This is a genomic window from Amycolatopsis sp. NPDC051102 (assembly GCF_040682815.1).
GTDB lineage: Bacteria > Actinomycetota > Actinomycetes > Mycobacteriales > Pseudonocardiaceae > Amycolatopsis.
The window spans coordinates 1-43,437 of record NZ_JBFBBT010000041.1; the positions used below are offsets into that span (position 1 = coordinate 1).

Annotated in this window: 45 protein-coding genes; 24 read left to right on the plus strand and 21 right to left on the minus strand. The window is 71.1% G+C overall.

Features of this window, described 5'->3' with window-relative positions; all coding sequences use genetic code 11:
• Positions 1–169 precede the first annotated feature (169 nt).
• Entirely contained in the window at positions 170–778 is a 609-nt protein-coding gene (locus AB0M93_RS47715; protein ID WP_364287868.1) for an MmpS family transport accessory protein, read from the minus strand.
• A gap of 181 nt (positions 779–959) precedes the next feature.
• Between AB0M93_RS47715 and AB0M93_RS47720 the strand changes: the two genes are divergently transcribed.
• Both AB0M93_RS47720 and AB0M93_RS47725 read left to right on the plus strand, forming a co-directional pair.
• Positions 960–2,147, plus strand: coding sequence for a histidine kinase (locus tag AB0M93_RS47720; protein WP_364287870.1), 1,188 nt, complete (start codon positions 960–962; stop codon positions 2,145–2,147).
• 9 nt (positions 2,148–2,156) lie between these two features.
• Entirely contained in the window at positions 2,157–2,816 is a 660-nt protein-coding gene (locus AB0M93_RS47725; protein ID WP_364287872.1) for a response regulator transcription factor, read from the plus strand.
• On the opposite strand, the gene AB0M93_RS47730 is transcribed toward AB0M93_RS47725, so the two are convergent.
• The 3 genes from AB0M93_RS47730 to AB0M93_RS47740 all read right to left on the minus strand — a co-directional run bounded on the left by AB0M93_RS47730 (position 2,817) and on the right by AB0M93_RS47740 (position 5,942).
• Positions 2,817–4,112, minus strand: a complete 1,296-nt coding sequence (locus AB0M93_RS47730) for an MFS transporter (RefSeq protein WP_364287875.1) — start codon at positions 4,110–4,112, stop codon at positions 2,817–2,819. It abuts the gene before it with no gap.
• 79 nt (positions 4,113–4,191) lie between these two features.
• A complete protein-coding gene (locus AB0M93_RS47735) occupies positions 4,192–4,698 on the minus strand; it encodes a flavodoxin domain-containing protein (protein ID WP_364287878.1) in 507 nt (168 codons plus the stop codon).
• Positions 4,699–4,772: 74 nt separating this feature from the next.
• The gene (locus tag AB0M93_RS47740; protein ID WP_364287881.1) at positions 4,773–5,942 is read right to left on the minus strand and encodes a nitric oxide synthase oxygenase; all 1,170 of its coding nucleotides are present in this window, start codon (positions 5,940–5,942) and stop codon (positions 4,773–4,775) included.
• A gap of 433 nt (positions 5,943–6,375) precedes the next feature.
• On the opposite strand from AB0M93_RS47740, the gene AB0M93_RS47745 reads away from it, so the two are divergent.
• Positions 6,376–7,401, plus strand: coding sequence for a GTP-binding protein (locus AB0M93_RS47745; protein ID WP_364287884.1), 1,026 nt, complete (start codon positions 6,376–6,378; stop codon positions 7,399–7,401).
• A 64-nt stretch (positions 7,402–7,465) separates the two neighbouring features.
• On the plus strand, positions 7,466–7,720 hold the full coding sequence (locus tag AB0M93_RS47750; RefSeq protein ID WP_364287888.1) for a hypothetical protein: 255 nt from the start codon (positions 7,466–7,468) through the stop codon (positions 7,718–7,720).
• Here AB0M93_RS47750 and AB0M93_RS47755 read toward each other — a convergent pair.
• Positions 7,717–8,274 carry a TetR/AcrR family transcriptional regulator gene (locus AB0M93_RS47755; RefSeq protein WP_364287891.1) on the minus strand — a complete coding sequence of 186 codons (558 nt, stop codon included), beginning with the start codon at positions 8,272–8,274 and terminating at the stop codon, positions 7,717–7,719. The two genes, AB0M93_RS47750 and AB0M93_RS47755, sit on opposite strands and share 4 nt — an antisense overlap.
• Positions 8,275–8,366: 92 nt before the next feature.
• Between AB0M93_RS47755 and AB0M93_RS47760 the strand changes: the two genes are divergently transcribed.
• Positions 8,367–9,503: an MFS transporter gene (locus AB0M93_RS47760; RefSeq protein WP_364287894.1), complete on the plus strand. Its 1,137-nt coding sequence runs from the start codon at positions 8,367–8,369 to the stop codon at positions 9,501–9,503.
• Here the strand turns inward: AB0M93_RS47760 and ligD are convergent, their stop codons facing one another.
• Positions 9,504–10,508 carry a non-homologous end-joining DNA ligase gene (gene ligD, locus AB0M93_RS47765; RefSeq protein WP_364287897.1) on the minus strand — a complete coding sequence of 335 codons (1,005 nt, stop codon included), beginning with the start codon at positions 10,506–10,508 and terminating at the stop codon, positions 9,504–9,506.
• On the minus strand, positions 10,505–11,584 hold the full coding sequence (locus tag AB0M93_RS47770; RefSeq protein ID WP_364287900.1) for an ATP-dependent DNA ligase: 1,080 nt from the start codon (positions 11,582–11,584) through the stop codon (positions 10,505–10,507). The genes ligD and AB0M93_RS47770 overlap by 4 nt, the downstream gene beginning before the upstream one ends.
• 54 nt (positions 11,585–11,638) lie before the next feature.
• Here AB0M93_RS47770 and AB0M93_RS47775 point away from each other — a divergent pair, with 54 nt between their 5' ends.
• Complete coding sequence (locus AB0M93_RS47775) at positions 11,639–12,145, plus strand: DinB family protein (protein ID WP_364287903.1); 507 nt, start codon at positions 11,639–11,641, stop codon at positions 12,143–12,145.
• Positions 12,146–12,170: 25 nt separating this feature from the next.
• On the opposite strand, the gene AB0M93_RS47780 is transcribed toward AB0M93_RS47775, so the two are convergent.
• Positions 12,171–13,331, minus strand: coding sequence for a DUF1015 family protein (locus AB0M93_RS47780; RefSeq protein WP_364287906.1), 1,161 nt, complete (start codon positions 13,329–13,331; stop codon positions 12,171–12,173).
• A 120-nt stretch (positions 13,332–13,451) separates the two neighbouring features.
• Here AB0M93_RS47780 and AB0M93_RS47785 point away from each other — a divergent pair, with 120 nt between their 5' ends.
• The 4 genes from AB0M93_RS47785 (at position 13,452) to AB0M93_RS47800 (ending at position 18,290) form a co-directional block, all read left to right on the plus strand.
• The gene (locus AB0M93_RS47785; protein WP_364287909.1) at positions 13,452–14,960 is read left to right on the plus strand and encodes an MDR family MFS transporter; all 1,509 of its coding nucleotides are present in this window, start codon (positions 13,452–13,454) and stop codon (positions 14,958–14,960) included.
• Positions 14,961–15,276: 316 nt separating this feature from the next.
• Positions 15,277–15,489, plus strand: a complete 213-nt coding sequence (locus AB0M93_RS47790; protein WP_364287912.1) for a DUF397 domain-containing protein — start codon at positions 15,277–15,279, stop codon at positions 15,487–15,489.
• A 223-nt stretch (positions 15,490–15,712) separates the two neighbouring features.
• Positions 15,713–16,576: a helix-turn-helix transcriptional regulator gene (locus tag AB0M93_RS47795; protein WP_103353642.1), complete on the plus strand. Its 864-nt coding sequence runs from the start codon at positions 15,713–15,715 to the stop codon at positions 16,574–16,576.
• Positions 16,577–17,066: 490 nt separating this feature from the next.
• Positions 17,067–18,290, plus strand: coding sequence for a hypothetical protein (locus AB0M93_RS47800; RefSeq protein WP_364287915.1), 1,224 nt, complete (start codon positions 17,067–17,069; stop codon positions 18,288–18,290).
• Positions 18,291–18,439: 149 nt separating this feature from the next.
• Here the strand turns inward: AB0M93_RS47800 and AB0M93_RS47805 are convergent, their stop codons facing one another.
• On the minus strand, positions 18,440–20,707 hold the full coding sequence (locus AB0M93_RS47805) for a tetratricopeptide repeat protein (RefSeq protein WP_364287918.1): 2,268 nt from the start codon (positions 20,705–20,707) through the stop codon (positions 18,440–18,442).
• 143 nt (positions 20,708–20,850) lie between these two features.
• Here AB0M93_RS47805 and AB0M93_RS47810 point away from each other — a divergent pair, with 143 nt between their 5' ends.
• Entirely contained in the window at positions 20,851–21,636 is a 786-nt protein-coding gene (locus AB0M93_RS47810) for a hypothetical protein (RefSeq protein ID WP_364287921.1), read from the plus strand.
• On the opposite strand, the gene AB0M93_RS47815 is transcribed toward AB0M93_RS47810, so the two are convergent.
• Positions 21,633–22,514 carry a TIGR03854 family LLM class F420-dependent oxidoreductase gene (locus AB0M93_RS47815; protein WP_364287924.1) on the minus strand — a complete coding sequence of 294 codons (882 nt, stop codon included), beginning with the start codon at positions 22,512–22,514 and terminating at the stop codon, positions 21,633–21,635. The two genes, AB0M93_RS47810 and AB0M93_RS47815, sit on opposite strands and share 4 nt — an antisense overlap.
• Before the next feature lie 55 nt (positions 22,515–22,569).
• Entirely contained in the window at positions 22,570–23,007 is a 438-nt protein-coding gene (locus AB0M93_RS47820; protein ID WP_364287927.1) for a MarR family winged helix-turn-helix transcriptional regulator, read from the minus strand.
• A 79-nt stretch (positions 23,008–23,086) separates the two neighbouring features.
• Here AB0M93_RS47820 and AB0M93_RS47825 point away from each other — a divergent pair, with 79 nt between their 5' ends.
• Together AB0M93_RS47825 and AB0M93_RS47830 are read left to right on the plus strand one after the other, a co-directional pair.
• Complete coding sequence (locus tag AB0M93_RS47825; RefSeq protein WP_364287993.1) at positions 23,087–23,464, plus strand: DUF5313 domain-containing protein; 378 nt, start codon at positions 23,087–23,089, stop codon at positions 23,462–23,464.
• Between the two features lie 16 nt (positions 23,465–23,480).
• The gene (locus AB0M93_RS47830) at positions 23,481–24,419 is read left to right on the plus strand and encodes an RluA family pseudouridine synthase (protein WP_364287930.1); all 939 of its coding nucleotides are present in this window, start codon (positions 23,481–23,483) and stop codon (positions 24,417–24,419) included.
• 243 nt (positions 24,420–24,662) lie between these two features.
• On the opposite strand, the gene AB0M93_RS47835 is transcribed toward AB0M93_RS47830, so the two are convergent.
• Complete coding sequence (locus AB0M93_RS47835) at positions 24,663–25,505, minus strand: hypothetical protein (RefSeq protein ID WP_364287933.1); 843 nt, start codon at positions 25,503–25,505, stop codon at positions 24,663–24,665.
• A 231-nt stretch (positions 25,506–25,736) separates the two neighbouring features.
• Between AB0M93_RS47835 and AB0M93_RS47840 the strand changes: the two genes are divergently transcribed.
• Positions 25,737–26,444: an NAD(P)/FAD-dependent oxidoreductase gene (locus AB0M93_RS47840; protein ID WP_364287936.1), complete on the plus strand. Its 708-nt coding sequence runs from the start codon at positions 25,737–25,739 to the stop codon at positions 26,442–26,444.
• On the opposite strand, the gene AB0M93_RS47845 is transcribed toward AB0M93_RS47840, so the two are convergent.
• Positions 26,423–27,205 (minus strand): ABC transporter ATP-binding protein, encoded by a 783-nt coding sequence (locus tag AB0M93_RS47845; RefSeq protein ID WP_364287939.1) that lies wholly within the window; start codon positions 27,203–27,205, stop codon positions 26,423–26,425. The genes AB0M93_RS47840 and AB0M93_RS47845 overlap by 22 nt on opposite strands.
• A gap of 287 nt (positions 27,206–27,492) precedes the next feature.
• Between AB0M93_RS47845 and AB0M93_RS47850 the strand changes: the two genes are divergently transcribed.
• Positions 27,493–28,395, plus strand: coding sequence for an endo-beta-N-acetylglucosaminidase H (locus tag AB0M93_RS47850; protein WP_364287942.1), 903 nt, complete (start codon positions 27,493–27,495; stop codon positions 28,393–28,395).
• A gap of 7 nt (positions 28,396–28,402) precedes the next feature.
• Here AB0M93_RS47850 and AB0M93_RS47855 read toward each other — a convergent pair whose 3' ends face one another.
• Positions 28,403–28,912, minus strand: coding sequence for a MarR family transcriptional regulator (locus tag AB0M93_RS47855; RefSeq protein ID WP_364287945.1), 510 nt, complete (start codon positions 28,910–28,912; stop codon positions 28,403–28,405).
• A 96-nt stretch (positions 28,913–29,008) separates the two neighbouring features.
• Between AB0M93_RS47855 and AB0M93_RS47860 the strand changes: the two genes are divergently transcribed.
• Both AB0M93_RS47860 and AB0M93_RS47865 read left to right on the plus strand, forming a co-directional pair.
• The gene (locus AB0M93_RS47860; protein WP_364287948.1) at positions 29,009–29,572 is read left to right on the plus strand and encodes an NAD(P)H-dependent oxidoreductase; all 564 of its coding nucleotides are present in this window, start codon (positions 29,009–29,011) and stop codon (positions 29,570–29,572) included.
• Between the two features lie 6 nt (positions 29,573–29,578).
• A complete protein-coding gene (locus tag AB0M93_RS47865) occupies positions 29,579–30,568 on the plus strand; it encodes an amidohydrolase family protein (RefSeq protein WP_364287951.1) in 990 nt (329 codons plus the stop codon).
• 360 nt (positions 30,569–30,928) lie between these two features.
• Here AB0M93_RS47865 and AB0M93_RS47870 read toward each other — a convergent pair whose 3' ends face one another.
• The 3 genes from AB0M93_RS47870 to AB0M93_RS47880 all read right to left on the minus strand — a co-directional run bounded on the left by AB0M93_RS47870 (position 30,929) and on the right by AB0M93_RS47880 (position 33,063).
• Entirely contained in the window at positions 30,929–31,675 is a 747-nt protein-coding gene (locus tag AB0M93_RS47870; RefSeq protein WP_364287954.1) for a methyltransferase domain-containing protein, read from the minus strand.
• Positions 31,676–31,947: 272 nt separating this feature from the next.
• Positions 31,948–32,328, minus strand: a complete 381-nt coding sequence (locus AB0M93_RS47875) for a VOC family protein (protein ID WP_364287957.1) — start codon at positions 32,326–32,328, stop codon at positions 31,948–31,950.
• Between the two features lie 156 nt (positions 32,329–32,484).
• A complete protein-coding gene (locus tag AB0M93_RS47880) occupies positions 32,485–33,063 on the minus strand; it encodes a hypothetical protein (protein WP_364287996.1) in 579 nt (192 codons plus the stop codon).
• A 241-nt stretch (positions 33,064–33,304) separates the two neighbouring features.
• Between AB0M93_RS47880 and AB0M93_RS47885 the strand changes: the two genes are divergently transcribed.
• From AB0M93_RS47885 to AB0M93_RS47895, 3 genes are all read left to right on the plus strand, one after another.
• A complete protein-coding gene (locus AB0M93_RS47885) occupies positions 33,305–33,880 on the plus strand; it encodes a dihydrofolate reductase family protein (protein WP_364287960.1) in 576 nt (191 codons plus the stop codon).
• Positions 33,881–33,946: 66 nt separating this feature from the next.
• The gene (locus AB0M93_RS47890) at positions 33,947–34,573 is read left to right on the plus strand and encodes an alpha-ketoglutarate-dependent dioxygenase AlkB (RefSeq protein ID WP_364287963.1); all 627 of its coding nucleotides are present in this window, start codon (positions 33,947–33,949) and stop codon (positions 34,571–34,573) included.
• A gap of 43 nt (positions 34,574–34,616) precedes the next feature.
• Positions 34,617–35,573, plus strand: a complete 957-nt coding sequence (locus AB0M93_RS47895; RefSeq protein WP_364287966.1) for a DUF1152 domain-containing protein — start codon at positions 34,617–34,619, stop codon at positions 35,571–35,573.
• A gap of 4 nt (positions 35,574–35,577) precedes the next feature.
• On the opposite strand, the gene AB0M93_RS47900 is transcribed toward AB0M93_RS47895, so the two are convergent.
• From AB0M93_RS47900 to AB0M93_RS47910, 3 genes are read right to left on the minus strand one after another with little or no spacing between them, the layout of a single operon-like run.
• Entirely contained in the window at positions 35,578–36,855 is a 1,278-nt protein-coding gene (locus tag AB0M93_RS47900) for a cytochrome P450 (protein ID WP_364287969.1), read from the minus strand.
• Positions 36,856–36,908: 53 nt separating this feature from the next.
• Positions 36,909–37,553 carry a class I SAM-dependent methyltransferase gene (locus tag AB0M93_RS47905; protein ID WP_364287972.1) on the minus strand — a complete coding sequence of 215 codons (645 nt, stop codon included), beginning with the start codon at positions 37,551–37,553 and terminating at the stop codon, positions 36,909–36,911.
• An 11-nt stretch (positions 37,554–37,564) separates the two neighbouring features.
• Positions 37,565–39,226: a peptide-N4-asparagine amidase gene (locus AB0M93_RS47910; RefSeq protein ID WP_364287975.1), complete on the minus strand. Its 1,662-nt coding sequence runs from the start codon at positions 39,224–39,226 to the stop codon at positions 37,565–37,567.
• Positions 39,227–39,362: 136 nt separating this feature from the next.
• Here AB0M93_RS47910 and AB0M93_RS47915 point away from each other — a divergent pair, with 136 nt between their 5' ends.
• Positions 39,363–40,049: a Crp/Fnr family transcriptional regulator gene (locus AB0M93_RS47915; protein ID WP_364287978.1), complete on the plus strand. Its 687-nt coding sequence runs from the start codon at positions 39,363–39,365 to the stop codon at positions 40,047–40,049.
• Between the two features lie 3 nt (positions 40,050–40,052).
• Here the strand turns inward: AB0M93_RS47915 and AB0M93_RS47920 are convergent, their stop codons facing one another.
• Entirely contained in the window at positions 40,053–40,580 is a 528-nt protein-coding gene (locus AB0M93_RS47920) for a hypothetical protein (RefSeq protein WP_364287981.1), read from the minus strand.
• A gap of 181 nt (positions 40,581–40,761) precedes the next feature.
• On the opposite strand from AB0M93_RS47920, the gene AB0M93_RS47925 reads away from it, so the two are divergent.
• Genes AB0M93_RS47925 through AB0M93_RS47935 form a run of 3 tightly spaced genes read left to right on the plus strand, consistent with a single transcriptional unit; the run spans position 40,762 to position 43,347 of the window.
• Entirely contained in the window at positions 40,762–41,466 is a 705-nt protein-coding gene (locus AB0M93_RS47925; RefSeq protein WP_364287984.1) for a Crp/Fnr family transcriptional regulator, read from the plus strand.
• A gap of 31 nt (positions 41,467–41,497) precedes the next feature.
• Positions 41,498–42,724, plus strand: a complete 1,227-nt coding sequence (locus tag AB0M93_RS47930) for a hypothetical protein (RefSeq protein WP_364287987.1) — start codon at positions 41,498–41,500, stop codon at positions 42,722–42,724.
• Positions 42,721–43,347: a hypothetical protein gene (locus tag AB0M93_RS47935; protein ID WP_364287990.1), complete on the plus strand. Its 627-nt coding sequence runs from the start codon at positions 42,721–42,723 to the stop codon at positions 43,345–43,347. The genes AB0M93_RS47930 and AB0M93_RS47935 overlap by 4 nt, the downstream gene beginning before the upstream one ends.
• The last annotated feature ends 90 nt before the right edge of the window (positions 43,348–43,437 follow it).

A 43,437-nucleotide genomic window follows, 5' to 3' on the forward strand; every position in this document is an offset into this window, starting at 1 on the left:
CCGGGGGCGGCGAACTTGTGGGTTCAGGGGGGCGCCGCGGCCGGCGCCCCCCACCACCACCCCGTGTTCGCCCCCGGCGGCTCCCCCGCGTGGGGGCCCCCCCCCCTCGGCCGGCGCCCCACCCCTCCCCCGTGCCACCCGGCCCCCTCGCCCGGGTGGCACGGGCCGTTCAGAACCCGGTGCAGCCGGCGACGGCACCGGGCCCGGCGGCGGTCGCGGTCTTGGCCTCCTTGCCGTCGACGGTCACCTTGCAGCTGACCGAACCGCCGTCCGGCCCGGCGGTCGCGGTGAACTGGGCGCCGGCGAGGAAGCCGGTGGCTTCGACCGTCTTGGTCCACGGCACGGGAGCCGAGGCTTCGGTGTTGATGAGGATGGTGTTCCGGTCGAAGGTGCTGTATTCGATGTCGACGGCCTTCGCGTTCCCGCTCACCTCGTAGGTGATGGTGTGGTGCTGGGTGGCCTGCTCGTTGACGTCGTTGATCACCTTGCCGATCACCACGAGCCACAGGATGCTCACGACCAGGGCGAGCAGCGACAGGATGACGCCGGCGATGGAGAGGCCTTTGTTGGTCGCCTTCCCGGCCCGCACCCTGGCGATGCCGACCGCCGAGAGGATCAGGCCGAGGAGCGCCAGTGGCCAGGCGACCACCCCGGCGACCGGGATCGGCGCGATCACCAGCCCGATCAGGCCGAGGACGAACCCGGCGGTGCCCAGGCCGTTGCGCGGCGGGGCGGCCTGCGGCGCGGGGTACTGCTGGATCGAGGTGTGGTCGGTCATCGGGGTTTGTCCTTTCACCTGAGCTTGACGGCGAGAAGGAAACCAGCGCGCCGGGGCGTCCCGCGTCATCCGCGAGCCTCGACCCCGTACGACTTTCGTCGGAACCGGCCGCGGCCGGACGAGCGGAACGGCCGATGGTCCGGCGGATGCCGCCTCGTAGGCTTCCCTCATGTGACGGTCCGTGCTTCGCGTGCTCTACACCGTGCTGGCCGTCGCGGCGGGCGTGCTGAGCAGCACGGTCAACGTCGCGCTGGACAGTTCCGTGCCGGGCAGCGACGCCACGAACACCACGGTGCTGGGGATGCTCGGCTGGCTCGCCGGCATGGGCGCGGCGGTGATGCTGGTGTGGCGGCACCGCTGGCCGCTGCTCGTCACCGGCCTCGCGCTGGTTCCGCCGTTGCTGCTCACCGCCGACTCGATGGCCGCGCTGATCGCCCTGGCCGCGCTCACCGCGCGATTCGTCGGCTGGTGGCGGTGGGGCGCGGCGACGCTGGTGTTCGCGGCGACCGGGCTCGCGGTCTGGCGCGACGCGGGCCGGCACCCGGACCTCTCGATCGCCGGAGCCTGGCTGTCGACCGAGACCACGGCGGCCGAGCTCGCCGGGGTGGTGCTGACCGCGCTGCTGTTCACGGCGGTCCCGCTCACCACCGGGATCGTCCGGCACAGCCTCGCCGAGACGCGCCGCCGCGTCGCCGAGCAGGAGGCGCTGCGCGACCAGATGGCGCGCCGGGAGGAGCAGGCGCGGATCGCCCGCGAGATGCACGACGTCCTCGGCCACCGGCTGTCCCTGCTTTCGCTGCAGGCGGGGGCCCTGGAGGTCACCGCCGCCACGACCCCGGGCGCGGCGGAGGCGGCCAAGACGGCGCGGACGACGGCCCGCCAGTCGCTCGACGACCTGCGTCAGGTGATCGGCGTGCTGCGCACCACCGGCTTCGCCGACCGCGCCCCGGGCGGCCCGGCCGAGCCGCCCCAGCCGACGCTGGCGGACATCCCCGACCTGGTCACCGGCGCCCGGCAGGCCGGCCTGGCGGCGAACGTGACGATCCTGCTCGACCAGGCGTCGACGGCCCCGGCCCCGCTCGGCACGGCGGCGTACCGCATCCTCCAGGAGGCCCTGACGAACGTGCTGCGGCACGCCCCGGGCGCACCGGCGGAGGTGCTGGTCCGCGGCGCCCCGGGCGCGGGCCTGTCCCTGGAGGTGCTGAACCCGCTGCCACCGCACCCGGTGCCGTCACCGGGCTCGGGCACCGGCCTGACCGGCGTCAACGAGCGCATTTCCCTGCTCGGCGGCACCCTGACGGCCGGCCCGGCCGACGAGCGGACGTTCGCGCTGCGGGCCTGGCTGCCGTGGGTGGCACCGGCCCCCTAGCATGGGCGGGTGAGCGTGCGCGTACTGCTCGTCGACGACGACCCGCTGGTCCGCACGGGCCTGTCCATGATCCTGGGCAGCACTCCGGACCTGCAGGTGGTGGCGGAAGCCGGCGACGGCGACGAAGCGGTCGAGCAGGTCGCCCGCCACGCCCCGGACGTGGTGATCATGGACATCCGCATGCGCCGCATGAACGGCCTGGTGGCCACGGCGGCGGTCCTGGCCCAGCCACGGCCGCCGAAGGTGCTGATCCTGACGACGTTCGACCTGGACGAGTACGTGTTCGAGGCCCTGGCGGCCGGGGCGAGCGGGTTCCTGCTGAAGGAGGGATCCCCGCAGGAGATCATCGAAGGCGTCCGGGTGGTGGCGAACGGCAACGCGATGCTGTCGCCCCGGATGACGAAGCAGCTGATCGGCGAATTCGTGGCGGCGCGGGCCAATCCGCGGCGGACGCAGGCTCAGGCGAAGCTCGGGTTGTTGAGTGAGCGGGAGCGGGAGATCGTCACCGCCGTGGCTCAGGGAAAGCCGAACGCGTCGATTGCGGCCGAGCTCTTCCTGAGCGAGGCCACGGTGAAGACGCACATCACGCGGGCTTTTGCGAAGCTGGATGTTTCGAACCGGGTGCAGTTGACGATCTTCGCTTACGAATCGGCGCTTGTGACGCCGTAGCTACTTCGATCCCGCCGGCGCCGTAGCCACCGCGGACTCGCCGAACTTGATTCCCTTCGCCTCCTTCCCCACCGCCGTCAGCACCGCCACCGCGATCAGTCCCGGCACCACCGTCCACACCAGAGCGGACGTGTACCCGTGCGACTCCGCGATCGCTTGCTGGATCGGCAGGTTCAACGCCGCCAGCAGATTTCCCAGCTGGTACGTCACCCCGGGGTAGAAGCCGCGGATCGCGTCCGGGGACATCTCCGTCAGGTGCGCCGGGATCACGCCCCATGCTCCCTGGACCATGATCTGCATCAGGAACGATCCCAGCGCCAGCATCCCCGCGCCGTGGTCGAAGGCGAAGATCGGGATCACCGGCAGGCCCAGCACCGCCGCCGTCACGATCGTCCGGCGGCGGCCCAGGCGCTCCGACAGCGTTCCGAACGTCAGCCCGCCGATGATCGCTCCGATGTTGTACAGCACCGCTATCCACGTGCTGGTCGAAGCACTCAACCCCGCGCCGCCGTTCTCGTGGGCCTTCAGGAAACTCGGGTACACGTCCTGGGTTCCGTGGCTCATCCAGTTGAACGCCGTCATCAGCAGGATGAGGTAGCCGAAGCGGCGGATCACCTTCGGGTTCAGCAGGACGTCCTTGACCGACGTGCGTGTCACCCGCAGCTTCTCGCGCGCCGCCTCCCACACCTCCGACTCGCGGACGCGGGCCCTGATCAGCAGGGTGATCAACGCCGGGAAGATGCTCAGCACGAAGATCCACCGCCACTGCAGGTCCAGTGCCGAGTGGAACAGCAGGTACGCCAGCGCCGCCAGCAGGTAGCCGATCGAATAGCCCACCTGCAACAACCCCGAGAAGAACCCGCGGCGCTCCACCGGGATCTTCTCCATCGCCAGCGCCGCGCCGAGGCCCCACTCGCCGCCCATGCCGATGCCGTAGACGAACCGCAGCAGGAGCAGCACCGTGTAGTTCGGGGCGAACGCGCACAGCAGGCCGGCCGCCGAGTACAGGAGGACGTCGGCCATCAGCGGGATGCGACGGCCCACCCGGTCGGCCCACAGGCCGAACAGGAGCGCCCCCACCGGGCGCATCACCAGGGTCGCCGTCGTGATGAACGCCAGCTGCGTGGCCGTCGCCCCGAACGACTTGTCCTTCGCGATGTCCGCCAGGACAAAGACGACGAGGAAGTAGTCGAACGAGTCCATGCTCCAGCCGAGCAGCGCCGCGAGGAACGCGTTGCGCTGGTCCGGTGTAAGCGCTTTCTTCCCCGTGGCCGGGTTCGGCTGCCGATCCGTCACGTTCGCCCCGTTCCGTCGGTTTCCCACCGGAATACCTCTGGCACGGTTTAGCACCCACCACCCCGGGCAGGCAAGCGGATCAGAGCGCGACGCGGGTGCGAACCCGGCGGCCGACGTCGCGGGCCCAGGCCTTGATCCGGTCCCAGTCGCGGAAGTCGCCGGCCCGCCTGCCGGACGCCAGCAGCCGCGGGATCAGGCCGCGCACGGTCGCCGGGTCGAGCTTGCCGCCGAAGGTGGCGGTGCGCTCCGCGTCGATGCGCGCGGCCAGCAGCGCCACGTTCGCCGGCAGGCTGACCTCGTGCGTGGCCGCGCCGGGGCCGCACGGTCCGCTGTGGAACAGCCACACCGGGCGCTCGGCGAGAGCCCGGGCGTTGCGCTCCAGCAACCGGACGGCCTCCGGCCGCCACCGGTGGTAGTACAGGGCGCTGCCGACGACGACCGCGGCGTAGTCCTCCACCCCGGCCACGTCGGCGGCGTCGCGCACGTCGACGGACAGGCCCGTCGCGCCGAGTTCGGCGGCGATCACCTCGGCGATCTGCCGGGTTCCGCCGTGACGCCCGGCGTAGGCGACGAGGACTGCGGTCATGCGTCCATTGTCGGCCTTCACGAGCCGGTTTGCCCCGTGGGTTTCACACGATCCGCCGAACGGGCGCTCCCACGCTACTCTCCGTTCCTCATCCCCGGCGGCAGGAACGCCGGACGCTCCGCCGGATCGGGTTCGTCGTAGTAGCGGTGGAACACCGCCGTCTGCCCGCCGGACATCGGGGGCACGATCCAGCTCCAGTCGGCCGGGCACCGGCGGCCGGCCCGCTCCTCCCGTTCCAGGTGGGACAGGAACCGGTGCGACTCCGTGTGGTGGTCGGCCAGCGTGACGCCGGCCGCGTCGAACGAGTGCTGCACCGCCAGCGTCAGCTCGACGAGCGCCCGGTCGCGCCACAGCGTGCGCTCGGACGTGGTTTCCAGCCCCATCAGCTCGGCGACGACCGGCAGCAGGTCGTAGCGCTGCTCGTCGGCCAGGTTCCGGGCGCCGATCTCGGTGCCGAGGTACCAGCCGTTGAACGGCGCGGCGGGGTAGGTGACGCCACCGATCTCCAGTGGCATGTTGCTGATCACCGGCACGGCGTGCCAGCGCAGCCCGAGCCCGGCGAACCAGCGGTGGTCGGGGTGGGTGAGCGGGACTTCCAGCACGGCGTCCGGCGGCAGCGTGAACAGCCGCGGCTCGCCCGGCTCGGCCTCGACGAGCAGGGGCAGGACGTCGAAGGAGCCTCTTCGCTCCGGTGGCCGCCAGCCGAGTCTTCGCACCTGCTCGGTGAACGCGGCGTACCGCGGGTCGCCGAGGACCGATCCGTCGTCGAGGCGGTATCCCGCGTAGCGGATGAGCTGTTCGTTGTGGATTCGCGGCCCCGGCGCGTCCGGGGTGTCCGGCGCGAAGACGGTCACCGTCGGGCGGATCCGGCCGCCCCGGGTGGCCTGGCGCAGGTGCGCGACGCACTCGCCGGCGATCGCGGCGGGATCGGTGACCCGGCGCCGGTCCCGGATCCGGAGGCTGCGCCAGTACAGCCGGCCGATGCAGCGCGCCGAGTTGCGCCACGCGACGCGCGCGCCGAACGCCAGCTCGGCCGCGGTGTGCCGGTAGGTGCCGGTTTCCCTGATTTCCGCGCGGACCTGGGCCAGCCGCGTTTCGAACCGGTCACCCGCTTCCGCGGCGCCTTCGGCGAACATCCGGTCCAGGAATTCCTCCGCCGCCGCGGAATCGACGCTCTGCTCCTCCGAGACGCGCTGAGGGCAAAGCGGCAGCGGGGGCGTCACCCGCTCGGGCGTAACCGTCATCGTGCCGCCCCACTCTCCGAAATCGCGATCCGCTTCCCGCCGAAAAGGTCCACCGTTCCTCCGAAGGTCGCCGTCGACACTGCCGGCCGGAAGTCCCTACTGCCCTGGGGACTTCCGGCCAGGCGGGGGAGGATACCCCACGTTTCGCGACGCGGACTCCGCCGGTCGTGACCGCCGCCCGAGCCCTCCCGGAATTCCCGGTCAGCCGGGGAAAGACTGAAAAAATAACTGCTACCAAGCGTTATCCGGACATGGCGGTGCGCAATTTCCGTCAATCGATCACGGCGGGCGGCAAAACCCGCGTGATTCTTCCTCGCGCCGTCGCTTGCGTCTTTTCGTGGGCATTCGGCGAACGGCCTTCACCGGTGGCGGCCGGCCGTGTAGGGGCGGCGCGCGTTAGAGTCGCGGTGATCGGCAGAGGAGGGAAGTTTTCGTGAGCGCCAGGCGCACCATCCCCGTGGTCCTCGTCGCCGGGTTCCTCGGCGCGGGCAAGACGACGCTGCTCAACCACCTGCTCGCCAACCGGGAAGGGGCCCGGGTCGGCGTCGTGGTCAACGACTTCGGCCAGGTGAACGTCGACGCGCTCGCCGTCGCGGGCCAGGTCGACACGATGGTCTCGCTCGGCAACGGCTGCCTCTGTTGCGCGGTCGACGCGAGCGGGCTGGACGCGATGCTCGCGAAGCTGTCGAGCGCCGAGGCCGGGATCGACGTCATCGTCGTCGAAGCCAGCGGCATCGCCGAGCCGCGCGACCTCATCCGGCTGATGATCGCCAGCGAAAACCCGGACATCCGCTACGGCGGGCTGGCCGAGGTCGTCGACGCCGCCGAGTTCGAAGCGGCCCGCGAGCGCCACCCCGAGCTGGCCGACCACCTGCGGCTGGCCGACCTCGTCGTGCTGAACAAGGCCGACCGGGTGACGCCCGAGGCGCTCGCGAAGCTCACCGCGACCGTCGAAGAGCTGGCGCCGGGCCGTCCGCTGCTGGTCACCGCGCACGGCCGGGTCGACCCGCGGCTGTTCTTCGACCCCGAACCCCGCGGCGAGCGGATCGGCCAGCTGTCGTTCGACGACCTCCGCGAAGAGCACGACCACTCGCAGCACCTGCACGCCGAGTACCAGACGGTCACGTTCACCGCCGATCGCCCGCTCGCCCCGCGCGCCTTCGTCGGCTTCCTCGAGCGGCGGCCGGCCGGGCTCTACCGGATGAAGGGCCAGGCCGACTTCGGCCCCACCGGCCCCGAGGCGCGCTTCCACCTGCACACCGTGGGCGGGTTCGTGCAGCTCGAGCGGTCGGCCTGGCCGCCGGGCGCGCCCCGCCGGACCGAGCTGGTGCTGATCGGCGCCGGCCTCGACACCGACGCCGTCCTGGCCGACCTGGAAGGCTGCCTGGCCGAGGACCCGGACACCGTCGACGAGCGCGGCCTGCTGCACGTCCTCCGCTACCTGCCCGACGAGGCCTGACCCGCCACGCCGAAGAGCGGCAAATGCGCGTCCGTCCCGCCCACCGCGACGGACACTGTCGGCCATGACGACCACCGCGGTGAGCGCACCACGCTGGTACCGGGTCGGCGTGCTGCCCGAAGACGTCCCCCTGGCCCACCTGATGACCCGCTCCGGCGACCTCCGCTACCGGCGCTCGGCCTGCGGCGAGCGGGAATCCCGCAGCTGGCAGCCCCTGGACCTGACCACGTCGGAGCTCAAGCCGTGCCCGGCGTGCGTCGCGACGCTCTCGGGAGTCAGCGAGGACCGCGGTCAGCTGGCCCTCGACCTGCCGGTCTAGAACAAGGTCCGCGCGAGCCGCTTCGCGGTGTGGAACGGCTGCGCGCTCTGGGCGACGACCGACGTGACCGCGGCGCCTTCGAGCAGGAGCATCAGCTCGTCGGCGAGGACGCCGGCGCGCTGCGGTTCGCCGCGCCGCAGCTGCGCCAGCAGGTAGCCGTGCAACGCGGTCTTGTGGTGGCGGACCACCTCGCGGACGGGGTCGGCGGGGTCGGGGAACTCCGAGGTCGCGTTGAGGAACGCGCAACCGCGGTAGCCGTCGGCCGAAAGCCAGGCTTCGTAGGCGTCGAACACCGCCAGCACCCGCTCCCGCGGACCGGCGTGCGCGGCGGTGATCCGGTCGATTTCCGCCTGCCACCGCCGGTCCCGCTCCCGCAGGTACGCGACGACGAGGCCGCTCTTGGACCCGAAGTTGCCGTAGAGGGCCGCCTTGGTCACCCCGGCCTCGGCCGCCACCGTGTCGACGCCCACGGCGTGGATGCCGTCGCGGTAGAACAGCGCCGACGCGGCCTTGAGCACCTTCGCACCCGCGTCCCCGGGACGAGTCCGGCCCACAGCACTCCTTCCGAACAGGTCGGTATGGCTTTCACCTGCGGCAACCCTAGCAGAACTTGACATCAGACAGACCTGTCTGTTCGCTGGCGTGAGTGGTGACGCAGACGAAGACGGACAACTGGTGGGCCACGGCCGCGGCCGGTGCGGTCGTGATCGCTCTCTGCTACGGGTTCGCGCGCTACGCGTACGGGCCGTTCGTGCCGCGGTTCAGCGAGACGTTCGGGCTCACGCCCGTCGGCGTCGGCGTGCTCGGCGGGCTGTCCACCGCGGGGTACGGCCTCGGGCTCCTGCTCGCGCCGAGGACGTCCGCGTGGTCGGCGCGCGGCACGGTGCTGCTGGCGGCGGCCTCGGCGACAGTGGGGCTCGGGCTGATGGCGCTCGCTCCGCACGTCACGGTGTTCGGCGCCGGGATCGTCGTCGCCGGGGCCGGCGCGGGCCTCGTCTCGCCCGGAGTGGCCCAGCTGATCGGCGAGACGGTCGGGGCGCGCACCCGCGCCCGGGCGCAGACCTGGGCCAACACCGGCACCGGCCTCGGGCTGGCCGCCTCGGCGTTCACTCCCCTGCTCGCGCTCGGCTGGCCGGTGATCTGGTCGGCGTTCGCCGCCCTCGGTGTGGTGGTGACGCTGATCGCCTGGCGGACGTTGCCGCGTTCGCCCGGCCCCGCCGTCGAGCCGACGGCCCCCGGTTCCCTCCGCGCGGCGGCGCCGCTCGTGGTGAACTCCGTCCTCATCGGTGTGACGAGCGCGCCGTACTGGACGTTCTCCACCTCCCGGCTCGCCGAAGCCGGCCTGAGCCCGGTGGCCGCGACCTGGTGCTGGGCCACGATCGGCGTGGCCGGGCTGCTCGGCGGCCTGGCCGGGCGGGCGGCCGGGCACGCGGGCCTGCGGACGGTCAACCTCGTGACGTGGACGCTGGCGGCGGCCGGCCTCGGCCTCCTCGCCCTGCCCGATCCGGGCGTGGCCGGGGCGCTGCTGTCCAGCGCGCTGTTCGGCAGCACCTACATGGCGCTGACCGGGCTGTGCATCCTCTGGGCCGCGCGCCTGGTCCCCGCGCGGCCGGCGCGGGGCATCACGTGGTCGTTCGCCGGGCTCGGCGCCGGCCAGACCGTGGCGTCACCGCTGGCGGGCGCGCTGGCCGGCAGCCTCGGTTCCGCGGCGGTGTTCGGGCTGACCGCCCTGCTCGCGCTCACCGCGTGGAGCCAGCTCCACCACCGCCTCGGGCCACCCTGATCACGCCTTCTTCGCGCGGCTCGGCGCGACCCGCGGCGGCTCGTTGGGCATCTTCGGGTAAACCGGCGGCCACGGCGCGTCCATCAGCCCGTTCGCCAGGTCGCGTTCGGACATCTCCAGCAGCGGCTCGATCGACTGCGGCCGCTCCCCCGCCCCGGCCCACGGATCGCCGCGCTCGGCGACCCGCGCCGGCACCGTGCTGAGCGTCAGCTCGGCCGGCTCGACGGTGTCCAGCTCGTCCCAGCCGATCGGCGTGGACACCTGGCCGCCGACGCGCGGGCGCACGCACCAGGCCCCGAACACGGTCTTGTGCGGGGCGTTCTGGTTGAAGTCGACGAACACGCGCGAGCCGCGTTCTTCCTTCCACCACTGCGCGGTGATCTTCTCCGGGTGCCGGCGTTCGAGGGCGCGGGCCAGCGCGACCGCGGCGGCCCGCACCTGGAACGCGTCCCAGCGCGGCTCGAGCAGCACGTACAGGTGCAGCCCGCGCGAACCCGACGTCTTCAGCTGCCCTTCGATGCCGTGCTCGGCCAGGAACTCCCTGGTCAGCACGGCAGCCTCGCGCAGCTCGTCGAAGCCGATCCCCGGCGACGGGTCGAGGTCGACGCGCAGTTCGTCGGTGACCTCGGGGGTGTCGGCGCGGTACGGCCAGACGTGGAAACCGAGGCAGCCGAGGTTCACTGCCCAGAGGATGTGGGCCAGGTCCTTCGCCACCAGCGCGTCGCTCGTCGTGCCGTTCGGCGTCGAGACGACCGTGGTGGTCAGCCACGGCGGCGTGCCCTTCGGGACGCGCTTTTGGAACCAGTTCTTGCCGCCCGCGCCGTCCGGGTAGCGCTCCAGCAGCAGCGGACGGCCGCCGAGCCGGGCCAGCAGCGGCCCGCTCACCGCGCGGTAGTACTCGACGAGGTCGAGCTTCGTCTCCCCGCGTTCCGGGAAGTAGACCTTGTCCGGGCTGCTGATCTTGACCTCGACGCCGTCGACGTCGAGCAGCACCGCGCCGCTCACCTGGCCTCCCCGAACAGCTTCGCGAGCTCGGCGGGCGGTGCCTCGTCGAGCTGGGCGTACGTGCACGACTCCGGCGTGCGGTCGGGCCGGAACCGGACCAGCCGCCCGCCGTGCCGGAACCGGCCGCCCTGCAGGTGCTCGTAGCGGACCTCCGCCACCCACTCCGGGCGCAGCGGCTCCCACGAAAGGTCCTTCTGCGGCGCCCACCGGCTGTTCGCACCCGGCTGGCGACCGGGCTGCGGTTCGTACTCGGCCCAGTTGCGCCACGGATGGCCTTCGAGCGCGTTCTCGCGCAGCGGCGCCAGTTCCTCGACCAGCTCGGCCCGCCGGGCCTTGGTGAAACTGCTGGCCACCCCGACGTGGTGCAGGACGCCCTGGTCGTCGAACAGCCCGAGCAGCAGCGAGCCGACGCCGGCGCCGTCCTTGTGCCAGCGGAAGCCGGTGACGACGCAGTCGGCCGTGCGCTCGTGCTTGACCTTCAGCATGACCCGCTTGTCCTGCTCGTAGGGCAGGTCGCCGGGCTTGGCCATGACGCCGTCGAAGCCCGCGCCTTCGAACCGGGTGAACCAGTCCTCGGCCTGCGCCGGGTCGTCGCTCAGCGGGGTCAGGTGGACGCGCTGCAGCCCTTCGGCGTTCGTGGACAGCACGCTCTCGAGCTGCTTGCGCCGCTCGCGGAACGGCTCCTCGGTGAGGTCGGTGTCGCCCAGGGCGAGCAGGTCGAAGGCGATGAAGCTGGCCGGCGTCTCCTCGGCGAGCTTGCGCACGCGCGAGGCCGCCGGGTGCAGCCGCAGCTGCAGCACCTCGAAGTCGAGCCCGGCCGGCGTGACCAGCACGATCTCGCCGTCGACGACGCAGCGGGGCGGCAGCGCGGCGGCCAGCAGCTCCACCAGCTCCGGGAAGTAGCGGGTCAGCGGGCGGTCGTTGCGGGAACCGAGCTCGATCTCGTCGCCGTCACGGAACACGACGCAGCGGAAGCCGTCCCACTTCGGCTCGTACAGCAGCCCCGGTGCACGAGGTACCTCGTGCACCGCTTTCGCGAGCATCGGCCGCACCGGCGGCATGACGGGCAAGTCCACGGCGCGAGCTTAAATCACGGGTACGACATTCTTTGGCGTGATACACACTCCCTCGTGACCACCGAACGCCCCGCACCGCCGCTGACCGGGGGCGAGCGCGAAATGCTGCGCACGTTCCTCGACTTCCACCGCGCCACCCTCGCCATGAAGTGCGACGGACTGTCCGACGAGGACCTCCGCCGCGCGTCGAGCCCGCCGTCGACGCTGTCGCTGCTCGGCCTGGTCCGGCACATGGCCGAGGTCGAGCGCACGTGGTTCCGGCGGGTGATCAACGCCGAGGACGTCCCGCTGCGGTGGTCACCCGAAGGAGATTTCCAGGCCGCCTACGACGCGAGTTCCTCCACACGCGCGGAAGCCTTCGAGGCGTGGCAGGCCGAGGTCGAGCAATCGCGCAAGATCGAAGAAGCGGCCGAGTCGCTGGACGTCACGGGGTATCAGCCACGCTGGGGCGAGGACGTCTCGCTGCGGCTGGTAATGCTGCACATGATCCACGAGTACGCCCGGCACAACGGCCACGCCGACTTCCTGCGGGAGGCGATCGACGGCGTCACGGGAGCCTGAGGGACCTGCGCGGCCCAGGAGCCCGCTAGAGCTCCGCCAGCACCAGCCCGCTGCGCGGCTTCGGCGTGAAGTAGGTGGCCTTCCGCGGCATCCGGCGGCCGGCCGCGTGCACGGCCAGGACGTCGCCGTAGCTCACCGGCGCCAGCAGGACCACCGCGTCCGCGTCCGGGGGCAGCGGGCGGCCCGCCGGGAGCGGGCGCACGCACGGGCCGTCGGGGTCGATGCCGAGCGCGCCGGCGAACAGGACCTGTTCGACGATCTCGTGGTCGATCACCGGCCCGGGGCCGTCCGGGACCGGCAGCGACACCCGCAGCACGGCCGAGCCGGCGCGCACCACGGCTTCGCCGGTGACCGGCACGGCGTGTTCGTCGTAGCGGACGTCCAGGCCGGCCGCGCACCAGCGTGACACGAGGTCTTCCGGGCCGAGGCCGGTGCCGGTGAGGACGCGGTGGATCGCCCCGATCTTCAGCGCCGGCCCGGCCGTGACCAGGGCCAGCAGCGCGCCGTTCCGGGCGGCCGCGGCGGCGGCCACGCGGTGGTTGCCGTCGGCGACCAGCAGGTCCGCGTCCGCGACCGCGGCCAGCAGCCGGCTCTGCAGCGGGCCGGCGGGCACCAGCCACAGGTCGTGGCGCCGGCCCGCCGCGTCCGAAGTGGACAGATCGGGCAGGCCGAGCCCGGCGCACGCCTGCTCGACCTGCTCGGTCAGCTCGCGGCCGCCGGTCGCCGGGACGAGCAGTGCCGTGCTGGTCGCGCAGCCCAGCCCGGCGAGCACGGCGGCGCGTTCGGCGACGACGTCGGGGTAGACGTCCTCGGTGTGGCGGACGCGCGCGGCGCCGTCGTCGGTCACCGCCGCCGGGTCGACCAGGCAGAGCAGGCCGAGCGCCACCCCGTCCGGCCCTTCGATCCGGTAGGGCGCGACGACGTCGCGGACCGGCCGGTAGTACCGCTTGCGGAGCCGTTCGAGCACGGCGCGGGCGACCGGGACGGCGGCGGTCAGGCCGAGCCCGCGGGCCAGCGCGGCGGGGGTGCAGGCGGGGTGCTGCACGGCCAGCAGGCTGTCGGCGGCACCGGGCGCGGCCAGCGCGGCGATCACGCGGTCGGGCTCGGCGAACTCGTCGACGTCGGGGCCGGGGACCGCGTCGCGGACCACCCACCCCCGCCCGATCGGCCGGATCCAGTCGCTCATCCTGTCCATCTTGCGCCACGGGGCCGCGGAATTCGCTGGGGCCGGCGCAGCCGGGATGGAATGCTTAGGACTGCAAAGCAGTTGACTCCGGTCATGACCGTCCCGAGGAGCACCCCGCCGATGACGACATCCGCCGCCGCGAAGGGGGTCGGTTTCCGGTCGGACCGCGGCCCGGTCCTGATCGCGGTCATGCTCAGCACCGCGCTGGTCGCGCTGGACAGCACGATCATCGCGACCGCGGTGCCGTCGGTGGTGCGTGACCTGGGCGGGTTCGCGCAGTTCCCGTGGCTGTTCTCGATCTACCTGCTCACCCAGGCCGTGACGGTGCCGCTCTACGGCAAGTTCGCCGACGTCCTCGGCCGCCGCCCGGTGATGTTCTTCGGCATCGCGGCGTTCCTGGTGGGCTCGGTGCTGTGCGGGGCGGCGTGGAGCATGCCGGTGCTGATCGCGGCCCGCGCGGTCCAGGGCATCGGGGCGGGCGCGATCCAGCCGATGTCGATGACGGTGATCGGCGACCTCTACACGGTGGAGGAGCGCGCGCGGGTGCAGGGCTACGTGGCCAGCGTCTGGGGCGCGGCCTCGGTGGTCGGCCCGACGCTCGGCGGTCTGTTCGCCGAGTACCTGGACTGGCGCTGGATCTTCTTCATCAACCTGCCGCTGGGCGCGATCGCGGCACTGATGCTGCACCGCAACTTCCGCGAGCGCGTCGAGCGCAAGCCGCACAAGGTCGACTACCTGGGCGCGGCCCTGCTGACGATCGGCTGCTCACTGGTGATCCTCGGCCTCCTCGAAGGCGGCGTGGCGTGGGCGTGGGGTTCCCTGCCGAGCGTGGCGATATTCGTCACGGGCGCGGTCATGCTGGTGACGTTCATCCTGGTGGAGAAGCGCGCGGCCGAGCCGGTGCTGCCGCTGTGGGTGTTCACCCGCCGAGTCCTGGTGGGCGGCAACCTGGTGGCGCTGGTGGTGGGCGCGGTCCTGATGGGCCTGACGTCGTACCTGCCGACGTACGCCCAGGGGGTGCTGGGCGCGGGAGCGCTGGTGGCGGGCTTCGCGGTGGCGGCGTTGACGGTGGGCTGGCCGATTTCGGCATCCCTGGCGGGCAAGATCTATTTGCGCATCGGCTTCCGCGACACGGCATTGATCGGCAGCGTGTTCATCATCCTGGGCGGCGTCCTGGTGGCGCTGCTCGACGCGGGTTCATCGCTGTGGGCGGCGGCGTTCGCGGCGTTCGTTCTCGGGGTGGGGCTGGGTTTGGCGGCGAGCCCGACGCTGGTGGCGATCCAGTCGGTGGTGGGCTGGGACCGGCGCGGCGTGGTGACGGCGACGAACCTGTTCAGCCGGTCGTTGGGCAGCGCGGTCGGAGCGGCGGTGTTCGGGGCGATCGCGAACGCGACGCTGGCTTCGCGGTTCGCTTCCCCGCCGGCGGGGGTGGGGCCGCTGCCGGCGTCGGTGGACGCGACGAGCCTGGTGCTCGGTGGTGGACACCCGGACTCGCCTGCGGCGGTGTACGTGCGCGGGGCGTTGGCGGATGCGACGCACTATGTCTTTCTGGGGTTGTTGGCGGTGGCCGTTCTGTCGGTGGGGGCGTTGTTGCTGATGCCTCGGAAGACCGAGCAGCTGGAGTTCTAGACCATTTTCCCAGCACGAAGGGAATTGATCAAACGGCACGTCCATCCGTGGCACACGCTGCACGTGCAAGCGGATGCGCACCTGCTCGATACGTTGACACGACAGGGAAGTCCGCCCTGTCGGGCGTCCAGGAAATGTCATGAATCTGACCCGGAATGCGGGGGCAACCGCGCAGCCGGACGTGCGTTATCCTGCTCTCGGCGGTGTTGATCCGTCACGTTCCGCAGTTAAGATTCATGCACGCTCACGCGACGTTCCGGCCTCGATGCCGACCCGGCCGGCCGGCACGCGCCCGTCCAGAAGCGGGGGAACGCACGTGGCCGAACAGGTCGGGCAACCTTCGATCGAGACCGACCCACTCAGCCTGACCTGGGTGAAGAGCTCGGCCAGCGGCAGCGGTGGTAGCGACGAGTGCGTGGAAGTAGCCAGATCGGCAACCCAGGTGTATATGCGAGACTCGAAAGAGCCCGAGCCAACGCTGTCGGTCACATCCGAGGCATGGCAGGCATTCCTCGACCGCCACCTGTAATCCGGGACGCACACGTCGGCCTGGTCTAGCCCTACTCCGGGCTCGACCAGGCTTTTTGTTGCCCCGAGGGGCCGCCGGCGAGAGACTGTTGCGGCCAGCTTGCAGGAATCCACCTGACACTCAGGTTGGATACATCCTGACGCCTGACGATCCTGATGCTATCGTTCTGCTATGTGGCACATCGACAGGATGCCACCTCAGCGGCAAAGGAGTGAAGACAATCATGACTAGGGCGCACTCGCCAGTGGTCAGCCAGCGGCGAGTGCTGGCGGAGATAAGGGAGGCGCGAGAAGCCCTGCAGCTCACCCAGAAGGACGTCGCGGAAGCGCTGGACTGGTCGACTTCGAAACTCATCCGCATCGAAAACGGCGCCGTGGGCTTGTCGATCACCGACCTGAAAGCCCTCCTCCTGCACTACGGCATCACCGACCGGGATCGCGTCGAAACCTACGTCGCCATGGCCAAGGCCGGCCGGGAACCCGGCTGGTGGGATCAGTACAAGCGATTCGTCAAACCCGAGTTCGTGAAGTTCCTCGGCCTGGAGACGGCGGCAACCGTCCTCCGCCAATACCAGCTGCACCTCGTGCCGGGGCTGCTGCAAGTACCGGAGTACACCCGCTCTCTGGTCACCAACAACACCGGAGACCCCGACGTACAGGCACGACGGATCAAACTGCGTGCCGACCGGCAAAGGCGGCTCGAAGACACCGAACTCGAGCACTTCTTCATCCTCGATGAGTCAGTGCTGCACCGTCGCATCACCGACGGCGAGAACTGGCTGACCCAGCTACGTCACCTGCGTGAAGTAGCCCAGAAGCCCAACGTGACCCTGCAGGTCCTGCCGTTCAAAGCGGGATGGGTGGAGGGGATGCAGAGTTCCTTCGAGCTCCTTCAGCTCTCCGAGCAGTCCAACGACCTGTTCCTCAACCTGGAGCAACCCGACGGCGACCAGTTCTTCGACGACGTGATCGGTGCCGAAAAGGCCGCTCAGTTCATCCAGATCTTCTACCGCTTGGAGGACGCTGCGCTGACTCCGGACGAAACACCCGCCTTCATCGACAGCATGCTGCGGAAGCTGGAGGACTGAATGAAACGCGCATAAGGAAGCGGCCCCTGGCTGGTACCCAGGGACCGCTTCGGAAGGGCAATACCTCCGACCCACCTTGACGCAAGCGCGGACATACTGCCGAGGCGCCAGCATACGACCCCGCATCCCGGGGACGGAGCCACCGTCTGGGGCCAATGACCCATGATCATCACTCCGGGGACACGAAGTCACTCTGATCGGTGACTCAAAACCACTGAGGCTGAACACGCGGACCACAAGTCCGTAGCCGGCCTTCGAGGTGTCTCTCCCTTGGACAGGGTTGTCCGCGTTGCACCGCCGGCCGAGGCGGTGCCGCACTCGGTCGCGTTCACGCGATCGCAACCCATGTCCAGCCCGCCGCCGACGTGAGCGGCCCGCTCGAGGAGACACCCATGAAGGTCGATGTCCGTGCCGACCACAGACCGTACCCCGCGCTGGCCAGCCGAGCCGGTGCGCTGCGCTACGCCTCTTGCCGAGAGGAGTGGCCACGATGCTCGACGACGACGGAGTAGCCGGCAGGGAGCACTGGGCGACCCGGATCGGTCAGTCCGTTCTCGTGCTCGCCCCGCACATCGTGGCCCTCGCGCGGCTCGAAGACCTCGTCCCCCTCATCGAGAGTGATCACCGGACGATGCGGGTCTACGCCGTTCCGGAGGACGGGGAAGACCGGCCCGATACCGCCGAACGCATCCGCACGAGTGGTGGCGTCCTCCTGTCCATGCCGGAAGCCGGCCGGGGTTCGCACGGGCTGGTGCTCGGCGCGAGTCCTCGCGGTCTCTGGGACGTCCGGGGGCCGGCGCTCATGGTTTCCCACGGTGGTGGGCTCGGGCAGTACCGGCCCCAGCGCACCGAAACCGACGGCGAGCTCGTCACCAGCCTCGATCCCACGCAGCTGATGCGAGACGGCCGGGTCCGGCCCGACCGGATCGCGCTCGTCCACGACCGGGAAATGCAGCTTCTCGGCGAGATCTGCCCGGACGCCGTCCCGCACGCCTTCGTCGCCGGGGACATTGCCTTCGATCGGCTCCTCGCCGCCGCCGAGTTCCGCGACCAGCACCGGCGCGCCCTCGGTGTCACCGACGATCAGGAAATCCTCCTCGTCACGTCAACGTGGTCACCCCGGTCCGGCTTCGGGCACAACCCGGAGATGTTCCGGCAGATCGTCGACGCCGCACCCGGCGCAAAGGTGATCGCTTCCCTGCACCCCCTGATCTGGAGCCAGCACGGTGTCGGCCAGGTGCTCGGCTGGCTCTCGGACGCCATCGAGGCCGGGCTCGACATCCTGGTTCCCTACACCGACTGGCGTGGCGCCGTCGCCGGCGCCGACTACGTGATGGCCGACTACACCTCCATCGGCACCTTTGCGGCCGGCCTCGGCACCCCCGTCCTCCGGCTTCCCCACGGGCCTCAGCCCCTTCTGGAAGGCACGCCCACCGCGGTCCTCGCCCAGCTCACCCCCGGCTGGGACGTCTCCCGCCCCCTCCTCCCCCAGCTCCACGCGGCCGCCGAAGCGCAGTCTCGCGGGCTCGGCGCCCGCATTGCCGGCTTGCTGACCTCGCGTCCCGGCGAAGCCGCGAAGATCCTCCGGGAGGAGATGTACGCCCTGCTCGGCCTCGGCGAACCGGTGCGAAAAGTCCCGTTGTCCCCTGCACCCGTACCCCAGCGGCTGTCCTGGCCCGCCATTCCGCTGCCGCGAAGCCGGCCGGGCGGGTGACCGGCCCCCTGCGTTGGACCTACGCGCTCGCCTCCGGCGCGAAGGGCTGCTTCGTCACCGCCGGGTGCGGACAGCGCCCGGCTCTGGCGGACGTCCTGATCCACCCCGCGACCCCCGTGTTCGCCGACGCCCGGGCCGTGATCGCGGCATCATTCGCCGAGCTGCCCGGGCTCTCCATCGCCGCCGTGGGATGGGTTGTCGGGCACCGCTCCGGTGATCTCGGAGTCGTGCGGGGCGACCTCGCCGGCGTCGCCGGTTACCTCTGGGTTCTCGGTGGGCGGTGCCTCCGCGAGCTCGGTGCCGTATCGCTGCAGCCGAGCGCGGACCCGCTCGACCTGCGGCCCACCGACCTGCTCGTACAACTCCAGTGCCTCGACGAGGTGGCCGCGAGCGGCCCCCGGGTCGTTCTCGCACTCCGCCACGTCGGCGAAACCGACCAGGACGTCCGCCTGGTAGAACGCTGATCCCGACTCCGCCAGCACCGCCCGCGCCCGTTCCAGGCGGCGCTTCGCCGATGCGACGTCGCCGCCGTGGGCGTCCAGGCGGGCCAAGCCCACCAGGACCTTTGCCTCGTCCTTCTCATCTCCCATGTCCGCGAACATCCGGCGCGCGCGTTCGAGGTGCTCGGCCGCTTCGCCGTCGCGGTCCACCGTCGCCAGCAGCTCGCCGATGCGGCGGTGCCGCTGGGCGACGCCGCGGTCGATGCCCAGTTCCGCCTCGATCGCCATGCTGCCGGTGTGGAACGCGATCGCCGCCGGGATGTCGCCGCGGCCCTGCGCCGCCGTTCCGAGCTGGTCCAGCGCCACCGATTCGTTGTGCCGGCTTCCCGCCGAACGCGCCAGCTCCAAAGCTCGGCGGCATTCGCGCTCCGCGGCCTCGAACCGGCCCAGGTCCAGGTACGCGCGGCCGAGCTGGCAGCGCAGCCGCGACTCCGCCTCCGCATCCCGGCAGCGGTGCGCCGCCGCGATGCCGATCTCGTGCGAGCGCAACCAGCTGGGAAAGTGCTTCCGGTGCAGGAACAGCTCCCACAGGGCCTCGCACAGCTGCCACGCCAGCCGGTCGTGCTGCTGTTCGGCGGCTTCCTCCAGCACGGCCAGCACGTTCGGCAGCTGCCCGTCGAGCCAGTCGAGTGCCTCGCGTCCCGAGCCGAACGCGGGCGGCGCGGTGCGGTACTGCTCGCACACCGGGCTGATCCGCCAGCGCAGCGGGATCACGACCATGTTCGCCCGGGTCATCTCGTGCAGCAACCAGGTCGCCACCCGCGGGACCACCTCCGCCCGATCGGGGTCACGCTGCCCGCGGGCGTGCAGGCGGACGAGGTCGTGGAAGCGGAAACGGAGCTCATCGATCTCTTCCAGCAGACTGGCGTCCACGAGGACCTGCAGCCCGTCGGCCGTCGCAGGCTCGGTCAGCCCGGTCGCCGCCACCGCCACCTCGACGCCGAACGACGCGCCCGGGAATTCGCTCAGCAGCCGGTACAACGTCGCGGCCGTCGGCGGCAACTCCCGGTACGACCAGTCGAACATCGCCGCCACCGGGGCGTCGCCTTCCGCCGAAAGCCTGCTCAGCCGGGATCGTTCGTCGCCGAGTTCGGCCACCACCCGGGCGACGGGCCACCGTGGCCGGGACGCCAGCCGGGCCGACGCCACGCGCAGCGCGATCGGCAGGCGTCCGCACAGCACCGCCAGTTCCTCGACCGCAGCCAGCTCGCCGTCGACTCGCGACCGGCCCACCGCCCGTACCACCAGCTCCACGGCCTTCGGCTGGGAAAGCGGGGTCACGTCCAGGAGCCGCGCGCCTTCGGAGACGAGCCCGTCCAGCCGCAGCCGGCTGGTCACGACCACCAGGCAGCCGGCGGACGCGGGGACCAGCGGGCGGACCTGGGCCGCCGAGAACGCGTTGTCCAGCACGACCAGCAGCCGCTTGCCCGCGGTCATCGTCCGGAACAGGGCCGCCTGCTCGGCGAGATCGGGCGGAACGCGCTCGGACGCGACACCCAGCCCACGCAGGAAGGCGCCCAGCGCTTCCTCCGGGAGGGCCGCGGTGCCCGGCGAGAATCCCCGCAGGTCGGCGTAGAGCTGACCGTCGGGGTAGCGGGCCGCGTTCCGGCCACCCCAGGTGACGGCGAGTGCGGTCTTGCCGACGCCGCCCGGCCCGACCAGCACGGCCAGCGCGGGCCGCGCGCCGGTGTCCTCCCCGGCGACGTCGTCCAGGGCCGCGAGTTCGTCGGCCCGGCTCGTGAAGTGCGACGGGGCCGCCGGCAGCTGCCGGGGTACCGGGGACGGCTCCGGGGTGCGCGGGCCGGCGATCCACACGTCGCCGGTGATCGTCCCGGCCTGCAGTACCACTCCGGCCGCGTCGCCGCCTACGGAATTGTGGACTCCGGGTGGTGAGGTGGCCCCGCTCCGAGACGTCATCCGACCACTCCCGCCAGATCCCCGAACTTTCCTGTGTACCCGGCGGCCGCGCGGCAGCGCACGGAAATCGGGCGGAATTACCCCGAAAGTACGCTCGTCCGTCAGAATCGGGTGGCCACGGCCGCGACCAGGAAGGCCTCACCGTGCTCGCCGAACTCCCGCCGTACCGTGCCCTGCTCGTCGTCGACGCCAAAGGGTTCGGCAGCAATCCCGATGCGGTCCAGACCGGCATTGCCGAGGCGATTCCTGATGTGCTCGGGCTCGCCTTCGAACGGGCCGGGCTCGGGGAGGTCTGGGAAACCGCGCTCTTCCCGCACGGCACCGGGGACGGCTACGGGCTCGGCTTCGATCCGCGGTTCCTGCCCGCCGTCGTCAGCCGGTTCTTCGATGAACTGCAGGGCGTGCTCGCCGAGCGGGATGCGCGGCTGCGGGTGGCCGCCCGGTCCGTCCGGTTGCGGTTGCGGGCCAGCCTGAACGTCGGGCCCGTGCTCGAACCGGCTCCCGGCACCACCTCGGCCGCCGCCATCGGGAGTGCCGTGATCACCACCCACCGGCTGCTCGACGCCGCTCCGGTGCGGGCCGTGCTGGAACGCTCCGATCCCGACCAGACCTTCCTCGCGGTGGCGCTCTCGCAGCGTGTCTTCGAAGACGTCCTGGCCAGCGAATACGCGACGCTGCCCGCCACCAAGGTCGTGCCGGCGGACGTGCGGATCAAGGAGTACCGCGGCACCGTCTACCTCTACGTCCCGAACCCCAGCGGTGACCTGCTGCGGTACGGAGCCGGCGACTACGCCGAGGAACTGGCCGCCACCAAGGCGACGATCGAGCCGGTGCCCACGCCCGGCAGCACCACCAACACCATCAACGGGACGGTGCGAGGGACCGCGATCCAGGTCGGCCACGTGTACGGCAATCTCAACGGCGGCTAGTTCTGCAGCGGCACCAGTTCCGCCTGGAACTTCTCCAGGAAGCCCGCGAAATCGCCGTGCGCGGGGCGGATGACGAACTTCGACAGCCCGGCCTCGATGTGCTGCTCCACCAGTCGCCGGGCCTCCGGCCAGCTCGTCGCGACCAGGTCCGTCAGCGGCACGCCGGGACTGCGGCGGGCCGCCACGGCCGCGAGCTCGTCCGGTATGCCGTGGTCGGCGACCGCCAGGCTGAGCCCGAAGTGGTCCTCTTCGATCTCGCGGCCCGCTTCCGCGGCGGCCTCCTGGATGGCGATACGGGCTTCCCGCGCCTGGGCGGGGGTGTGGAAGCTGCCCAGCCAGCCGTCCGCGAGGCGGCCCGTCCGGCGCAGGGCCGCCGGGGCCGACCCGCCGAGCCAGACGTCGAGGCGCTTCGCCGGGCGCGGGCCGAGGCGGACGCCGTCGACGTCGAAGAACTCGCCGTGGAAGGACACTTCGTCCTCCTCCAGCAGGCGTCGCAGCAGCACGAGCGACTCGTCGAACACCGCCGCGCGGCGGCCCGGCGGTACGGGGAACAGGTCGTTCTCCGCGGGGCGGGCCGGGCGGAGCCCGAACACCGGCAGGACCCGCTTGGGCGCGAGGCCGGCCAGGGTGAGCAGCTGCTTGGCCACCAGGACCGGGTGGCGGCCCGGCAGGATCGCCACCCCGGTGCCGACCTTGAGCTTCGACGTCCGCGCCAGCGCGTGCGCCATGCCGATCATCGGGTCGACCTCGGACGAATACACCAGCTCGGACAGCCACAGCGAGTCGACGCCGGCTTCCTCCAGCCGCTGCGCCAGCTCGGCGAATTCGGCCGGCCCGGTGCCGGCCGCGGGGGCGACGCCCAGCCTGATCTTCAGCACGGTTCCTCCCGGAGAGCTCTCCCCGGGAGCAACGCGCCGGGCGGCCGGGAATTCCTCAGGCCGTCGCGGCGATGACGCGGCTCAGCACGCCGTGCAGCGCCTCCAGCTCGGCGACCTCCATGCCGAGCGTCTCGACCACCTTGTACGGGATCTTCTCCGCCTCCGCCCGCAGCGCCCGGCCGGTCTCCGTCAGCTCCACCGTCAGCCGGCGTTCGTCCGAACGGCTGCGGCTGCGCGTCACGTAACCCAGCGCCTCCAGCCGCTTGAGCAGCGGGGACAGCGTGGCCGGCTCGTGGCGCAGCGCCGCGCCGAGTTCCTTCACCGAACGCGGTGACTGCTCCCACAGCGCGAGCATCACCAGGTACTGCGGGTGGGTCAGGCCGTGCGGCTCGAGCAGCGGCCGGTAGATCGCGATCACGCTGCGGGAAGCCACCGACAGCGCGAAGCACACCTGCCGGTCCAGCTTCAGGGGGTCTTCACCCAGGTCGATCATGTCCCGATCCTACTGTGTCGCCGCTAATAGTTAGTGCACTAAGCATTAGGGTACTATCGATGTCATGGAACGACCGAGTGTGCTCCGCTGGTTCGGTTACGCCGTGGGCGTCCGGCTTCCCGCGCGCTTCAACGACTGGGCGTTGTTCGACGCGACGTCGAAGCACTGGCGGGCGCGGTACGTGCTGCAGCGGTCGGTCGGCATCGTGCCGCTGTGCGCCGTGTGGCTGCTGCTGCCCGGTTCGATCTGGCTGCGGCTTTCGCTGGTCCTGATGGCGGCGCTCGTCGCGTACTTCTACTCGTGCGCGTACATGGAGGAGAGCGTCGAGCACCGGCTCGGCCGGCAGGGCTTCCCGCACAACACCGGACGCCGCCTCCGCGCCGAGGCCGCCGAGGCGAAGAACGCCGAGGCGACCGCCCGGTACCTCGCGCGCTACCGGACGCCGTCGGAGGGTTAGCTACAGTCGGGGGACGATGAGACGCAAGCTCCGCCCGCCGATCCCGCCCCGCCACGGGCTGGAGCCCGCCCGGCTCAAGCTGCCCGCCGAGGGCGCGTGGCCGACGCTGCTGGCACACCTGGTCGACCGGCTGCCGCGCGTCGCGCCGGCTCGCATCGAGCAGATGCTGCGCGAAGAACGCATCCACGGCACCGACGGCCCGCTCGGCGTCGACACGCCGTACGCGCCCGGCTCGTTCATCTGGTTCCACCGCGACCTGCCGGACGAGGTGCCGGTGCCGTTCACGATCGACGTCGTGCACCGCGACGAGCACCTGCTGGTGGTCGACAAGCCGCACTTCCTGGCGACCATCCCGCGCGGGCAGCACATCCTCGAGACGGCCCTCGTGCGGCTGCGCCGAGACCTCGACCTGCCGCAACTGTCGCCCGCGCACCGGCTCGACCGCGTCACCGCGGGCCTGGTGATGTTCGTGATCACGCCCGAGCTGCGCGGCAAGTACCAGACGCTGTTCCGCGACCGCCGGGTGCACAAGGAGTACGAGGCGATCGCGCCGTACGACCCGGAGCTGGCCCTGCCGCGGACGGTGCGGAGCCGGATCGTCAAGGAACGCGGGGTGCTGGCCGCCCAGGAGGTGCCGGGCGAGCCGAACGCCGAGACGTACGTCGAGCTGCTCGAACACCGCGAGGGCTTGGGCCGCTACCGGCTGGTGCCCTCGACCGGCCGGACCCACCAGCTGCGAGTGCACCTGAGCGGCCTGGGCATCCCGATCCTCGGCGACGACTTCTACCCGGCGCTGCGCGAGAAACCACTGGGCGACTTCACGAAACCCTTGCAGCTGCTGGCAAAGGTCCTCGACTTCGACGACCCGCTGACCGGCGCACATCGCCGCTTCACCAGCGGACGGCGGCTGACCGCCTGGGACGACCCGGACGCCTGGGCGGCGCCCCCGGCGTGAACCGGGGACGCCCGCTTCGGCCGTCACTTGTGCCAGGGCGAGTTACGCCATGGATGCGCCGGTAGCACCGCCGGAGCGGGCGATCACCGAGCATTTCGACCATCCCCTCGAACGCGTCGAGGAGGCCGCATTCATCGCCACGTCCCTCGGCGAACGCTTCTTCACCGGCCTCGCCCGCCACGGTATTCCTGCGCACAGCTGCTCACCGGCTGCCGGCTGGGAGATACCAGCGCTACTGGCCGGCTACGACGCCGCGCGCGGCACATCGGACGCCGGGACTTGGTCCGGCGAGGCGGCCGGCGACCCGGCGATGCGGCGCTGGAGGTCGAGGACGGCTTTGGCCCTGGCGAATTCCACCGGGGTGAACGGCAGCAGAGCCCGGGTCACCACCAGGCCACCGTCGGCGCCGGCCAGCCGCAGCACCGTTCCGTCGATGCCTTCACCGGCTCCTTTCCCGCGGCGCCCCGCGGGCTTCCGCGCGATGTCACAATCGCCCAGCACTGCCAGCAGCAGCTGGTCCAGATCCGTTTCCCGCGCGGCCGCCATAGTCAGCACGCGGGTCGGCAGGTCGACGAACTCGTGCACGTCCGCGGGTACGACCCGCACGTCCCGGCCACCGCCGAGTTCGGTGACCGTGGCGATGTCCGCCGCGGTCGCGCCGGCCGGCGCGCGGACGAAGAACTCGTCCACCACGCCGTCCGGTACCGCCAGCACCTGCAACGAGACGATGTCGTAGCGGTGCGCTGCCAACGCGGCCGTCACCCCCGCCAGGCTTCCCGGCACGTCGCGCACCGTGGCGCGCACCCGCCACGCCACGCCGGTGCGCGGCGGATATTCGCCCATGGTGCCGCGCACCGGCTTCGGCCGCGGGCGGTGGATCCACCACCGGCGCCACGCGGCGGTGGCGATCAGGAGCCCGCCCAGCGCGAAGAGCACGACCGGCCCCACGCGGTTGTGCGCCAACGTGCTGACGAACAGATCGGCGACCCCGGTCGCGATGAACAGGGCGGCGAGCTCGACCAGCTCGCGGCTCATCGAGGTCCTCGCTCGCCTGACGGTCTTCGGCTGTGCCTCGGCTTCGGTCATGCGGCCAGCATCCGCGCCCTCTCTTACCCCGCACGCGCCGAGCTGTCACGATTCAGTTAACCCGAGGGGTGCGCTGGGCCCCCCCGGGCAAACCGGCTGTTACCCACCACCGTCGGCCGTGCCCATCGCCGGCGAGCTCGGCACCGCGCCGATCACCGCTGCCGTGCCGCGCGTTGGGCGTCGAGGACGGGGATCGGGCCCTTGGCTTCGGCTACGCCGTCGTCCGCGGGCGTGCGACTGTTGCTGATCCGGCAACATTGCTGGCCGGATCCACCAGAAAACATGCACTGTCCAAGCATGATCGATTACGACGTTGTCATCATCGGTGGTGGGCCGGCAGGTTTGGCGGCGGCGGTGACGCTGGGGCGTGCCCGGCGGGATGTGCTGGTCGTCGACGCCGGCGTGCCGCGCAACGCGCCGGCCACGCCGGTTCACAGCTATCTCGGGCACGAGGGGATCGACCCGCGTGAACTGCTGGCCATCGGCCGCTCGGAGGCCGAGCGGTACGGCGGTACCCTCCGCTCGGGGACCGTGGTCCGGGTGGAGCGCGTCACCGAGTCGGGCTTGCGGGTCACCCTGTCGGACGGGACCACCGCCGGCGCGAGGAGGGTGCTGGTCGCCACCGGCGTCGTCGACGAGCTGCCCGACATTCCCGGGCTGGCCGATCGGTGGGGCCGGGACGTGTTGCACTGCGCCTACTGCCACGGCTGGGAGGCCCGGGACAGGACCATCGGCCTGATCGCCGGCGGTGTCGCCTCGCTCCACCAGGCGCAGCTGTGGCGCCAGTGGAGCGACGAGGTCATCTTGTTCACCAACGAGGCCGTCGAGCTGACCACGGACCAGCGAGCCGAACTCGCCGCGCCGGATCGCCGTGGTGCCCGGCCAGGTCACCGGCATCGAGATCACCGACGACGCGCTCAGCGGCATCCGGGTCGGTGACCGCGTGGTCGGTGTGCAGGCCGCCGTGGTCTTCCCGGTGCTTCGAGCACGCGGGGGTCCAGCGGCGCCGACGGCCGGAACCGCACGACCTGCTCGTCGGTCACCCCGGCGACCAGCCCGGCCGGCGTGTCGACGGCGACGACCCGGCCGGCGTCGATGACGGCGATCCGGTCGCAGAGCCGTTCGGCTTCCTCCATGAAGTGCGTGACCAGCAGGATCGTGACGCCCTGGGCGCGCACGGTCTCGATGAGCTCCCACGTGTCGCGGCGGGCCTGCGGGTCGAGGCCGGTGGTGAGCTCGTCGAGCACCGCCAGCTCCGGGCTCCCGACCAGCGCGAGCGCGATGGACAACCGTTGCTGCCGGCCCCCGGAGAGCTTCTTGTACGCGGTGTTCCGGTGCTCGGTCAGGCCGAGTGTGGCCAGCAGCTCGCCGGGGTCGGCCGGCGTCCGGTAGAACGCGGCGTAGAGGTCGAGCAGCTCGCCGACCCGCAGCTTGTCCTGCAGCCGGCCCTCTTGGAGCTGCACCCCGACGCGCTGGCGCAACTCGGCGCGGTCGCGGCGCGGGTCGAGCCCCAGCACCGACAGCCTCCCGCCGTCCGGCACCCGGAGTCCTTCCAGGCACTCCACGGTCGTCGTCTTGCCCGCGCCGTTCGGGCCCAGGATGCCGAAGATCTCCCCGCGCTCGACGTCGAACGAGACGTCCTCGACCGCGACCTTTTCCCCGTACCGCTTGTGGAGGTGCTCGACCTCGATGACCGGCATGCCGCCGTCCCTTCCCGATCCGTTTCCGACGGATCGACAATTCCGCGGCGACCCGGTCCGGCGCGTCGACACAACGGTCCGCATCGCCTCCACCGTCCGGAGGAGGCGGTGGTCAACCGCACGCGCCGGCACGAACAGCACGGAGGTCAGCACGCTCAACGAGGCCGACGAACCGCGTAGGCCGATCGAGGTACCGAGCGCGTTGCCTGATCACCTCTCTTGACAAGGTGCCGGAAAAGCACATACATGGACAATGGTTCAAACCACTCGACGGGAGTTGATCTACCGTGGTCAAGCTTGGCCGGATCACCGCGTTGCTGGCAGGCGCCGCCCTCTTGGCGGGCACGATGACGGGCACGAGTGCGGCGAGTACGTCCGCCGCGCCGCGCAAGACCGGGCCGATCACCGTGGCCTACGTCGAGGTGAACAACAACAGCATGCTGAACGTGGGGAAGTACGCGCTCGCCCAAGGCGGCGGCAACGTGTTCGACATCGGCGTCATCTTCGCCGCCAACATCAACTACGACACCGCGGCGAAGTCGGCATACCTGTACTTCAACCCGAACGTGCAGCACGTCCTCGACAACGTGAGCACCCAAGTCCGTCCGCTGCAGGCCAAAGGCATCAAGGTCATGTTGTCGATCCTCGGCAACCACCAGGGCGCCGGGTTCGCCAACTTCCCGTCCCAGCAGGCGGCCGCGGCCTTCGCCAAACAGCTGTCCGACACCGTGACCAAGTACGGGCTCGACGGCATCGACTTCGACGACGAATACGCCGAGTACGGCAACAACGGCACCGGCCAGCCCAACGCCGGCTCCTTCGTCCACCTCGTCACGGCCCTGCGCGCGGCGATGCCCACCAAGCTGATCTCCCTGTACAACATCGGCCCGGCAGCATCGCGGTTGTCCTACGGCGGCACCGACATCACCTCGAAGTTCAACTACGCCTGGAACCCCTACTACGGCACCTGGGGCGTACCGAACATCGCCCTCCCCAAATCCGGGCTCTCCCCCGCGGCAGTCCAGATCGCCGCAACATCCACCAGCACCGCCGCCAGTCTCGCCCAGCGGACCGTGAACGAAGGCTACGGCGTGTACCTGACCTACAACCTCGGCGCCGCCGACTCACACACCTACATCTCCAGCTTCACCAAGCCCCTGTACGGCAAGGACGCCCTGTATACGAACTAGCCACTGTTCAGTCACGCCCGTCCTTCGCGGAACCTTGTGCGCGCTCGACGCGGGCGAGCACCTTGTCGGAGATCCGGTGCAGCGTCCGCAGTTCGTTCGGGGTCAGGACGTCGGCGAACAGGTCCAGAACCCGGCCGACGTGGCCGGGCGCCGCGGCCGCCAGGTAGGCGTGGCCCTCGTCGGTCAGGATCGCCTGCGTGTATCGGCCGTTGTCCGGGTCGGGCTCGCGGCGCACGAGCCCGCGCTTCTCGAGCCGGCCGATCATGTGTGACAGCCGCGACAGTTCCGTGTTGGCCAGGACCGCGAGCTCGCTCATCCTCATCCGACGGCCGGGCTGATCGGACAGGTGGGCCAGCACGTAGTACTCGATGAAGCTGAGCTTCGAGTCCTGCTGGAGCTGCGCCTCCAGGGCGGCGGGCAGCCTCTGGGCGAGCTTCATGAACCCGCGCCACGCCGCCAGCTGGTCACCGCTGAGCCAGCGCGGCCCGGACACCCCGGACTCCCGTGAGGCAGACATGCGCGCAGTGTACTGACCCTCTTTGACTTGAATATTCATGTCATGACGGCTAGCGTTACACTTGAAAATTCAAGCGCGAAGACGGTGAGGAACTCCATGAACGACCTCAAGCTGGCCATCGTCCTCGGCAGCACTCGTCCCGGCCGCAAGGGCGAAGCGGTGGCGAACTGGGTGCTGGGCAAGGCCAAGGAGCGGCCGAACGCCGGCTACGAGCTGATCGACCTGGTCGACTACCCGCTGCCGCACCTGGACGAGGCCGTGCCGGCGAGCAGGGGCGTGTACGCGAACGAGCACACGAAGGCCTGGTCCGCCAAGATCGGCGAGTTCGACGGGTACATCTTCGTCACCCCGGAGTACAACCACTCCACCTCCGGAGTGCTGAAGAACGCCATCGACTACCTCTACACCGAGTGGAACAACAAGGCCGCCGCCTTCGTGTCGTACGGCGCGCTCGGCGGAACGCGAGCGATCGAGCACCTGCGGGCGATCTCGAGCGAACTGCAACTGGCCCACGTGCGCCAGCAGCTGTCGTTCTCGTTGTTCACCGACTTCGAGAACTTCTCGGCCTTCGAGCCCTCCGCGCTGCACGACGGCGCTGCTTCGGTCCTGTTCGACCAGCTCGAGTCGTGGGCCGGCGCGCTCAAGACCGTCCGAAGCTGAGTCTCGATGAAGCTGTACGGGCTCGAGGAACACTTCGTCACCACGGACGTGATCGAGGCGTGGCGACGGCGCGACCCCGGTCTCGCCGAGCCGATGATGAAGTGGGCCGTCGCCAGCGACCTCACTCCGGCATTGCTGGACGTCGGCGGCGGACGCATCGCGGCCATGGACGACGCCGGGATCGACGCGGCCGTGCTGTCCCTCACGACGCCGGGTCTGCAGAACCTCGACGCGGCGGAGGCGGTCGCCCTGCAGGCGCCCACCAACGACCTGATCGCCGCCGCCGTGCGCCGGCACCCCGGGCGTTTCCAGGGATTCGCGGCGCTCGCCACTTCCGCGCCGGCCGCCGCGGCCGGCGAACTGCGGCGGGCGGTCACCGAACTCGGGCTCAACGGCGCGATGGTCAACGCCAACTCGCGGGGCCGCGCTCTGGACGCGCCCGAATTCTGGGGCATCTACGAGGCCGCCGAGGACCTGCGCGCACCCGTCTACCTGCACCCCGGCGTTCCGGTCCCGGCCGTCACGGATGCCTACTACCGGGGCTTCGGCGAGCCGGTGAACAGCATGCTGGCCACCGGCGCGTTCGGCTGGCACTACGACGCCGGCCTGACCGTCCTCCGGATGATCGTCGCCGGCGTCTTCGACCGGTTCCCCGGCCTGCAGGTCATTTTGGGGCATTGGGGCGAGGTCGTGTTGTTCTACCTCGACCGCGTCGCGGCCATGGACAAGCTCGTCGCCCTGCGGCGCCCGATCGCCGAGTACTTCCGCTCGAACATCTTCATCACGCCGGGCGGCATCTCCAGCCACAAGTACCTGCGGTGGAGCCTGGAGACGGTGGGAGCCGAGCGGATCATGTACGCCTCCGACTACCCGTTCAACACCGAGCGCGCCGGATCCGCACGGCGTTTCCTGGACACGGCACCGCTCGACGAGGCCGGCCGCGAGCGCATCGCCCACCGCAACTGGGAAGAGCTCATCGCCGGCATCCGGCGCTGACCACCCGCCCGGGCTCCGCGGACAGCCGGCTCCATCAGGTCGACGAATTCATCTCGACCGGCTTCCGGTATCCGAAAACCGAGTTGATTTCCCATGTCTGCGTGTTCGCTGCGCTGGGCAGGGTCAGGGGAATCGGGAAGGCTGCGATTCGTCCGTCCTGACCAGCGATGGCCGGGATACCGGGACAGGACATTCCTACGCCCGACCTGAAACTTTCTCCCGCTCGGAAAGACCGCGACGTTGGGAAGGGGCCCGGGTGTCCGGCGAACTGCTTCGCCGGACACCCAGACTAACCGCCAAGATCAGCAGCCGCGGTGGTGGAGCCGGCAACCGCAGAACCCGCCCGAACCGCCGCCGGTATCAGCGGTCCATCAGAGCGAAGACGCCCCAGCCGAGGTACTCGCGTTGATATCGGGCGTGGCGTGCCGGAGCGGCGGCGAGTTCCGCTCGCAGCTGCCCGGCCAGCTCGTCGCCGGGATGCGCGTCCAGCCAGCGGCGGGTGTTGAGCCATTGAGCCGCGACGTAGCGGTCCCAGCTGTCCTGGTCGGCCAGGACCATCTCCACGACGTCGCAACCCAGCTGCCCGAACTGTTCCAGCAGTTCCGGGAGGAGGCGGAAGTCGTCTGCACTGGTGGCGTGACAGGCTTCGACCGTGATCTGGTCCGGAGGATCCCGGCGCCAGAACGGTTCGCCGATCAGCATCACGCCGCCGGGACGCAGGCTGCGCCGGAGCAGGTCCACGGTCCCGGCAACGCCACCGCCGATCCAGGTCGCGCCGACACACGACCCGATGTCGACCGGGTCCTCGGCGACGTGGTCCGACGCGTCACCATGGGTGAAAGCGACCTGGTCGGCGACCTCCAGTTCGATCGCTCGTGCCCGGGCCTCGGCCAGGAACACGGTGCTGATGTCGACGCCGGTTCCGGTGATGCCGTGATCGCGGGCCCAGGTGCACAACAGCTCACCCGAGCCACAGGCCAAATCGAGCACCCGAGTGCCGGGTGGTGGGTTCAGCGCCTCGCCCAGGACGGCCAGTTTCCGGCTGGTGAGCGGGTTGTGGATGCGGTGGCTGCTCTCGCGGATGGTGAAGCTACGGGGTAGATCCACTTCGGGGATTCCTCACGTCCGAGGGGTAGTTCACAGTGCTCAGCGCTGAGTCGGCCGTCGACGGCCGGGCTAGCCGGACACTCATGAAATGCACCTCTTCGGACGGAAGGCCACACGGTTCGACGGAAGGCTAGACGGCTCGCACGTGCCGGTCCACCGGTTATCGCGCCGACCCCATGGCCCGAATGTTCGCCAGGACGACTTCTTGTCCGACCAGACGCCACCCGCCGGTCGCGGTGACCGAAACACCACCACGCCCCGGCCGGCCACCGTCAGGGCCAGGTTCGAGCGAGCCGGTCAAACGTCTCCGGATCGCTGTGTACCGGCACCACGCAGAGCAGGTGGCCACCGGGCGCGCGCAGTGTGTGACACTCCAGCCAACGCGAGACCGGCTGCGCGCCCAGAGCTGTCAGACGGGCTACTTCCGCCGGCACGTCGTCAGTCTCGATATCGACGTGATAGCGGGGCTCATCGTCGACCGCCTGGATGTCGACGATCAACCCGGGGATCGCCCCGTCCAGAGCAGTGAACTGTTCTTCGCCCGCCACGGACCGTGCCGGAACCCCCAGTGCGGCAGACCAGAAACCCGCTGCCGAACCGGCGTCCGCGACAGGCGTGTCTATGAAGATCCCGAACAGCCGGCTGCGATGCACAGCATAAGGCTATCCGACACGTGAGGCAGCCCGGTCCGGGGCGCGGAAGGCAGCCGACGGGATCTTCAAACCGCGCCACATCGAGGCGGCGCGGCTCGAAGATCCCGAGACGGCCAGATCACCAACTACAAGACAGCAGGTCCGACCCTATTTCACCTACTTGTGCCAGAACTTGATCCCGCTCCACTCAACCGTGATCGGGCCCGCGCCGCTCGCGGTGCGGTAGCTGCCGAACTTGTCGTAGTAGCTGCCGCTCGGGCTGGACACCGAGTCCTTCTGGGAACCGTTGATGTACACCTTGTGCGTGCTGCCGACCTGGTTGATCGTGTTCACCCGGACGCTCGTGCCCACCGTTGCCCCGGTGGCGATCGTCTCGCCGCCGTGTACCGCGTAGAGGCGGCCGCCCTTTTCCACCGCCAGCAGGAAGAACGGGCCGGCGTTCGAGCCGTCCCGGAACGTCTGCTTCAGGCTGATCCGGCTTCCGCCCATGCTGGTGATCTTGAAGGAACCTTCGAACTGGTGGGTGCCGCCGGTGTAGGTGGTGTAGCGGCGTTCCGCGCGCTGGTCGCCGCTGCCGGTCGAGCAGGTGAGCTTGAACGTCAGGCCGGAGATGTCGCCGCACCCCCGCTCCTGCTCGGTGTAGCCCGGCGAGTCCGCGGTCCACGGACCGGTCCCGACCTGGGCGTTCGCCACCGGGGCGAACACCGCGAGCCCCGTCGCGACCGCCGCGAGCACGCCCGCACCGTGAAGTCTGCGCACCGTCAACCTCCTGTGTCACTCGAGGCGGCGGTCACCGGGAACAGGTCCAGACCTTTGGCCGGCGTGGATCCGACTGTACGAGCCCTGACCGCGGCGGGCAAGACCTCCCTGTCCCGCCGTGCGGTACGTCGGAAGTTTTCGAGCGGCCCGGTGTCGAATCCGGCTTCCCCCGTTCGACAGACTTGCGGAAGCAAGATCGACCACCGAGGAGCACCCCATGCGCACCCTGATCTCCAGTTCGTTCGTCTCGCTCGACGGCGTCGTCGAAGCCCCCGGCGGCGAGCCGGGCTACCGCAACGCGGGCTGGACGTTCAAGGACATCGAGTTCGACCCGGCCGCCTACGCGATCAAGGGCAGCGAGCAGGAGGAAGCCACGGCCTTGCTGATGGGCCGGGTCAGCTACGAGGCGTTCGCGCCGGTCTGGCCGGGCATGACCGAGGAGTTCGCCGGCTACAACGCGATGCCGAAGTACGTGGTGTCGACCACGCTCGCCGGGGCGGACCTGGTGGACAACTGGGGCGAGACGACCATCCTGCGTTCGCTGGACGAGGTCGCGGCCCTGAAGGAGACCGAGGGCGGCCCGATCATCGTCGCCGGCAGCGCCACCCTCAACCGCGCACTGGCCGACGCCGGCCTCATCGACCGCTACCACCTGCTGGTCTTCCCCGTCCTGCTCGGCGCGGGCAAGCGGCTGTTCAGCGAGACCGACAAGGACAAGCAGAACCTCAAGCTCGTCGAGAGCGAGGCCTACGGCAACGGGATCCAGAAGCTCATCTACGACGTCACGCACTGATCGCCGCCGGGTCCGGCCGATGTTTCACGTAGAACATCTGTTCGAACATCGTGTACGGTCGGACCCATGACGACTCCGGCTCGGCAGGCATCGCTGTTCGGCGAATCCGGTCCCGTCACGCTGCACGCGCTGGCGCCGCGCCGGACCGAGCTCGGCTCCGGCGCGTGGATCGACGTCCAGCCGGGCTGGCTCGACGGCGCCGACGAGGTGTTCACCGACCTCGTCACCGGCGTCCCGTGGCAGGCGGAGCGGCGCCGGATGTACGACCGGCTCGTCGACGTCCCCCGGCTGCTGTGCTTCTACCGCGAAGCGGCGCCGCTGCCCCACCCCGTGCTGACGGAGGCCCGCGACGCGCTGAGCGAGCACTACGCCGGCGAACTCGGCGAGCCGTTCCGCACCGCGGGCCTGTGCTACTACCGCGACGGCCGCGACAGCGTGGCGTGGCACGGCGACACCATCGGCCGCGGCAGCAGCGAGGACACGATGGTCGCGATCCTCTCGGTCGGCGCGGCCCGTCAGCTGGCCCTGCGCCCGCGCGGCGGCGGCGAGTCCTGCCGGTACGCGCTCGGCCACGGCGACCTGATCGTGATGGGCGGCTCGTGCCAGCGCACGTGGGAACACGCAATCCCGAAGACGAACCGGGCGGCCGGGCCGCGGATCAGCATCCAGTTCCGGCCGCGCGGCGTGCGCTGAAAACTCCACAAAGGACGGACGCCGGTCCCCGTAGGATGGCCGGGTGTTCACGCTCGCGGAACCCCCGCTGTTCACCCGGCTGCGGCCGGCCCGCCGGGTCCTGATCGCCGGCGCGGGCGGCGGGTTCGACGTCTACGCCGGCCTCCCGCTCGCTTTCGCCCTGCGCGCGCAGGGCAAGGAGGTCCACTTCGCGAACCTGGCGTTCAGCGACCTGAACCGGCTCGAGCTGGACGACTGGATCGCGCCGGACGTCGCGCGGGTGCGGCCCGGCAGCGCGGGCGACGACGGCTACTTCCCCGAACGCACCCTCGCCCGATGGCTCGGCACGCGGGGGTGGCCGCCGGTCGTCCACGCCTTCCCCCGGGTCGGCGCCTGGCCGCTGCGGGAAGCGTACGAAGCGCTCGTCGCGCAGCTCGGGGTCGACGCCGTCGTGCTCGTCGACGGCGGCACGGACATCCTGCTGCGCGGGGACGAGTCCGGGCTCGGCACGCCCGAGGAGGACATGACGAGCCTCGCCGCGGTGGCCGCGCTCGAGGGCGTCGACCGCGTCGTCGTCAGCCTCGGCTTCGGCATCGACGCCTTCCACGGCGTCTGCCACGCGCACGTGCTGGAGAACCTCGCGGCCCTCGACCGGGCCGGCGGGTACCTGGGCGCGCTGTCGATCCCGTCGGCGTCCCCGGAAGCGGCGGCCTACCTGGACGCCGTCGCGGACGCGGACCGCGCCACCCCGGACCGGCCGAGCATCGTGCAGGGCCAGATCGCCGCCGCGCTGCGGGGCGAGTTCGGGGACGTGCACGGCACCACCCGCACCGCGGGCAGCGAGCTGTTCGTCAACCCGCTGATGGGCGTCTACTTCGCCGCGGACCTGGAAGCGCTGGCCGCGGGGGTCGGCTACCTGGCGGAGCTCGCGACGACGAACACCGCCACCGAGGTCGCCCTGGTCATCGAGGCGCACCGGGACCGCGTCCCACGCCGGCCTCGGCGGGCCATCCCGCACTGACCCGTCAGTCGACCAGCACCGGCAGCTCGTCCAGCCCGTACACAATGGACACCTGGCGGAACGAAAGCTCGTCCGCGGGCACCGCGAGGCGCAGGTTCGGGAAGCGGCGGATCAGGGCCGGGTACGCCGTGCGCAGCTCCATCCGGGCCAGTTCCGCCCCGATGCAGCGGTGGATGCCGTAGCTGAACGCCAGGTGCGACGTCGGCTCGCGGGTCGCGTCGAACGTCTCCATGTCCGGGCCCAGCTTCGGGTCGCGGTCCGCGGTGGACAGCGACACGAGCACGATGTCGCCCTCGGCGATGCGGACGCCGCCGATCTCCATGTCCTCCTTGGCGAACCGCGGAAACGCCATCTGCACCACCGTCAGGTAGCGCAGCAGTTCCTCCACGAACCGGTGCACGGACTCCTCGTCACCGCGGACGGCGTCCATCGCCTTCTCGTCGCGCAGCAGCACGAGCGCGCCGAGGGCCAGCATGCTCGCCGTCGTCTCCAGGCCGCCGGTGAGCACGCCGTCGGCCAGGCCGGCCAGCTCGCGGTCGTCGATCTCGTCGCCGTGCTCCTTGATCAGCATGCCGAGCAGGCCGTCGCCGGGCTGTTCGCGCTGCTTCTTGACGATGTCCAGCAGGTACGTCAGCGACTCCGACATCGCACCGAGCGACGCGCCCGCGCCGCCGAAGAGGTCGAAGCGGGCGGTGCTCAGCCGCTGGAAGTCCTCGCGGTCCTCATAGGACACGCCGAGCAGTTCGCAGATGGTCAGCGACGGAATCGGCAGCGCGAACGCCTGCCACAGGTCGACCGGGCCGTCGGTGGCGGCCATCGCGTCGAGCTGCTCGGCGACGATCTCGTCGATGCGCGGGGCCAGCCGGCCGAGCCGGCGCATGGTGAACTCCGGGGTGAGCAGCTTCCGCAGCCGGGTGTGCACCGGCGGGTCGGCGAAGCCGAGGCCGCCCGGGTTCTGGTCGGCGGTCACGCCGGCGTTGCCGACGAGGTTGCCGAAGTCGCTGGAGAAGCCGGTCGCCTTGCCGAGCACGGCCTTCGCCTCGTCGTACCCGGTGACCAGCCAGGCGTTCATCCCGAACGGCAGGTCGAGCTTGCCGATCGGCGCCTCGCTCCGCCGCGCGGCCATCTCGGGGACCGGGTCGAGGCCGTCCCGCCTGAGCGGCAGCAGGGCCGAATCGGGCAGGATGGCCGACATCTTCTCGAGGTCGAAGCCCTTTTTGGACTGCCGGGCGAGGTACCGTCGGCCGACCCAGCCCAGGACGCGTGAGCGGAGACTCCCCATGCGACCGACAGTACCGCACTAGCCCGATCGGGTGACGGAAACCGAGACGGGGTTCACCCCGGCTTGCGGGCCAGCAGGTAAGCCTGCGGCGTCTTCTCGTACGGCCCCTGCGGCTCACGGACCACCCGCGCTTCCACGACCAGCCCGGCGGCGGCGCACAGCCCGGCCACGAAGTCCGGCTGCAACCGGTAGGCGTCGAAGGCGACGTCGTGGCCGTAGCCCTGGGTGATGCGGCGGCGCTCGTCGCCGACCTGGAACCCGGTCAGCAGCCGCCCGCCCGGCGCCAGCACCCGCGCCAGCTCCGCGACCACCGGCGCCAGCTCCGCCGGCGGAGTGTGGATCAGCGAGTACCACGCGAGCGCGCCCGCCAGGCTGCCGTCCTCGAGGTCCAGGGCGGCCAGCGAGCCGACCTCGAAACGCAGCCCGGGGTGCGCCCGGCGGGCCGCGTCGACCATGCCGGGCGAGAGGTCGACGCCGAACACGTCGAGCCCGAGCGAAGCCAGGTACCCGGTCAACCGGCCCGGGCCGCAGCCGAGGTCGCCGACCGGGCCGCTGTTCCCGGCCAGTTCGGCGAACGTGGTCAGCACCGCCCGGTCCCACGGGCTCTCGGCCAGCAGGTCACGCAGCTGCTCGGCGTAGGAGTCGGCGACGGTGTCGTAGGCGGTCCGGGTCTCGGTCACGAAGGCGGGTTCGGTCATGGGCCCGGAGCCTATCCGCGCCGGGGCAGCTCGCGGTTCTCGGTGATCAGGCCGTGCTCGCTCGCGATGTAGTGGAAGTACGGCCGGCCCAGGTCGTCGGTGCCGGTGAAGAGCGTCTTCGACCGGCCGTCGGCTTCGGTGTTGACGCCGTTCGTCCGGGCCAGGACCCCGGACGAGGCCAGCCACTCCCGCGACGCGCTCACCGGCCGCCAGTTCCGGCCGTCGCCAGTGAAGTCGGCGAGGGTCTTCGTCATGTCCGCCGAGCCCGAGATCCGGAGGTTCTGGTCGTCGGTGATGTTCGCCGTCGCGTCGGTGGTCAGCGGGTAGGACCAGGTGTGCCGGGCCGCCGAGCGCACCCTGCCGTCCACTGTGGACACTGACGTCTGCCGGCCGGAATCGCCTTGGACGACGTGCTGGGTGAAACCGCCGCTGGTGACGTCGTCGCTGTTGCGGTAGTCGCGCGTGCGCTCGACGCGGGTGTAGACCCGGCCGCCCGAGGTGTCGACGTAGCCGGCCGTGACGTCGTGGCGCTTCGCGGTCACCGTCACGTTCACCCCATCGGGGATGTCCTTGACCGCCGTCCGCTGCTCAGGTGCGGCGGCGACGTCGTCCTGGATGAGGGCGCCGGACGTCTGCGCGGCGTTTTTGTCGGTGTAGAGCAGTAGCGTCGGGACGACGGTGAATTCGCCGCCGATGTCGGGGAAGGAGAAGGAGAGGTCATGGGTGCCGCCGTCGACGAGCCGGCCCGCGAACGGTGTCACGTCGTAGGTTTCGGCGTGCAGGCTGAAGGTGTCGATCGCGACGACCGGCCGCCACAGCTGCGGCACGATCCCGCCGGAGTAGATGTGCGGGAACGTGAACGCGCTCCCGGCGGCGGTCCCGTCGATCGCGAAGTTCGCCTCGCGGTACGGGCCCTTCCCGCAGAGCCCCGCCGCCGGGTACTTCGCGGCCACGGCGTCGGGGACGTCGTCGAACCACTGCTCGTCGCAGGCGTGGCCTTCGAGCGTGACCTCGAGGTAGGCGCGGGTGATGTTGCGCGGCAGGCCCTGCGCGGTGAAGTGCACGGCCGGCGCGGCGGGGGTCGCGTCGGCGTGGCCGAACCCGGCGACGTGGTCGGGCGCCGCGGCGGCGGGGTGCTTCCGGTCCGCCTGGTAGTAGGTCAGCGTCACGGTCTGGGCGTAGACGCCGGTGTAGACCGCCGAGTTGTAGTTCTCGATGCCGCCGTGGAACGGCTGCGGGGTCCGCAGCAGCGCGCTGTAGGGCGTCAGGTCCTTGGCGAAGCGGTAGGTGATCGCGCGGTGGCCCTCGCCGCTGGGCTCCTCGGTGGTCCCCCACCAGACCTCGGTACCGCCGATCCGCAGGTCGCCGATCCGGTCGTACTGGCGCCCGCTCACCGTCACGGTCTGGTCCATGACGACCTTCGCCCACGGCCCCGGGCAGTCCTTCGGCGGGGTGAGCGTGCCCTCGTAGAACCGCGGGCTGCCGTCGGCGGCGTTGGAGCGGAAGGCGTCGGCGAGGGTGACCGTGCAGTGCGGGGTGTCCGGCCGCGAGACGGCGGGCGCGGCGGTCACCGGATCGTCGGTGTCGCCTTCCACGACCGGCGAAGCCGAAGCGACGCCCGGGAGGAGGACCAGGGACAGGACCGCACCGATCAACACCAGTCGTCTCCGCACGCGGGTCACCCTATCCCCGTGCCACCCCGACGAACGGCTGGACATCAACCGGACAAAGCCCGGTCACGCGGCTCGCCGCCCTTGGTCGGAGGCCGGGCCGGTCCGTACCATGCACGGCGGGTGAGGGAGGACGGCCGTGAGCAGCCTGACCGGGGACTTTCCTCCGGGCAGCTTCCTGGCGAAGCTGCCCGAGACGTCGAGAACCGGCCTGCTCGGCCTGGGCATCCTCCGCGAGTACGCGCCGGGCAAAGTGCTGCTCCGGGAAGGCGAGACGACCGCGCACGCGTTCGTGCTCGTGACCGGGTTCGTCAAGGTCACGGCCACGACGCCCGAAGGCCACCTGGCGCTGCTCGCCATCCGCGCCGCCGGCGAGCTGATCGGCGAGCTCGCGAGCATGGACGGGCAGCCGCGGGTCGCGACGGTCACCTGCGCCGGCCGGGTGCGCGCCCGGCTCGTCCCGCAGGCCGATTTCCGGCGCTTCCTGGCCGGGCACGCCGACGTGGCGCTCGCGGTCGGCAGCAGCGTGGCCGGCAAGCTGCGCTGGGCCACCCGGCGGCGCGTCGACTTCGGGAGCCGCGAGGTGCGGATCCGGCTGGCCCGGGTGCTGCTCGAGCTCGCCGCCGCGTACGGCACGCCGGGCCGCGCCGGGGTCGAGATCGGGGTGGACCTCACCCAGCCGGAGCTCGCCGCGCTCGTCGGCGCCGCCGAGCCGACGGTGCACCGCGCACTCGCCGGGTTCCGGCACGCCGGCATCGTCGCCACCGGCTACCGGCGGATCACCGTCGTCGACCGCGGCCGGCTGGAGGCCGTCGCCGACGGCTGAGCCTCACGCGAGCGCGGTGACCACGAGCAGCAGCGGCCCGCAGAGGAACAGCACACCGGTGCCGGCCAGGGCCCGCCGGACGTGCCGGTGCTTGACCATCGCCAGTTCCGCCAGCAGCCTCGACAGCTGGTGCGCTTCGGCGCACTGCCGGCGCACCGGGACGGGCGCGGCCGGGCCCCCACCCGCGACCGTCGGGAAGGCGAACCGGTTGGGCACGGCGAGCCGTTCCGTCCGCGGCCGCAGGGCCTGGACCAGCTCGCACGCCGAATAGCCGTACCCGGCGACGAAGCAGGCCAAGATCGCGAACACGGCCGTGCGCAGTCCCGCGGCCGGCTGGATCGCCGTCAGGAAGGCCAGCTGCGCGGCGACCAGCGCGGTGATCGTGCTCTGCACGGCGACCACCGTGCGCACCTTGTCGTCCGCGTGCTGGACCGCGCCCTGGAACGACGTCACGGTGCTCAGCGCGGTATCCAGCTCGCGCACCAGCCCGGAATCCGGCGCCGGCACGCGTTTCACCGCCTTCGGGCTCATCCCCCGCCTCCGTTCTCCCCCGCCCAGGTTCGCGCGGCCCGGACACCCGCACCCCATCGGACGACGGGTTCACCGGCGCCCGTCCGGGCTTTCCTGGCGTAACAACCCACGCACGCGCCGCGACTGCGTTCGGACCACGGGGGTAACGCTGAACCAGCAACGACATTGGCCGGCCGACTCGGTGCTCGGGCTGCTCGGCGCGCGCACCGGGGAGGCCCTGCTGAACCTCGGGACGCCGGTGACCTACCGCTCCCGGCAGACCGTGATCCGGCAGGGCGAACCGAGCCACCACGTGGTGATCCCGCTGACCGGGACGCTCAAGGTCGTCGTCGACACCGAGTTCGGCCGCCCGGTGCTGCTCGCGCTGCGCGGGCCGGGCGACATCCTCGGCGAGATGTCGGTCTTCGAACAGCGGCGGCGTTCGGCCAACGTGCAGACCTGCACGACCGTCCAGGCGAAGCTCGTCGGCAAGGCGGAGTTCAACGAGTTCCTCGACCGCCACCCCGACGTGTGGCGGGCGGTGGCCAGTTCGCTGAGCACCCGGCTGCACTGGGCGAACAGCCGCCGCGCCGAAATCCTCAGCTGCCCGGCGCCCATGCGCGTCGGCCGCGTCCTGGCCGAGATCGTCCGGCGCCACGGCCGCCGCACCGGCCACGGCTGGGTGCTCGACCTGTCGCTCACCCAGGCCGAAATCGCCTCCCTCACCGGGGTCGCGCTGAGCACGTTCGAGAAGACCACCCAGCGCCTCCACCGTCTGGGTGTCCTGCGCAGCGAGTATCGACGCATCGTCGTCGACGATCTCGGCGCGCTGCTCCGATTCAGCAGGCTCGCCGAGCAGAACCCGTATCTGTACGGGGTCGGCGGCGCGGACGTGGCTCAGAGTTAGGGGAACGCGCAGTCGATCACCGGAGGCCACCGTGACGGACGCCAGCCAGTTTTCCCGGACGCTGCTGCTCGCGGTGGACGCCTGGCGCTACGGACCCCGGGACGACCGGCAGCAGCACGAGCTGCAGCACGCGCTCGCCGACGCCCTCCGGGACGCGGCGGTCCGCAGCGGACTCGACCCGGCGGCCTGGCGGCGGCAGGAGGCCGGCGACGGGTTGTTCGCCGCCATCACGGACGAAAGCGCCGAGCCCAAGGTGGTCGGTCCCTTCGTCGGGGCGCTGCACGAGTGGCTCGGCCGGCACAACCACGACCGGCAGTCCCGCGCCCGGCTGCGGCTGCGGGTGGCCCTGCACCACGGCGTCACGCTCCCCGGCGACCTCGGTTTCGCCGGTGCCGCACCGGTCCACGTCTGCCGGCTGCGGGACGCCCGCGTCGTCCGGGAAGCGCTCGAAGTGTTCTCCGAGGCGAACCTCGTCTTCGCCGTGTCCGAACCGATCTTCGACGGCTCGGTCCGCCAGCGCCACACGTCGTTGGCCGCGGCGGACTTCACGCGCGTCGAGGTGGCGGAGCCGGCGAAGGACTTCTTCGCCACGGCGTGGGTGCACGTGCCCGGGGTCGCGTCCGAACGGGTCGGGGCCTGCCTCGGTGCCTTGGCCGTGAGCCTGCGGTTCGCCGGGGCGGCCGCGCCGCCGCCCGGCTTCGCCGAGCAGGTCGTCCGGCCGGCGTTCGAAGCCGCCGGGGTGGCCGCGCCGGACGGCGAGGACCTGACGTTCCGGGTGCCCGCCGCGCTCGGCGGCACGGCACTGGCCGGCCGCTGGATCGAGGCGGTGCGCACGGCCGCCACCACGCACTTCCCGGACGCCCGCGTCGCCGTCGGCATCGCACTGGCCTCCGATCCGGAGACCGCCCGCGCCGAGGCCGCCGAACTCGCGGGCGCGGAGCCTGCCGGACGCCTGCTGGCCGCCACCGGCCAGGGACGGCTGGTGGTCGTCGTGTCCGAACGGGTCCACGAGGTGGTGGTGTCGCGGGGCGGCCGCCTGGTGTTCCCGGAGTCCTACCGGCGGCCCGCGGGCGAAACCGGGTGCTGGATCAGGGTTCCCGGCCATTCGGTGCCGCCGGAACCCGCGGCCGCCCCGGAGCCCGAACCCGCGGCGCAGGCGGCTTCGGCCACCACGTACGGGGACAACTCGATGGCCGTCGGCCAAGGCACCTTCACCGCACCGCTCTACTTCGGCGGCGAGGACCGGAGGCCCCGATGAGCGACGCACCGGCCACCCCGGCACCGGGCAGCTCCGGCCCGCCCACCCCGGCCCCACCGGATGCCCCGGCCACGCCGGATTCCGTCGAGAAGACCGACGACCGGCTCCTCGGCGAGCACCAGCGAGGGTTCGCCGACACTTTCCGGCAGGGCAGCCACTTCCTCTCACCCGAGGTCAACCAGTACGGCGCGGTCGTGTCGATCGGCCGGGCCGACATCAACGCGCTGCAGCTCGGCGACGGGACCCAGCTCTCGGTCGGGCAGGCGGTGTCGCGCACGTCCGGACCGGTCCGCGATAAAGTGCTGACCTGGATCCGGAAGCGCTACCTCGAGGTGTCCGGGTACGGGGAAATGCTCCAGGCGCTCAAGTCCAACCACGTCCTGCTGCTGCGCGGTCACCCGGGCACCGGCCGGGTCACCACTGCCCTGCACCTGCTGGATCGGCTCACCCCGGACCGGGTTTTCCGCCTGGACAGCGGCGGAACCCTCAAGTCGCTGACCGAAACCGGGCTGCCCGAAAGCAACGCCGGGTACGTGACCGAGGTGCCGCACCGCATCGCGGGCTCGCTCACGGAGTCCCACCTCGAGAAGCTGCACGGGCTACTCAAGGCCAAGAAGGCTTAGGGATCAGTTCAGAATGAGTTTGCGGAGGCAGATGATCGAGCAAGCGAGGCTGAGGATGGCTTCGTGGATGTCAGCTCGACGTTCGGTGCG

Coding starts and splice junctions, on each gene's coding strand:
- AB0M93_RS47715 (WP_364287868.1), bottom strand. CDS start 778: ATGACCGACCACACCTCGATCCAGCAGTACCCCGCGCCGCAGGCCGCC.
- AB0M93_RS47735 (WP_364287878.1), bottom strand. CDS start 4,698: ATGACCGCAGTCCTCGTCGCCTACGCCGGGCGTCACGGCGGAACCCGG.
- AB0M93_RS47740 (WP_364287881.1), bottom strand. CDS start 5,942: ATGACGGTTACGCCCGAGCGGGTGACGCCCCCGCTGCCGCTTTGCCCT.
- AB0M93_RS47750 (WP_364287888.1), top strand. CDS start 7,466: ATGACGACCACCGCGGTGAGCGCACCACGCTGGTACCGGGTCGGCGTG.
- AB0M93_RS47780 (WP_364287906.1), bottom strand. CDS start 13,331: ATGAGCGACTGGATCCGGCCGATCGGGCGGGGGTGGGTGGTCCGCGAC.
- AB0M93_RS47785 (WP_364287909.1), top strand. CDS start 13,452: ATGACGACATCCGCCGCCGCGAAGGGGGTCGGTTTCCGGTCGGACCGC.
- AB0M93_RS47795 (WP_103353642.1), top strand. CDS start 15,713: ATGACTAGGGCGCACTCGCCAGTGGTCAGCCAGCGGCGAGTGCTGGCG.
- AB0M93_RS47800 (WP_364287915.1), top strand. CDS start 17,067: ATGCTCGACGACGACGGAGTAGCCGGCAGGGAGCACTGGGCGACCCGG.
- AB0M93_RS47805 (WP_364287918.1), bottom strand. CDS start 20,707: ATGACGTCTCGGAGCGGGGCCACCTCACCACCCGGAGTCCACAATTCC.
- AB0M93_RS47820 (WP_364287927.1), bottom strand. CDS start 23,007: ATGATCGACCTGGGTGAAGACCCCCTGAAGCTGGACCGGCAGGTGTGC.
- AB0M93_RS47830 (WP_364287930.1), top strand. CDS start 23,481: ATGAGACGCAAGCTCCGCCCGCCGATCCCGCCCCGCCACGGGCTGGAG.
- AB0M93_RS47835 (WP_364287933.1), bottom strand. CDS start 25,505: ATGACCGAAGCCGAGGCACAGCCGAAGACCGTCAGGCGAGCGAGGACC.
- AB0M93_RS47845 (WP_364287939.1), bottom strand. CDS start 27,205: ATGCCGGTCATCGAGGTCGAGCACCTCCACAAGCGGTACGGGGAAAAG.
- AB0M93_RS47855 (WP_364287945.1), bottom strand. CDS start 28,912: ATGTCTGCCTCACGGGAGTCCGGGGTGTCCGGGCCGCGCTGGCTCAGC.
- AB0M93_RS47860 (WP_364287948.1), top strand. CDS start 29,009: ATGAACGACCTCAAGCTGGCCATCGTCCTCGGCAGCACTCGTCCCGGC.
- AB0M93_RS47865 (WP_364287951.1), top strand. CDS start 29,579: ATGAAGCTGTACGGGCTCGAGGAACACTTCGTCACCACGGACGTGATC.
- AB0M93_RS47885 (WP_364287960.1), top strand. CDS start 33,305: ATGCGCACCCTGATCTCCAGTTCGTTCGTCTCGCTCGACGGCGTCGTC.
- AB0M93_RS47890 (WP_364287963.1), top strand. CDS start 33,947: ATGACGACTCCGGCTCGGCAGGCATCGCTGTTCGGCGAATCCGGTCCC.
- AB0M93_RS47900 (WP_364287969.1), bottom strand. CDS start 36,855: ATGGGGAGTCTCCGCTCACGCGTCCTGGGCTGGGTCGGCCGACGGTAC.
- AB0M93_RS47905 (WP_364287972.1), bottom strand. CDS start 37,553: ATGACCGAACCCGCCTTCGTGACCGAGACCCGGACCGCCTACGACACC.
- AB0M93_RS47920 (WP_364287981.1), bottom strand. CDS start 40,580: ATGAGCCCGAAGGCGGTGAAACGCGTGCCGGCGCCGGATTCCGGGCTG.
- AB0M93_RS47935 (WP_364287990.1), top strand. CDS start 42,721: ATGAGCGACGCACCGGCCACCCCGGCACCGGGCAGCTCCGGCCCGCCC.